General features: G+C 69.3%; 58 protein-coding genes and 9 pseudogenes (2 of these 67 only partly in view). 36 read left to right on the forward strand and 31 right to left on the reverse strand.

Annotation, left to right across the window (positions count from 1 at the left end; genetic code table 11):
- The 4 genes and pseudogenes from ACLJTM_RS21250 to ACLJTM_RS21265 all read right to left on the reverse strand — a co-directional run.
- Positions 1-455 (reverse strand): annotated as a pseudogene (locus ACLJTM_RS21250) (GNAT family N-acetyltransferase) (it extends 39 nt beyond the left edge of the window).
- Entirely contained in the window at positions 452-820 is a 369-nt protein-coding gene (locus ACLJTM_RS21255; protein WP_411105227.1) for an ArsR/SmtB family transcription factor, read from the reverse strand. The pseudogene ACLJTM_RS21250 and the gene ACLJTM_RS21255 overlap by 4 nt, the downstream one beginning before the upstream one ends.
- Positions 821-859: 39 nt before the next feature.
- Positions 860-1,159 carry a hypothetical protein gene (locus ACLJTM_RS21260; RefSeq protein WP_411105228.1) on the reverse strand — a complete coding sequence of 100 codons (300 nt, stop codon included), beginning with the start codon at positions 1,157-1,159 and terminating at the stop codon, positions 860-862.
- A gap of 195 nt (positions 1,160-1,354) precedes the next feature.
- Positions 1,355-1,732 (reverse strand): NAD(P)-binding domain-containing protein, encoded by a 378-nt coding sequence (locus ACLJTM_RS21265; RefSeq protein WP_411105229.1) that lies wholly within the window; start codon positions 1,730-1,732, stop codon positions 1,355-1,357.
- A gap of 288 nt (positions 1,733-2,020) precedes the next feature.
- Here ACLJTM_RS21265 and ACLJTM_RS21270 point away from each other — a divergent pair, with 288 nt between their 5' ends.
- The 6 genes and pseudogenes from ACLJTM_RS21270 to ACLJTM_RS21295 all read left to right on the forward strand — a co-directional run bounded on the left by ACLJTM_RS21270 (position 2,021) and on the right by ACLJTM_RS21295 (position 4,971).
- Positions 2,021-2,230 carry a hypothetical protein gene (locus ACLJTM_RS21270; protein WP_411105230.1) on the forward strand — a complete coding sequence of 70 codons (210 nt, stop codon included), beginning with the start codon at positions 2,021-2,023 and terminating at the stop codon, positions 2,228-2,230.
- Between the two features lie 55 nt (positions 2,231-2,285).
- A complete protein-coding gene (locus ACLJTM_RS21275) occupies positions 2,286-3,650 on the forward strand; it encodes an NAD(P)-binding domain-containing protein (RefSeq protein WP_411105231.1) in 1,365 nt (454 codons plus the stop codon).
- Position 3,651: 1 nt separating this feature from the next.
- A pseudogene (locus ACLJTM_RS21280) lies at positions 3,652-3,917 on the forward strand (MFS transporter); the annotation flags it as partial.
- Between the two features lie 243 nt (positions 3,918-4,160).
- Positions 4,161-4,226, forward strand: a pseudogene (locus tag ACLJTM_RS21285) (hypothetical protein); the annotation flags it as partial.
- 136 nt (positions 4,227-4,362) lie between these two features.
- Positions 4,363-4,545 (forward strand): hypothetical protein, encoded by a 183-nt coding sequence (locus ACLJTM_RS21290; RefSeq protein ID WP_411105232.1) that lies wholly within the window; start codon positions 4,363-4,365, stop codon positions 4,543-4,545.
- Between the two features lie 21 nt (positions 4,546-4,566).
- Complete coding sequence (locus tag ACLJTM_RS21295; protein WP_411105323.1) at positions 4,567-4,971, forward strand: STAS domain-containing protein; 405 nt, start codon at positions 4,567-4,569, stop codon at positions 4,969-4,971.
- A 13-nt stretch (positions 4,972-4,984) separates the two neighbouring features.
- Here ACLJTM_RS21295 and ACLJTM_RS21300 read toward each other — a convergent pair whose 3' ends face one another.
- Positions 4,985-5,206 carry a hypothetical protein gene (locus ACLJTM_RS21300; RefSeq protein ID WP_411105233.1) on the reverse strand — a complete coding sequence of 74 codons (222 nt, stop codon included), beginning with the start codon at positions 5,204-5,206 and terminating at the stop codon, positions 4,985-4,987.
- Between the two features lie 336 nt (positions 5,207-5,542).
- Positions 5,543-5,914, reverse strand: coding sequence for a DedA family protein (locus ACLJTM_RS21305; RefSeq protein WP_411105234.1), 372 nt, complete (start codon positions 5,912-5,914; stop codon positions 5,543-5,545).
- A gap of 55 nt (positions 5,915-5,969) precedes the next feature.
- Between ACLJTM_RS21305 and ACLJTM_RS21310 the strand changes: the two are divergent.
- Positions 5,970-6,208: pseudogene (locus tag ACLJTM_RS21310) on the forward strand (hypothetical protein); the annotation flags it as partial.
- Positions 6,209-6,263: 55 nt separating this feature from the next.
- Here the strand turns inward: ACLJTM_RS21310 and ACLJTM_RS21315 are convergent.
- Positions 6,264-6,659, reverse strand: coding sequence for a cupin domain-containing protein (locus ACLJTM_RS21315; protein ID WP_411105235.1), 396 nt, complete (start codon positions 6,657-6,659; stop codon positions 6,264-6,266).
- 52 nt (positions 6,660-6,711) lie between these two features.
- On the opposite strand from ACLJTM_RS21315, the gene ACLJTM_RS21320 reads away from it, so the two are divergent.
- From ACLJTM_RS21320 to ACLJTM_RS21330, 3 genes are read left to right on the forward strand one after another with little or no spacing between them, the layout of a single operon-like run.
- A complete protein-coding gene (locus ACLJTM_RS21320) occupies positions 6,712-7,704 on the forward strand; it encodes a GlxA family transcriptional regulator (protein WP_411105236.1) in 993 nt (330 codons plus the stop codon).
- 34 nt (positions 7,705-7,738) lie between these two features.
- Positions 7,739-7,975: a hypothetical protein gene (locus ACLJTM_RS21325; RefSeq protein WP_411105237.1), complete on the forward strand. Its 237-nt coding sequence runs from the start codon at positions 7,739-7,741 to the stop codon at positions 7,973-7,975.
- A gap of 12 nt (positions 7,976-7,987) precedes the next feature.
- Positions 7,988-8,281, forward strand: coding sequence for a hypothetical protein (locus ACLJTM_RS21330; RefSeq protein ID WP_411105238.1), 294 nt, complete (start codon positions 7,988-7,990; stop codon positions 8,279-8,281).
- Positions 8,282-8,723: 442 nt separating this feature from the next.
- On the opposite strand, the gene ACLJTM_RS21335 is transcribed toward ACLJTM_RS21330, so the two are convergent.
- Positions 8,724-9,032: a hypothetical protein gene (locus ACLJTM_RS21335; RefSeq protein ID WP_411105239.1), complete on the reverse strand. Its 309-nt coding sequence runs from the start codon at positions 9,030-9,032 to the stop codon at positions 8,724-8,726.
- Positions 9,033-9,858: 826 nt separating this feature from the next.
- Between ACLJTM_RS21335 and ACLJTM_RS21340 the strand changes: the two genes are divergently transcribed.
- Together ACLJTM_RS21340 and ACLJTM_RS21345 are read left to right on the forward strand one after the other, a co-directional pair.
- A complete protein-coding gene (locus ACLJTM_RS21340) occupies positions 9,859-10,053 on the forward strand; it encodes a hypothetical protein (protein ID WP_411105240.1) in 195 nt (64 codons plus the stop codon).
- Positions 10,054-10,247: 194 nt separating this feature from the next.
- Positions 10,248-10,460 (forward strand): annotated as a pseudogene (locus ACLJTM_RS21345) (DUF6328 family protein); the annotation flags it as partial.
- 34 nt (positions 10,461-10,494) lie between these two features.
- Here ACLJTM_RS21345 and ACLJTM_RS21350 read toward each other — a convergent pair.
- Positions 10,495-11,042 (reverse strand): annotated as a pseudogene (locus tag ACLJTM_RS21350) (isochorismatase family cysteine hydrolase).
- 78 nt (positions 11,043-11,120) lie between these two features.
- The gene (locus ACLJTM_RS21355; protein ID WP_411105241.1) at positions 11,121-11,534 is read right to left on the reverse strand and encodes a CBS domain-containing protein; all 414 of its coding nucleotides are present in this window, start codon (positions 11,532-11,534) and stop codon (positions 11,121-11,123) included.
- Between the two features lie 354 nt (positions 11,535-11,888).
- Between ACLJTM_RS21355 and ACLJTM_RS21360 the strand changes: the two genes are divergently transcribed.
- Both ACLJTM_RS21360 and ACLJTM_RS21365 read left to right on the forward strand, forming a co-directional pair.
- Positions 11,889-12,398: a DUF4142 domain-containing protein gene (locus ACLJTM_RS21360; RefSeq protein ID WP_411105242.1), complete on the forward strand. Its 510-nt coding sequence runs from the start codon at positions 11,889-11,891 to the stop codon at positions 12,396-12,398.
- Between the two features lie 138 nt (positions 12,399-12,536).
- Positions 12,537-12,854 (forward strand): ester cyclase, encoded by a 318-nt coding sequence (locus ACLJTM_RS21365; protein ID WP_411105243.1) that lies wholly within the window; start codon positions 12,537-12,539, stop codon positions 12,852-12,854.
- Positions 12,855-12,938: 84 nt separating this feature from the next.
- Here the strand turns inward: ACLJTM_RS21365 and ACLJTM_RS21370 are convergent.
- From ACLJTM_RS21370 to ACLJTM_RS21380, 3 genes and pseudogenes are all read right to left on the reverse strand, one after another.
- Positions 12,939-13,177: pseudogene (locus ACLJTM_RS21370) on the reverse strand (nuclear transport factor 2 family protein); the annotation flags it as partial.
- Between the two features lie 657 nt (positions 13,178-13,834).
- A complete protein-coding gene (locus ACLJTM_RS21375) occupies positions 13,835-14,302 on the reverse strand; it encodes an ATP-binding protein (RefSeq protein WP_411105244.1) in 468 nt (155 codons plus the stop codon).
- Positions 14,303-14,439: 137 nt separating this feature from the next.
- Positions 14,440-14,781: an STAS domain-containing protein gene (locus ACLJTM_RS21380; protein ID WP_411105245.1), complete on the reverse strand. Its 342-nt coding sequence runs from the start codon at positions 14,779-14,781 to the stop codon at positions 14,440-14,442.
- Between the two features lie 576 nt (positions 14,782-15,357).
- Between ACLJTM_RS21380 and ACLJTM_RS21385 the strand changes: the two genes are divergently transcribed.
- From ACLJTM_RS21385 to ACLJTM_RS21400, 4 genes are all read left to right on the forward strand, one after another.
- The gene (locus ACLJTM_RS21385) at positions 15,358-16,104 is read left to right on the forward strand and encodes an ABC transporter ATP-binding protein (RefSeq protein WP_411105246.1); all 747 of its coding nucleotides are present in this window, start codon (positions 15,358-15,360) and stop codon (positions 16,102-16,104) included.
- Positions 16,101-18,626: an ABC transporter permease gene (locus ACLJTM_RS21390; RefSeq protein ID WP_411105247.1), complete on the forward strand. Its 2,526-nt coding sequence runs from the start codon at positions 16,101-16,103 to the stop codon at positions 18,624-18,626. The genes ACLJTM_RS21385 and ACLJTM_RS21390 overlap by 4 nt, the downstream gene beginning before the upstream one ends.
- Positions 18,627-18,697: 71 nt before the next feature.
- Positions 18,698-19,936 (forward strand): sensor histidine kinase, encoded by a 1,239-nt coding sequence (locus tag ACLJTM_RS21395; protein ID WP_411105248.1) that lies wholly within the window; start codon positions 18,698-18,700, stop codon positions 19,934-19,936.
- On the forward strand, positions 19,924-20,571 hold the full coding sequence (locus tag ACLJTM_RS21400; RefSeq protein ID WP_411105249.1) for a LuxR C-terminal-related transcriptional regulator: 648 nt from the start codon (positions 19,924-19,926) through the stop codon (positions 20,569-20,571). The genes ACLJTM_RS21395 and ACLJTM_RS21400 overlap by 13 nt, the downstream gene beginning before the upstream one ends.
- A 1,184-nt stretch (positions 20,572-21,755) precedes the next feature.
- Here ACLJTM_RS21400 and ACLJTM_RS21405 read toward each other — a convergent pair.
- The 7 genes from ACLJTM_RS21405 to ACLJTM_RS21435 form a co-directional block, all read right to left on the reverse strand.
- Positions 21,756-22,526, reverse strand: coding sequence for an ATP/GTP-binding protein (locus ACLJTM_RS21405; RefSeq protein WP_411105250.1), 771 nt, complete (start codon positions 22,524-22,526; stop codon positions 21,756-21,758).
- Between the two features lie 137 nt (positions 22,527-22,663).
- Positions 22,664-23,077, reverse strand: coding sequence for an STAS domain-containing protein (locus ACLJTM_RS21410; RefSeq protein WP_411105324.1), 414 nt, complete (start codon positions 23,075-23,077; stop codon positions 22,664-22,666).
- A gap of 202 nt (positions 23,078-23,279) precedes the next feature.
- Entirely contained in the window at positions 23,280-24,488 is a 1,209-nt protein-coding gene (locus tag ACLJTM_RS21415; RefSeq protein ID WP_411105251.1) for a PP2C family protein-serine/threonine phosphatase, read from the reverse strand.
- Positions 24,489-24,632: 144 nt separating this feature from the next.
- Positions 24,633-24,908, reverse strand: a complete 276-nt coding sequence (locus tag ACLJTM_RS21420) for an isoamylase early set domain-containing protein (protein ID WP_411105252.1) — start codon at positions 24,906-24,908, stop codon at positions 24,633-24,635.
- A gap of 262 nt (positions 24,909-25,170) precedes the next feature.
- Positions 25,171-25,572 (reverse strand): hypothetical protein, encoded by a 402-nt coding sequence (locus ACLJTM_RS21425; protein ID WP_411105253.1) that lies wholly within the window; start codon positions 25,570-25,572, stop codon positions 25,171-25,173.
- Positions 25,569-25,895 carry an STAS domain-containing protein gene (locus ACLJTM_RS21430; RefSeq protein ID WP_411105254.1) on the reverse strand — a complete coding sequence of 109 codons (327 nt, stop codon included), beginning with the start codon at positions 25,893-25,895 and terminating at the stop codon, positions 25,569-25,571. Before ACLJTM_RS21430 ends, ACLJTM_RS21425 begins: the two co-directional genes overlap by 4 nt.
- Positions 25,896-26,193: 298 nt before the next feature.
- Positions 26,194-27,069, reverse strand: a complete 876-nt coding sequence (locus ACLJTM_RS21435) for an MBL fold metallo-hydrolase (protein ID WP_411105256.1) — start codon at positions 27,067-27,069, stop codon at positions 26,194-26,196.
- Positions 27,070-27,650: 581 nt separating this feature from the next.
- On the opposite strand from ACLJTM_RS21435, the gene ACLJTM_RS21440 reads away from it, so the two are divergent.
- A complete protein-coding gene (locus ACLJTM_RS21440; RefSeq protein ID WP_411105257.1) occupies positions 27,651-28,085 on the forward strand; it encodes an SRPBCC family protein in 435 nt (144 codons plus the stop codon).
- Between the two features lie 373 nt (positions 28,086-28,458).
- Here ACLJTM_RS21440 and ACLJTM_RS21445 read toward each other — a convergent pair whose 3' ends face one another.
- Positions 28,459-29,088, reverse strand: coding sequence for a class I SAM-dependent methyltransferase (locus tag ACLJTM_RS21445; RefSeq protein ID WP_097872253.1), 630 nt, complete (start codon positions 29,086-29,088; stop codon positions 28,459-28,461).
- A 35-nt stretch (positions 29,089-29,123) separates the two neighbouring features.
- Here ACLJTM_RS21445 and ACLJTM_RS21450 point away from each other — a divergent pair.
- Positions 29,124-30,034: pseudogene (locus ACLJTM_RS21450) on the forward strand (IS5 family transposase).
- 173 nt (positions 30,035-30,207) lie between these two features.
- Here ACLJTM_RS21450 and ACLJTM_RS21455 read toward each other — a convergent pair.
- Positions 30,208-30,519, reverse strand: coding sequence for an ATP-binding protein (locus ACLJTM_RS21455; protein WP_411105258.1), 312 nt, complete (start codon positions 30,517-30,519; stop codon positions 30,208-30,210).
- 224 nt (positions 30,520-30,743) lie between these two features.
- Here ACLJTM_RS21455 and ACLJTM_RS21460 point away from each other — a divergent pair, with 224 nt between their 5' ends.
- Positions 30,744-31,181, forward strand: a complete 438-nt coding sequence (locus ACLJTM_RS21460; protein ID WP_411105260.1) for a hypothetical protein — start codon at positions 30,744-30,746, stop codon at positions 31,179-31,181.
- A 219-nt stretch (positions 31,182-31,400) separates the two neighbouring features.
- Positions 31,401-31,994, forward strand: coding sequence for a hypothetical protein (locus ACLJTM_RS21465; protein ID WP_411105261.1), 594 nt, complete (start codon positions 31,401-31,403; stop codon positions 31,992-31,994).
- 612 nt (positions 31,995-32,606) lie between these two features.
- Here ACLJTM_RS21465 and ACLJTM_RS21470 read toward each other — a convergent pair.
- From ACLJTM_RS21470 to ACLJTM_RS21480, 3 genes are all read right to left on the reverse strand, one after another.
- On the reverse strand, positions 32,607-33,020 hold the full coding sequence (locus ACLJTM_RS21470) for an STAS domain-containing protein (protein WP_411105262.1): 414 nt from the start codon (positions 33,018-33,020) through the stop codon (positions 32,607-32,609).
- 303 nt (positions 33,021-33,323) lie between these two features.
- A complete protein-coding gene (locus ACLJTM_RS21475) occupies positions 33,324-33,767 on the reverse strand; it encodes an ATP-binding protein (RefSeq protein WP_411105263.1) in 444 nt (147 codons plus the stop codon).
- Between the two features lie 791 nt (positions 33,768-34,558).
- Positions 34,559-34,873 (reverse strand): hypothetical protein, encoded by a 315-nt coding sequence (locus ACLJTM_RS21480; RefSeq protein ID WP_411105264.1) that lies wholly within the window; start codon positions 34,871-34,873, stop codon positions 34,559-34,561.
- A gap of 306 nt (positions 34,874-35,179) precedes the next feature.
- Between ACLJTM_RS21480 and ACLJTM_RS21485 the strand changes: the two genes are divergently transcribed.
- The gene (locus tag ACLJTM_RS21485) at positions 35,180-35,629 is read left to right on the forward strand and encodes an SRPBCC family protein (RefSeq protein ID WP_411105265.1); all 450 of its coding nucleotides are present in this window, start codon (positions 35,180-35,182) and stop codon (positions 35,627-35,629) included.
- 688 nt (positions 35,630-36,317) lie between these two features.
- On the opposite strand, the gene ACLJTM_RS21490 is transcribed toward ACLJTM_RS21485, so the two are convergent.
- Together ACLJTM_RS21490 and ACLJTM_RS21495 are read right to left on the reverse strand one after the other, a co-directional pair.
- Positions 36,318-36,740 carry an ATP-binding protein gene (locus tag ACLJTM_RS21490; protein WP_411105266.1) on the reverse strand — a complete coding sequence of 141 codons (423 nt, stop codon included), beginning with the start codon at positions 36,738-36,740 and terminating at the stop codon, positions 36,318-36,320.
- 58 nt (positions 36,741-36,798) lie between these two features.
- Positions 36,799-37,131: an STAS domain-containing protein gene (locus tag ACLJTM_RS21495; protein ID WP_411105267.1), complete on the reverse strand. Its 333-nt coding sequence runs from the start codon at positions 37,129-37,131 to the stop codon at positions 36,799-36,801.
- Positions 37,132-37,577: 446 nt separating this feature from the next.
- Here ACLJTM_RS21495 and ACLJTM_RS21500 point away from each other — a divergent pair, with 446 nt between their 5' ends.
- The 5 genes from ACLJTM_RS21500 (at position 37,578) to ACLJTM_RS21520 (ending at position 41,978) form a co-directional block, all read left to right on the forward strand.
- A complete protein-coding gene (locus ACLJTM_RS21500; RefSeq protein WP_411105325.1) occupies positions 37,578-39,143 on the forward strand; it encodes a PP2C family protein-serine/threonine phosphatase in 1,566 nt (521 codons plus the stop codon).
- Positions 39,144-39,178: 35 nt separating this feature from the next.
- A complete protein-coding gene (locus ACLJTM_RS21505; protein WP_411105326.1) occupies positions 39,179-40,219 on the forward strand; it encodes a B12-binding domain-containing protein in 1,041 nt (346 codons plus the stop codon).
- Positions 40,216-40,644, forward strand: a complete 429-nt coding sequence (locus tag ACLJTM_RS21510) for an STAS domain-containing protein (RefSeq protein ID WP_411105268.1) — start codon at positions 40,216-40,218, stop codon at positions 40,642-40,644. The genes ACLJTM_RS21505 and ACLJTM_RS21510 overlap by 4 nt, the downstream gene beginning before the upstream one ends.
- A 41-nt stretch (positions 40,645-40,685) precedes the next feature.
- The gene (locus ACLJTM_RS21515) at positions 40,686-41,192 is read left to right on the forward strand and encodes a MarR family winged helix-turn-helix transcriptional regulator (protein WP_411105269.1); all 507 of its coding nucleotides are present in this window, start codon (positions 40,686-40,688) and stop codon (positions 41,190-41,192) included.
- 222 nt (positions 41,193-41,414) lie between these two features.
- Positions 41,415-41,978, forward strand: coding sequence for a hypothetical protein (locus ACLJTM_RS21520; protein ID WP_411105270.1), 564 nt, complete (start codon positions 41,415-41,417; stop codon positions 41,976-41,978).
- Between the two features lie 44 nt (positions 41,979-42,022).
- On the opposite strand, the gene ACLJTM_RS21525 is transcribed toward ACLJTM_RS21520, so the two are convergent.
- Positions 42,023-43,096 (reverse strand): alpha/beta hydrolase family protein, encoded by a 1,074-nt coding sequence (locus ACLJTM_RS21525; protein WP_411105271.1) that lies wholly within the window; start codon positions 43,094-43,096, stop codon positions 42,023-42,025.
- Positions 43,097-43,180: 84 nt separating this feature from the next.
- Here ACLJTM_RS21525 and ACLJTM_RS21530 point away from each other — a divergent pair, with 84 nt between their 5' ends.
- The 3 genes and pseudogenes from ACLJTM_RS21530 to ACLJTM_RS21540 all read left to right on the forward strand — a co-directional run.
- Positions 43,181-44,137 (forward strand): ArsR/SmtB family transcription factor, encoded by a 957-nt coding sequence (locus ACLJTM_RS21530; protein ID WP_411105272.1) that lies wholly within the window; start codon positions 43,181-43,183, stop codon positions 44,135-44,137.
- Positions 44,138-44,182: 45 nt separating this feature from the next.
- The gene (locus tag ACLJTM_RS21535) at positions 44,183-44,473 is read left to right on the forward strand and encodes an ATP-binding protein (protein ID WP_411105273.1); all 291 of its coding nucleotides are present in this window, start codon (positions 44,183-44,185) and stop codon (positions 44,471-44,473) included.
- An 820-nt stretch (positions 44,474-45,293) separates the two neighbouring features.
- A pseudogene (locus tag ACLJTM_RS21540) lies at positions 45,294-45,575 on the forward strand (site-specific integrase); the annotation flags it as partial.
- Positions 45,576-45,683: 108 nt separating this feature from the next.
- Here the strand turns inward: ACLJTM_RS21540 and ACLJTM_RS21545 are convergent.
- Positions 45,684-46,934, reverse strand: a complete 1,251-nt coding sequence (locus ACLJTM_RS21545) for an MFS transporter (RefSeq protein WP_411105274.1) — start codon at positions 46,932-46,934, stop codon at positions 45,684-45,686.
- Positions 46,935-47,627: 693 nt separating this feature from the next.
- Between ACLJTM_RS21545 and ACLJTM_RS21550 the strand changes: the two genes are divergently transcribed.
- Positions 47,628-47,801: a hypothetical protein gene (locus ACLJTM_RS21550; protein ID WP_411105275.1), complete on the forward strand. Its 174-nt coding sequence runs from the start codon at positions 47,628-47,630 to the stop codon at positions 47,799-47,801.
- A gap of 578 nt (positions 47,802-48,379) precedes the next feature.
- Positions 48,380-48,889, forward strand: coding sequence for a hypothetical protein (locus ACLJTM_RS21555; RefSeq protein WP_411105276.1), 510 nt, complete (start codon positions 48,380-48,382; stop codon positions 48,887-48,889).
- 827 nt (positions 48,890-49,716) lie between these two features.
- Here the strand turns inward: ACLJTM_RS21555 and ACLJTM_RS21560 are convergent.
- Together ACLJTM_RS21560 and ACLJTM_RS21565 are read right to left on the reverse strand one after the other, a co-directional pair.
- Positions 49,717-49,944 (reverse strand): hypothetical protein, encoded by a 228-nt coding sequence (locus tag ACLJTM_RS21560; RefSeq protein ID WP_411105277.1) that lies wholly within the window; start codon positions 49,942-49,944, stop codon positions 49,717-49,719.
- A 195-nt stretch (positions 49,945-50,139) separates the two neighbouring features.
- Positions 50,140-50,595, reverse strand: a complete 456-nt coding sequence (locus ACLJTM_RS21565) for a GtrA family protein (protein WP_411105278.1) — start codon at positions 50,593-50,595, stop codon at positions 50,140-50,142.
- 723 nt (positions 50,596-51,318) lie between these two features.
- On the opposite strand from ACLJTM_RS21565, the gene ACLJTM_RS21570 reads away from it, so the two are divergent.
- From ACLJTM_RS21570 to ACLJTM_RS21580, 3 genes are all read left to right on the forward strand, one after another.
- A complete protein-coding gene (locus ACLJTM_RS21570; RefSeq protein ID WP_411105279.1) occupies positions 51,319-52,437 on the forward strand; it encodes a glycosyltransferase family 87 protein in 1,119 nt (372 codons plus the stop codon).
- Between the two features lie 469 nt (positions 52,438-52,906).
- The gene (locus tag ACLJTM_RS21575; protein ID WP_411105280.1) at positions 52,907-53,863 is read left to right on the forward strand and encodes a glycosyltransferase family 2 protein; all 957 of its coding nucleotides are present in this window, start codon (positions 52,907-52,909) and stop codon (positions 53,861-53,863) included.
- 173 nt (positions 53,864-54,036) lie between these two features.
- Positions 54,037-54,812, forward strand: the 5' end (the start) of a protein-coding gene (locus ACLJTM_RS21580) for a hypothetical protein (RefSeq protein ID WP_411105281.1). 1,516 nt of this gene lie beyond the right edge of the window; the window shows 776 of its 2,292 coding nt (coding positions 1-776); the start codon lies at positions 54,037-54,039; its stop codon lies beyond the right edge, outside the window.

The following is a 54,812-nucleotide window of genomic DNA, read 5'->3' on the forward strand; positions in this document are numbered from 1 at the left end:
GTTCCGCCAGGCCCCGTGGTGCCGGCCGTTCCGCTCTCGGGGGCCGATGATCCGGAACCCGGCTCGCGCGTGGACGGCGAGGCCGGCGGCGTTCTCGGGGAAGATCCCGGACTGGATGGTCCAAATCCGGCGGCCTCGGTGGGGGCGACCAGGGCGTCCAGCAGGGCGCGGGCAACGCCGCGGCCGCGGGCCTCGGGGCGGACGTAGACGGAGTGCTCGACCACGCCCGCGTACGCGCACCGGTCCGAGACAGCGCTCGCCGCGACCCTCCCCAGCACGGCGCCGTCGTCGAGGACGACGAAGCGGTGGCCGGGCAGCTTCGCCTTGTCGAACGCCGCCCGGTCCGGGGCCTGCGTCTCGAAGGTCGCGTTGCCCTCGTCGATCCCGGCCTGGTAGATGCCCAGCACCTGCTCGGCGTGCTCGGGCAGCAGTGCTTCGATGTGCACCGCGGTCACGCCGTCTTCGCGGCGCCGGCCAGCAGCGCGCCCATGGCGGCGAGCACGGACGGCTCGACCCGGTAGTACACCCATGTCCCCCTGCGTTCGGAGGACAGCAGCCCGGCCTCCTTCAGCTTCTTGAGGTGGTGGGAGACGGTGGGCTGGGAGACGCCGACGTCGGAGATGTCGCACACGCACGCCTCTCCGCCCTCGTGGGAGGCGACGGCGGAGAACAGGCGCAGGCGCACGGGGTCACCGAGGGCCTTGAACATCTTCGCGGCGACCTCGGCCTCCTCGGCCGACATCGGGTGCTCGTTCAGCGGCGGGCAGCAGGCCGCGACGACGTCGGGCTCCGGCAGCGGCAGAACCTTCACATTCGACATACGTCTATGTTGACACACATCGAACCAAGGGTCATTGGGTCAGGTGCGGGCCAGGTGGAAGGCCAGGCGGCGGGCCGCCCGGGCGGCATCCCGGCCGACCCCGCGCAGCGTGTTCGAGGACAAGCTGCGCTGCCACTCCAGCCCGACGAACTCCAGGCCCGGACGAGAGGGCGAGGTGCCGCTGCGGTGGCGCGGGTGCCCGGCCGGGTCGAGGGCGCCGTCGAGTCCGGCAAGGTAGGGCAGGTGGGGGCGGTAGCTGGTGGCGAGGATCAGCTTGTCCAGCCGCTCCGTGGTGCCCTCGGCCCATGCGACCTGGTCGTCGTCGGGGCGCGTGAACATCGGGCGGCGGTCGGGGGCGCCGGTGGTGAGGGCGGCGCGGTAGCGGCCGTAGTCCAGGACCGGCGGGGCGGGCGGGGTCTTCAGCAGTCGGCCGAGCGGGGCGGCGTCCAGGCCGGTTCGGGTGAGCCAGAAAGTGCAGGTCTCTGCCCAGCAGGTGCTGCCGGGTGAACTTCACCGGCGCCCGCGTGGCCAGGCTCACGCGGCTGTCGCGGGCGAGCTCGGCGGCGATCTGCACCGCGGAGTCCCCGCCCCGACCACCACCACACGCTGCCCGGCGAACGATGCCGGGCCGCGGTAGTCGGCCGCGTGCAGGACCTGCCCGGCGAAGGCCTCCAGGCCCGGCAGGTCAGGGCGGTGCGGCCGGCCGAAGCTGCCCGAGGCGGCGATCACCGCCCGTGCCGACAGCCGCCCGCCGCCCTCCAGCTCGACCGTGAAGCCGGCGCCGTCGGCCTGGACCGCCGTCACGCGCTGGCTGGTGCGGATGTCGGCCTGCAGGCGGTCGGCGTAGGCGGTCAGGTAGGCGACGGCCTCGTCCTGGTGCGGGCAGCGGTCCGGATTCCCGCCGAACGGCATGCCGGGCGGTGCGCTGCCGGGCCGGGGAGAACAGGGTCAGGCTGTCGTGGTAGCGCGGCCACGACCCCGCCGCACGCTCCGACGCCTCCGATGCCACTGGCTTCAGCCCTGCCCTGATCAGCGCGTGCGCGGCGGCCAGTCCCGACTGCCCGCCCCCGATGACGACGGCTTCCACGGGTTCTACGACAACCTCAAGAGTTAGATAAGCATCTATGTTGACGCCTATCGATACAGGTGTCATGCTGATCACGGGAGCCATAGACAAGCTTCGAAACACGGGAGGTCGTGATGAACGAACCGATGACCCCCACCAGCCCGAACCGTGCGACGACGACGGCCTCCTGCTGCAGCGCGGCCCCGGCGCAGCCCGCCGCCGAGCTGGCACTCGCCCCGTCCGCACCCTGCTGCGGCATCAGCCAGAGCGCGGAGGCAGCCGGAGCCTGCTGCGACCCGCAGGCCAAGCGCGAAGCCGTCACCACCGGCGCCGGCTGCTGCTGACCACCCCAAGCCCCATCGCCCCCCGCCCGCGTGTACGAAAACCCGGAGACCTGTCATGAGCGAGACCATCACCGAGCTGCCTGTCGTCGTCATCGGGGCCGGCCCCGCCGGACTCGCCGCCGCGGCCCACCTCCTCGACCGCGACATCACGCCCCTCGTCCTGGAAGCCGGCCCGCACGCCGGGGCCGCCGTGCGCGAGTGGGCCCACGTGCGGCTGTTCTCCCGTTGGGGCGAGCTCGTCGACCCTGCCGCCGAGAAGCTCCTGGCCCCGACCGGCTGGTTCAAGCCCGCCGAGGACACCTACCCCTCCGGCGGGGACTGGGCCGAGCACTATCTCCAGCCGCTGGCCGACGTGCTCGGCGGGCAGGTCCGCTACGACGCCCGTGTCACCGGCGTCTCCCGCACCGGCCGCGACCGCATCGTCGACGCCGACCGCGACACCCAGCCCTTCGTCGTGCACTACGTGAACGCCGACGGCAACGAGCACCGCCTCTTTGCCCGTGCCGTCATCGACGCCTCCGGCACCTGGTCCACCCCCGGCCCCGCCGGCGGCAGCGGACTCGCCGCCCTCGGCGAGAAGGCCGCCGCCGACCACATCACCTACCGCGTCCCGGACCTGAAGGACCCCGCCGTCCGCGCCCGCTACGCCGGGAAGCGCACCGCGGTCATCGGCTCCGGCGCCTCCGCCTTCACCGCCCTCGCCCATCTCGCCGACCTTGCCAAGTCCGAAGACGGCCAGGGCACGCACGCCACGTGGATCCTGCGCCGCGGGATCTCCGGCTCGACCTTCGGCGGCGGCGAGGCCGACGAGCTCCCCGCCCGCGGCGCCCTCGGCCTGGCGGCCAAGGCAGCCGTCGACGGCGGCTTCGCCGACGCGGTCACCGGCTTCCGCACCGACACCATCGAGCGCACCTACGACGGCCGCGTCACCCTGGTGGGCGAGGACGGCCGCCGCCTGGACCCGGTCGACGAGGTCGTCGTCCTGACAGGTTTCCGCCCCGACCTGTCCTTCCTGGACGAGCTGCGCCTCGGGCTCGACGAGCGCCTCCAGGCCCCGACCGGACTCGCCCCGCTCATCGACCCGAACCAGCACTCTTGCGGCACCGTCTACCCGCACGGCGTGGGCGAGCTGTCCCACCTGGAGAAGGACGTCTACCTCGTGGGCATGAAGTCCTACGGCCGCGCTCCCACCTTCCTCGCCTTGACCGGCTACGAGCAGGTCCGCTCCATCGCCGCCCACCTCGCAGGCGACCACGAGGCCGCCGCGCGCGTCGAACTCACCCTGCCCGAGACCGGGGTGTGCGGCGGCGCGGGCCTCTTCGACGAGCCCGCCGCCGCGGAGGAGACCGGCGGCGGGTGCTGCGCGGCCCCGGCCACCCTCACCATCGGCGCCACTCCCGCTTCCGCCGGCGGCTGCTGAGGTGAGCAACCTTCAAAGCGGCGTGGCCGCGACCGGGACGGGGGTCCGGTCGCGGCCACGCGCCGTCCTGCCCGCCCTGTGCCTCACTCAGATCACCAGCTGGGGCATCTCTACTACGCCTTCCTCGTCCTCAACCCGGCCATCACCGCCGACACCGGCTGGAGCGCGGGCGCGACCACCACGGCCCTCGTCGTCTCCGCCGGAGCCGGGATCTACGTCGGCCGCGTACTGGACCACCGAGGCCCCCGCACGGGCCCCACCAGCGGGTGAGGGCGGCGAAGGCGGGCTGGTAGAGGATGACGGCCATCGCCGCTCCGGCGAGCAGCCAACCGGCGGCGAAGACGGCCAGGTTGGGGGCAGCGGTTATCACCAGCAGGCTCAGCGACCCAGGACGGAGCCGGCGGTCATGACGGCCTGGCGCGCCACCTACGTCGCTGAGCCGGCGGGAAGGAACCCGTCCGTACTCCCATAGAGAGCATCGACCCGATCCAGATCGGCGCCTCCTACAACCTGGCGGCCGAGGGCGTCGCCGCGAAGCCGTACGAACTCCTGCGCCGCGCCCTGCAGCGCAGCAGCAAGGTAGCCGTCGCCAAGTTCGCGATGCGGGACCGTGAGCGCCTGGGCCTGCTACGCGCCTGGACAAGGTCATCGTGCTGCACGCGATGCGCTGGCCCGATGAGATCCGCTCCTCATCCCAGGTACGGTGCCGGACGTGGCTGTCTCCGACGCCGAGGTCCAGGCAGCGGTCACGTTGGCCGAGACCCTGCCCGGGATCGACATGAGCGAGATCCGCGACGCGAAGAAGGAGGCCACGAAGAAGGAGGCCGCCAAGAAAGCGGCGAAGAATATGCCCGCTGCGAAGAAGACCATCGCGCGCAAGCCTCGCAGCGCCTGAACACGCCGCTCCGCGTGCCAGCTGCAGCACCAGCACGTGGCCCCTCCCGGTGGTTCGGCGGGTGGGCGGATCGAGATGGACGTGAGCGGGGTGACGTTCGCCGACTCGATGTTCCTGAGCGTCCTGGTCCGCCTGAACCAGGAACGCCGGCTACGGCTTGCAGGACCGTTGTCAGCACAGCTGCTGCGGTTGTTGGAGATGACAGGCGTGCCGGCCGTGTTCGAGGTCGGTGGCGCAACCGAGGCGGGTTGTCCCGCCCAGGCGGGGAAGGGGGCGGCGGGGTGTCCGGGCAAGGGTTCCCCGCCGCCGAGGCCGCGGGCGGTGAGCGGAGACAAACCGCCGCGGCCCCATGGGCAACGGGTGATGCAGCCTGATGGTCACGGTCTGCCAGAACGTACGTTGACGAGCGTCTGGCTGTACTCCTGAGAGCCGGGCACCCTCACGCGCTGGGGTGGCTGTGACGCCCGAGCAGGCCGAGTGCCGTCAGCACAGTGACGCAGAGCGTCATCCAGCCGATGAACGCGCCGCCGCCATACAGCACTGCACCAGCTACCGGCGACCCAGCCTTGTGCGAAAGTACCGCCGCCACCACCGCTACCAGCAGCGACGATACGAAGGACAGAAGTGTAAGAAGTACCTGAACGAGAAAACTCAGCCTCACCAGTCGATCCCTTTCACCAAGGTGATCGACCAGTCGGCGGGCAGCCTCAGCTCGACCACCGTTTGCGGATGGCCTGCTGAGGCTCTGCGACGATTAGAGGCTCATCGTGCTCATTGCCTGTTGAGATTGAAGCACTGTCCCCCATCGGACACGTCGCCAGTGCTCACGGCCCTCGAATGAGCAACGCAGAGCCTAGCCGCAGGCAATGAAGATCGCCAGTACTCAAGCCTGGGAGGTGGGCGGTCGGTCCCACACCAGCCTGACACGCCCTCAGTGCGGGTGCGTAGGCGGTGGTCGGGCGGAAGCGGCTGTAGGCCCACAGGGCCAGCACGCAGGTCATGGCGCAGGCGGCCAGGGCGATGCCTCCGATGTGGGACAAGTGCTGGACGGAAGTCGCGGCCGCGTAACCGCACCCACCTCGGCCCCCACCCACAGCACGGCGGCGATGGCGCTGTAAGGGGCTATCTTGCGGTACAGCAACCCCGTGGCACCGGTTATGTGCGGCGCCAGGGTGCGCAGGACCGGCAGGAACCGGCACAGCAGGACGGACTGCCCTCCGCGACGTTCCATCAACGCTTCATTCCTTGCCCAACCTCGGGCCGGCAGGCGGCGTCCGAGCCGGCCCGCCCGCAGTCGGCTGCCGAGCAGCAGGCCGGTGCGGTGCCCGGCAGCGTCTCCCAGCACGACGGCGCAGGCCGTCACGGTCACGACCTGCTGGAGGTCCTGATCGCGACGAAGCTGCTGGCCGAGGCGGAGCGCGAGAGCGCTCGCGCTGTTCGATACCCGCTATATGGACGCCCCCCTCACCCTGCTCCGCGCCGATGGCTTCGAGGTGCCCGAAGAGGACATCGCCCGGCTCTCGCGCGTCACCACATCAACGTCCTCGGCCGGTACTCCTTCCGGCTTCCCGGCCTGCCTGGCGGAATGCGCCCCCCTGCGCGATCCGGACAACGCCGAGGATTGAGTCCCGCGCCGCTCTCGCCGGGCAGTCGGCGAACGTAACCGAGCCGGCGGCAGGCCGACGTCATGGGCAGTGGCGTGTCCGAAGCCCGTCGGGTCAGGTGCTGAGTGTGTGTCCCGTTGTCGAGTCGACGTGCTCTGGGATCTCGTCGTGGCGATCGCCCACCGTCGGTGTCCCGGTGGGCTCGAACATGAGGATGGCGGCGCCAGAGGGAGCGTACGGCTTGTGCTCTGTGCCTCGGGGGACGGTGAAGACCGCCCCCTGTGGGAGCAGGACCGTGCGCTCCCCGTCGGGCTCACGCAGGGAGATGCGCAGCTCACCGTCGAGTACCAGGAAGAACTCGTCGGTGTCGTCGTGTACGTGCCAGATGTGTTCGCCCTCGACCTTGGCTATGCGGACGTCATGGTCGTTGACGCGAGTGACGATGCGGGGGCTCCAAAAGGCATCGAAGGAGGCCAGAGCCTGGTTGAGGGAGATGGGTTCGCTGCTCATGGGCTCATCCTGAGCCGTTTCGCGTGGCCGCCGTGAGTGCTAGTAATCGCATATGGCGAAAGAATCCTCGCAGGCAGCTCGCACGGCGGGCGTACACAGGGTCGTCGTGATCGTGGACGAGAACTCGAACCCCTTCGAGCTGGGCTGCGCGACCGAGATCTTCGGCCTGCGCAGACCGGAGGTCCGCCGTGATCTCTATGACTTCAGGCTCTGTTCGCCCGAGCCCCGCACCCTGATGCGAGACGGATTCTTCACGCTCACGGGAGTCGCCGACCTGGAGGCGGCCGACGCGGCGGATACCTTGATCGTCCCCAACCGGCCGGACACAGAAGTGCCCCGCCGTCCCGCCGTGCTCGATGCCGTCCGCCGGGCACACGCCCGCGGTGCGCGCCTGGTCGGCTTCTGCAGCGGCGCTTTCACACTGGCCGAGGCTGGCGTCCTCGACGGGCGCCGAGCCACCGCGCACTGGCAGTGGGCGGATTCCTTCCGGGCCCGCTTCCCCTCTGTCCAGCTCGAAGCAGACGTGCTGTTCGTGGATGACGGTGACATCCTCACTGCGGCAGGAAGTGCAGCTGCTCTCGATCTCGGGCTGCATCTGGTCCGCCGCGACTACGGCGCGGAGGTCGCCAACTCTGTGAGCCGACGGCTGGTCTTCGCGGCAAACCGGGACGGTGGGCAGCGGCAGTTCGTGGAGCGTCCCATGCCCGACCTGCAGGACGAGTCCTTGGCGCCTGTCCTGGCCTGGGCTCACGAACGGCTGGACTCACCGCTCACTGTGTCCGGCCTGGCGGCGCGTGCGGCGGTGAGCCCGGCGACGCTGCATCGCCGCTTCCGGGCGCAACTGGGCACGACGCCACTGGCGTGGCTGACGGGGGAACGGCTCGCTCTGGCGTGCCGGTTGATCGAGCGAGGCGAGTCCCGGTTCGAGGTAGTCGCGCGACGCAGCGGGCTTGGCACCGCTGCCAATCTGCGCAAGCTGATGCGCCGCGAGACCGGCATCACACCGTCGGCGTACAAGCGTCGGTTCGGGCCGGAGACGAACTGATGGCGGGCATCCCCCTGCTGACGAACCACGTGTCTTGAATCCCACCCAGGAAGCCGCCACCGCGGTGCGCGCGCCGTGGAGTGAGGCCCCCTGTCCCGTGCTCACGGTCGACGCCGACAACACGTTGGTGTTCGTCAACGAGGTCGCCGGTCTGTTGTTCCCCGACGCCCGCCCTGGTGCCTCGATGTCGGATGCCGTGCCCGCGCGGCTGTCCGACGCCCACGCCCGCTGCCTGACCCCGGCACCCGCCGGCCCGGTGGTGCGAGACTGAAGCCGGGAACTGGTGGAGGGCTTCGTCGGCCATCAAACCTACGAGGCCCACCCGACGGCCCGTGACGACGGGACGCTGCTGTGGTGGCTGGTTGACGACACCGACCACCGCTCACCGCGCGAGGTGCTGCGGATCGAGCGGGAACGCACTGCGTTCCTGACGCAGGCGTCGAACCTGCTGTTGTCCTCGCTGAACCTGGAGCGGTGCATGGACGTGACCGCGCAGATGGCTGCCGAGCACCTTGCCGACGCGGCTCTGCCATCTCTCCCGCCCGCGGCAGGGAGCTGCCGGTGGTGTCCTGCCTGAGCGGCAGGACGCCGCAGTCGTCGCGGGTTACCGCGTCCGCGGAGGACGTGCCTGGGCTGGCCGAAGCCCTGCAGGGGTTGAGGATCACCGGCACCCTGGACCACTTCACCCGTCACAGCCAGGACAGCGACTCGGCGTCTTCCACCAGGCAGTCGCGGCCCGGCCGATGAGATGACGGGTGTGCTGGCCGTGTTCGATTGTCGATGACGCAACCGAGGCCAGCTGACCTGCCAGGCGGGGAAGGGGGCGGCGAGGTGTCCGGGAGAGGGTTCCCCGCCGCCGAGACTGCGGGCGGTGAGCGGGACAAACCACCACGGCTCATGGGCAACGGGTGATGCTGAAGGTCACGGTCTGCGGAACACACGTTGACGAGCATGCGGGCAGACGTCAGGCCGGGCGGTGTGCGCCGGCGAGTCTGCCTTTTTCGGGCGGGGTCGGCTGGTCAGGGGCCGTCGTAGTGGTCCCGGCTGCCGGATTTGGCCAGGCCGCGGCTGATCATGTAGCCGAAGGTGAGGATCACGATGTACAGCCAGGCCATGTCGGCGCGGAAGTAGTCGCGGTGTCCGTCGTCGGTGCCCACCACCATGGAGGCGATCAGGACGGCGATCACGCAGGCGATGTAGACGAAAAACTCCGTCGTCTTCAGGGCCGACTTCGTCTCGGTCGACAGACGGCGCGTGCCGTGCCCTGAGACATCGGTGTGGCTCGTGGAGCGGCCTGCAGGAGCGCCGCCAGAAATCGGGGAGGTCATGGGAAATCCAATCCTTTTGCGGAACGCACCTGGTGCGCTCCATGGGCCGGGTCACGTCATATCGACGCTGTCCCCTCCGGCGACTACCCGGAATGTCCGATAGGAACGTCACATAAGCGGTAAATCGAGTTGGTGTCTGTTGGCATGGGACGTCACAGGGAGGGCAGATACCTGGTGGGCCGGACTCGTTTGGTGCACTTCCTCCTCGGAATGCGAGACACGACGAGCCTGGCCCACCACCGGCAGTACAGGGGGCATGCCAAGTCGTGCGACTGGCGCCCACCGTTCCTTCCCCGGCTCCCGGTACGGCCGACGGTGATGGGGCTGTTCCTCTGGTGCGGCAGCCCCATCGCCATTGCCTCGTCAGCCCCGCCCCGCCCCATCTCCTCCTACTGACGGCTCGGACCGAGGGGCGCACCCGTGCGGTGCCGTTTGGTCAACGAACCGGGGTGGCCGCTGCGCGGAGGGACTGGGTCGTTCTGGCTGCGAACCTCAGATCGCATACCGGACGCGGCCGGGACTTTCGCTCGTGCAGCGCTGACCGAAGACTTACCATCCGGTCCTCAGGACCGGGCGGCGGCTGCGGGGCGGGACGTGCCGACAGAGGGGCCGCGGCGGCGATGGATTACGACGCTGCCTGCCCACCGGCTTCGCCCATGTCCGGACCCTGCGAGCCCACGCCGGCCGGGGCGGCCGGGGCCAGGTCGCGGCGGCTGAACCCGTGGGACCTGGACGATGTGAGTTCGCGCCGCCCCGTCGATGCGCACCGTTGCTGGCCGGGCCAGCGTAGATCGCACAGACCTCACGATCGCGAGGAGTCGCCGTCATGGGCGCTACACAGGACAAGCGGTGGCAGCCGGATCAGCCGGGCAACGGACCCTACAAGGCGGCGGAACACAAGGGACCAGGTCAGGACCTGGCGGGGCGGCAAAGGTCCTCACACCATCTGGACGAGGAGACCAAGCGCCGCCGTGAGGAAGACATGGTGAAGGAGGGAGACGTCGAGGGCGACGAGCTGTAGCAGTCCCGCGCCCCATGGCCTTCGTATAGCTGCCCGCTCGCCCCAAGCAGAGCAGCGGCCGCAAGAAGGAGCGCCCGATGAGCAAGCCGCTGAGTCAACGCCCCATCAGCAGTACCCCTGGACACTCCGGCCTATCGCCGTGCAAACCCGCCCGCCGCGACCACCGCAGCCGCGGTTCCTGAAGGCGGGAACGGGTGAACCGGCGTTGGGCCGAAATCCTCCAGGAGATCCGGGTCGCGCAGACAGGCGGCCAGATCCTGTTCGGGCTGCTGCTGAGTATCGCCTTCACCACGAGGTTCGAGAGCCTGTCCGCCTTCCGCCGAGGCCTGTACGTCGTCACGGTTGTGCTGGGAGCCTCCCCAGCGGCCGCCTTGATCGCACCCGTCTCCATCCACCGGTGCCTGAGCAGCCCAGTCGGCCGCGCGGATGACGCCGAGACCGTCAGGGACGGCCACCGCCGAAAACGCCGTCGTTCAGCTCGACGAGTGTGGTGGACATGTTGGTTTGCATCATGCGCACCGCGGCGTCGGCGAGTTCCGCGTTGATGTGGGCTGTGCCCTCGGGGACGACGGTGACATCGTAGTGGCGGATGTGCGCGTCGAGCGCGGAGTAGAGGATGCACTGTTCGGTGACATGGCCGCACAGGACCAGTCGCCCCACGTTCAGCTGCCCCAGGAGGTAGCGAGCGGAGTTTCGTAGAAGTTCGAGTGCCGGGCCTTGACGACGAAGAGAGAGTCCTCGTCCGGGGTGATGCTCTCCACAAGCTCAGGGTGACGCCCGGCCAGAGCGGTACGGACCAGTTCCCCGTGGTGGGAGCGCCACTGGCCGAAATTGTCGTTCACGTAGATGATCGGCGCTGAAACGGCCCGGCCGCGTTCCAGGAGCTGCTGCACGGTCGGCAGCGCCTCCCGTACCGAGGGGACGAGCGCGTCGGCATCCTGATGTTCGTAGGTGTTCAGCATGTCGACGACGATGAGTGCTGCTGTCATGGGCCAACCCCTTGGCGCACGTGCGGACCGCACCGGCCCAGGAACGCTGCGGTCGGGGACGGCTCCTCTGAGGCGCGGTCAGACGGACAGGGCTTGGAGAAGGTCGCCGACCTGGGGGTCCGGCAGGGCGCGGGCCACGTCGGCCTGCGCGACGATTCCGACGAGGGTGTGGCCGTCTATGACGGGTAGGCGACGGACCTTGTGCTCGGTCATGGTCCGCAGTATCTCGCCGGCGTCGTCGTCCGCGCCGATGGTGACGGCTTCGCCCTGGGCAAGATCGCCTGCCAGGCAGGACGCGGGGTCCTTGCCGGCGGCCAGAACCTTCACGACGATGTCGCGGTCGGTCAGCATTCCCTTGAGCTTGTTGTCCGTGCCACAGATGGGCAGGGACCCGACCCTCATGGCGGCCATCTTCTCCGCCGCTGCCAAAACCGTGTCCTGGGCTCCGATGCAGGTTGCGTCGGGAGTCATGATCTCGCGTGCAGTGGGCATGACGATCAGTCCTCCTCCAGAGCGTGATGACGGAAAGGTCCTGTCGTTGGGCACCTGCCCTCAACGCTGCTCCCGCATGCGGTCGAGCGCCACCCGCGGGCGGCGGCCGGGCTTCTCGTTGTTGTTGCCTGCTGGGGGGACTGCGTCCTGTCTGCCGCAGCGAGGGGACATCTGCCGTAACGCAGAGAGGTGCCCGGCGCCGGTCCGGGCGAGGCTGCACTGCCGGGTAGGCCTGTCCGTCGGGAGGCCCGAGCGGTTGGTTTGTTTTCAGGCGGTATGGAAAGGCGCCCGGGTGCCGCGGTCTCGCGACCCGCCCGGGCCGGCTGCGGTCTGGGAGGAATCATGCGTGCAAGAGTGTTGACGATCGCAGTGTTCACGGCTTCCCTGGCATGTTCCAGCGTGGCGGCGGTGACCGCAGCACCTGCTCCGAACACCGCCGATGCCCGTTTCGTGCAGATGGCCCACCAGAGCAACCTGGCGGAGATCGCCGCAGGTCAGGACGCCCAGAAGAACGCGACCACCGCGTGCGTCAAGCAGGCCGGTGCCACCCTCGTCAGCGATCACACCAAGCTCGATGCCGAGCTTTCCGCGCTGGCAAAGAAGGGCGATGTCTCACTGCCGGGGAGCCCGACCCGTGAGCAGCAGATGACGCTGGCTGATGTCCGGTCCAAAGCCGGCAGCGCCGACTATGACAAGGCTTGGCTGATGGCCCAGGATGCCGGCCACACCAAGACGCTCGCGCTGATCGACCAGCAGATCAACCACGGCAAGGACACCGAGACCACCACCGCGGCCAAGAAGGCCCGCCCCGTGGTTGCCATGCACCTGGAGATGGTCCGCGGCGGGACCTGCCACAGCATGTGATCGCTTCGCCTCGCGTTACACACCCTCGGTGAGGGGCATCAGCGGATTCGAGGTGACCGCCGGTGCAGCGGATACTGGCCGACAAACCCCGGGCCCCCAGGGCCCGGCGTGGACTTGCAGGGGCCAAGATGGCGACCAGTGAGGGGCTCGCCCCACGGCTACCTTGATGCCGTCCGCGCCGACGAACAGGAAGTCACCCGCCTCGGAGCCACCGGCCTTCGTCATCGACCGCCGCTGCCTCTCCACCCGAACCTGCGCCTGGACATCAAGAGGGTCATCGCCGAAGGCGACATGGTCGGCACCCGCTCCCACCTCGACCTTGAGCCTGGCAACCCCGACAACCACGGTCGTGCGCCGGCGGACTTCTTCCGCTTGGAGAACGGCAAGGTCGTGGAGCACTGGGACGTCATCCAGGACGTCCCCACCCGGGCGGCCAACGACAACGGCATGTTCTGAGGCCGGTACTGTCACCTGCGGCCACGGCGGCGGACGCGCCCGCCGCCGTGGTGCCGTCAGTACCTGGCGTCGGCCACGGGGGACCTTGACGATCTTCCCGCCGCGCACGGAGAAGGAGTGCGCGACGCGGACGTCCATCGCCTTGCGGGTGGCCATGTTGACCGCGCTGTAACGGCCGAGCACGACGACCCGCTCACCGTCGACGACGTAGGTGTCGTCATGGGGGATCCAGTCATCCCAGGCGCAGCGAGCTGCTCGAACACGCCGCTGATCACCCAGTCCGGGGTGCGGTAGGTGCCGGCCAGGGGGAATCCGGCGGCCTCGATCCGAGTTTCGAGCAGATCGTGGATTCGGCCGGCGTCCGCGCAGCCATGACCACCTGACTTCGCGATCCACCCACCCACCATGGTCGCTGCGGCCCAGTGGGGAGTGCGAGGATCAGGCCTGGTCCTCCTCGTCCGAGCGACGTCGTCCGTATCCCGAGGGGCGGCACGCCACCGGAGGAGCCGGACACGGCGATCACGGCGGAGACCGGTCGGGCCGGTGACCTCATGGCGGCACGACTGAACCGCACTGGGGAGGGGGTGGCCCGATCCCTCCCGATCCGCGGTCTGGTGGGGTCGGCGTGATCGTCGACCTCGACACGGGGTGCGAACTTGGCCGTCTTCCACACGCTGTAGAGGAACGGCAGGGTCGACGCCCCGAGGAGTGACCCGCTGCCGTCCATCCGGCTGTGGCCAGGTGCTTTCGGAGCGGAGCTGGGGCCACATCTCCCTTGATCGTCTACCCGCCGGATGCCTTGGAGCCCAAACGACGGTGTCGCCAGTGGGGCCGCTAATTGCCCGGCCGGCATCCGCGTCGTCTTCACTGCCGCCGGACGCGAGGACGCGGACCTCACCGTCGGTGGATGGAGAGGCGCCCTCCTCGAAGCGCGGGACCCGTCCCGCTGATGCCGATGGCGCAGGGAGGCCGCGATGCGGCTACCAGGGAAGTTCCGCGCAGATGGTCTTGCCGCCTTCCGGCACCGCGGTGATGCGGATGCGGGTGGCGAGGTGCTTGACCAGGAACCATCCCCACCCGCCGGTGCCGTCCATAGCGGGGGCTCGGGGCAGGGGAGGCTGTGGGCTGAGGTCGGCGACGCAGACGTTGATGGAGTGGTCCAGCAGCTCGAGGTGCAAAGTACAGGGGCCGTCGGTGTGCCGGACTGCGTTGGCGACGAGCTCGGCCACCACCAAGAGCACGGCGTCCATGCTGCCGGCCTCGGCAGGGGCTTGTAGACGGGCGGCGCGGGCCAGGAATGCACGGGTGGCGTCACGTGCTGCTGCGGCAGGCCGACTGCTATGCGACAGAGACTGATCAAGGACCGCTGTACTCACCTGTTGCTCCTTCCTCGCAAGCACCTGCCCGGTATACGGGAGCGGAAATCTGGCACGGCACTCGCCGCCCACCGAGGGCGCTCTCGATACGCCGGCCCCCTGGGGTGCAGGGCTGACTCCTCGTCCTCTCCGTTCACACGCGCGTAGGTGCTTGGGCCACGTCCGGACACCCCATCGGGCACTCGACTTTGGGGTGCCGGCGGCTCCTGTCAGCCTAGGGACGCGGTGCGGGCGGTGCTGAGGCCGTCTGTGACGGCCAAAACGGTGCTTGCGCCGGTCATCTCCAACAGCCGGGCGAGCTGACGTTGCAGGGGACCCGCCAGGACCAAGCGCCCGGTGCGGTGTGCGCGCAGCAGCGCGTTGAGCATGGAGGAGTCGGCGAACCGCACCTGGGCCACGTCGATGATGATTCGGCTGCTCGGATGCGCCACGGCTGCTGCAAGGGCTGCGGTGGGGGGCGGAAGGGTGTCCCTGTCGAACTCGCCCCGGCACACGATGACCCGTGCGCCGTCTCCTTCGTCGGGCAGCACGAGCACGCCGTCGCTGTCCATTCTCATCTATCCCTTCACGCGCCCACTGCAGTAGCCAGAGTCGAAATCATGCTCCCCCGCGCCGATCCTCACATACCTCGTGGACCGGCGGACGCTACGGCAACGGCGCATGACCGCTCCCAGGAATGCCCGATAGCCGTGCTCCCGGCACCCGCCTACTGCGCCTGCCTGGGCAACCGTGCCCCCTGGGGACGAAACGCTGAGATTTCACTGCCCACTTCGGACTGACAACCGGGTTGAAATCCCAGTGCGTCACCCCGCGTTGAGATGTCGGTCCGGATTGCGTGGGACCTAGGCGGGAGATCAATGTCTGGTGTCGTGCGACCTTTCGGGCGTGCACAGCGACTACCTGCGGGACGAAACTGGGGAGTGCAGGCGGTAAGGACGGCGTGTGAAATTCGATCTTGCGGTTTCCGTGTCGGTGCCTGACAACACGGGCGCGCGGGCCGTCAGCGGTCATCTGGTGTTTTGTTCGCTGTACGTAGCCGCCCTGCTTGCAAGGTAGGGCTATCCCTACCTTGAGGTTACGAGTGGGCCATGTGGGCGTGCGGCTGCGTTTTCGCGAGGCTTGAGAGCATGTACCTCGCGAGTGATCCGGTAGCCGCTGCGGTTGAGCTGGAAGACGTGTCGAAGACCTACCCCGGCGGTGGCGGGACGCCCGCGCTGCGGGGGGTGAGCGCACGGTTGGCGGCGGGCACGTTCTCGGCGGTGATGGGTCCTTCCGGGTCCGGGAAGTCCACGCTGCTGAACTGCGCGGCTGGCCTGGAGCGTCCCAGTGCCGGGCGTGTCCGGCTGGCCGGGGAGGACATCGGTGCGCTGCGGGAGCCGGCCCTGACGCGGGCGCGCCGTCGTCGGGCGGGTTTCGTGTTCCAGTCGTTCAACCTGGTTCCGGCGTTGTCGGTGTGGCAGAACGTGCTGCTGCCGCAGCGGCTGGCCGGGGTGCGGCCGGACCGGCGCTGGGCGGATGAAGTGCTGGCACGCGTGGGGTTGTCCGGGCGCAAGAGTGCTCGCCCGGATCAGCTCTCGGGCGGCCAGCAGCAGCGGGTTGCGGTCGCGCGGGCGCTGGCCGGACGCCCGCAGGTGCTGTTCGCCGATGAGCCGACCGGAGCGCTGGATCTGGCTGCCGGGCATGAGGTGTTGGCGTTGCTACGGGAGGCGGTGGACGAGCTGGGGCAGACGGTGGTGATGGTCACGCATGACCCGGCTGCCGCTGCCTGGGCGGACCAGGTCCTGTTCCTTGCCGACGGTCAGGTCCACTCCTCCACGAGCGACGTTTCGGCCGCGCGGGTGGCCGCGGTGATGACGGAGCTGAGTGCCCGATGATCCGTCTCGCTCTTGCCACCGTGCGCCACCGCTGGTGGTCATTCGCCGGGACCTTTCTCGGCACAGCCCTGGCGGTGGCGCTGGTCGCCGCCTGCGGCACGCTGCTGTTCTCCGCTCTGTCCTCCCCGGCCGGAGCCAACAGGTACACCGCCGCTGACGCCGTGGTCAGCGCCGCGCGTCAGGTGTCCGTGCAAGACGGGGACGACACCGAGACCCGCCCGCTGTCCGGTGCGCCCGCGCTCCCCGATGGCCTGACCGGCCGCCTGGCCACCGTGCCCGGAGTCACGCAGGTCACCGAGGACACGTCGTTCTACGCCCAGCCGCTCACACCGCGCGGAAAACCGGTCGGTGGCGGCTCGGACGCGACCGCGCCGGTGATGGGCCATGCCTGGTCCTCCGCCTCCCTGACCCCCTTCCGGCTTCTTGCCGGACACGCACCCCAGGACGGCGAGGTGGTGCTCGACGCGGGCCTGGCCCGGCATGCCGATGTGCATGTGGGGGACCGCGTGCACATGGCCCTGCCGCACAAGGTCGCCTCGTTCCGACTCGCCGGCACCGTCGCCGCCCCCGGCGGGCCGCAGCTTTCCTCGCAAGGCGCGGTGTTCTTCTCCGCCTCGGACGCGGAACGGCTGTCCCAGCCGGGCGATGTGACCGCGCTCGCCCTGCGCTTCGCTCCGGACGCCGACAGCCGCACAGTGCTGGACAAGGTGCGGTCGGCGGCCGGGCCGGACGTGCGAGTGCTCACCGGAGATGAACGGGTACAGGCCGACGCACCGGCTGTGCTGGTCAGCTACACCGGGGCGGTCGGAGTGTTCGGCTCGATGGCCGGCATCACCGTGTTCGCGGCCCTGTTCGTCATCGCCGGGACCATAGCTTTCGCCGCCCGGCAGCGACTGCGCGAGCTGGCGCTGCTGCGCACGCTCGGTGCCACGCCGCGCCAGGTGCGCCGGCTGATGGGCCTGGAGGCATGGGCGGTGGGCGTGGCCGCCGCCGTGGTGGGGACTCCGCTCGGGTCGTGTCTGGCAGGCTGGATGGGTGAGCGTTTCGTGGCCACCGGCGCGGTTCCCGCATCTCTTGACGTGCATGGCAGCGCACTGCCGCTGCTGATCGCGGCCGGTTGCGGGGTGGGGGCGGCGCGGCTGGCGGCGTACTTCGCCGGTCGGCGGGTGGCGCGGATCGCTCCGACTGAGGCGATGCGGGAGGCGGCTGCGGCTCCGGCCAGCGGCGGCATCTGGCGCGTGGTGACCGGTGCGGTACTGGTCGCCGGTGCGGTGGCGGTGCTGGTGTTCACGCCGATGCGCGGCGGGATCGGGGTGGGCATGGGATTCATCGGCTGCGCGCTGCTGATCTGTGCCGCTGCCGCCCTGGGACCCTGGCTGGTCCGGCTGGTGGGTGCGGTGCTGGGCGGTGTCCTGCCAGGGGCGACCGGCCGTCTGGCCGCGGCCAACACCCGGCGCTTCCCGCTGCGGACGGCGGGGGCGGCGATGCCGCTGGCGCTCCTGTTCGCTCTCAACGCCACCATGTTGCTTAACTCCACCCTGCTCAGCGACCTCACCGATCAGGCTGCCCACGCCCGGGTCGCCTCCGCCCGCCAGAGCTTGACCGCGGCCGGCGGCCCCGGCCTGCCGCTGGGCGCCTACGAAGAGGCGGCCAGGATGTCGGGGGTACGGGATGTGGATGCGACCGTGTCGAGCGAGGTCATGGTCCGCAAGGGCGGCAAGCCGCAGCACTATCCCGCCCAGGGCTTGTACCGCACCGGAGGCGGTGTGCTGGATCTGAACGTCACCAGCGGTTCCCTGGACGGGCTCGCCGAGGGGGTGGCGGTCGGTACGGACCTGGCCGGTAGCCAGCACTGGCGGGTGGGTGAAACGGTCGGGCTGTGGTTGCCGGACGGTACGTATGTCTCGCGGCCGGTGGTGGCCCTGTACGGCCGGTCCGCCGGGTTCGGCGACATGCTGCTGCCCGGCTCACTGGCCGCCGCGCACACCACTCGGCCTCTTGTGTCAGCCGTGCACCTCGGCCAGAACCCTAGTCCGGCGGCCGTGAAGGAGTTGCGGGCGCAGTTTCCGCAGCTGTCCGCGTACGGTGACGAGGCAGCAACCAGTCGGCAGGACGCAGAAACCGCCTCCCAGCAGGCAGCGCTGCGCCTGCTGACCGGTATCTCCCTCGTCTTCACCGGCGTCGCCGTCCTCAACACCTTCGCCATGGCCGCCCTCGGCCGCCGCGGCGAGTACGCCGCTCTGCGACTGCTGGGCGCCACCGCCCGCCAGGTTTGGGCGATGGCCGTACGCGAAGCGGTACTGACGGTCACTGCCGGCCTCGTGGTCGGTGCGGGGATCGCCGCGGTGGTCGTGGGAACGTTCAGCAGCGCCCAGGACGGCCAGTGGCGCATCATCGTCGACCCTCTCTGGTACACCGGGCTCCTCACCGGTACCGGCCTGCTCGGTCTGGCCGCCGCAGCCCTGCCCACCCGCCTGGTCCTGCGCACCGCGACGGCCCACGGCGGACGGAGCGCGCAGTGAAGCCAACACACCAGACGGCGGCCGACCCCCATGCCGCTCGGACGAAGCCAGGGGTTCGTAAAGTGCGGGACATGCTCCAGCGCACCGTCCGGTCTCTGCAATATCTGCTGCTGGGCCTGGCCGCAGGCAGCGGGGCCCTGGTGACCGTCGTGGCCGGGGCCACCGGCTGCGCGGTCCTGGTCGTCACCCACCTGGGCGCCCCCGCCTTCCTAGTCGCGACCACCGCGGTGCGCCGGCTTGCCGGACTCGAACGACGCCGCGCCGCCCTCATCCTGCCCGCCCCAATCCCCACTCCCTACCCGGCCGCCGAGCCCGCCACCGTCGCCGGACGTGCCCGGCAACGGGCCGCCCACCCCGCCACCTGGCGCGACACGGTCTGGATGACGATCCTCTTCCCGCTGACCCTGGTCTGTGCCGTCCTCGCCGTGGTCGTCCTCGCCGTGGACCTCGCGGCCCTCACCTCGCCGGCTTGGGCCTGGGCCCTCCCGCCGGAACGCCGCGGCGACCCAGGATTCATGACGCTCACGACACCAGGAAGGCAGGCCACGACGGCGCTGGCCGCGCTGATCCTGCTGCCCGCCGCTGCGTGGCTCGTACGCGCCCTGGCCGCCGGCCAGGCCCGCCTGGCGGCCGGACTGCTCAAGCCCGGCCGCACCCAGCGACTGAGCGAACGCACCGACCACCTGGCTCGCACCCGCAGCCGCGCCATCGACGCCCAGGCCGCCGAACTGCGCCGCATCGAACGCGACCTCCACGACGGCGCCCAGGCCCGCATCGTCGCCCTCGGCATGACCCTGGCCCTGGCCGAACGGCGCCTGAAAGCCCTCGGACCCGCCGCCGACCAGGCCCGCACCGACCTCGCCGCAGCACGCGCCGACGTCAACACCGCCCTGGACGAACTACGCCACCTCGTACGAGGCATCCACCCCCCGATCCTCACCGACCGCGGCCTGGACGGTGCCCTGACCGCCCTCTTCGCCGGCCACCCGCTGCCCGTCACCGCCGACATCCGCCTGCCCCACCGCCTGGCACCCGCGCTGGAGGCCGCCGCCTACTTCCTGATCGCCGAAGCTCTCACCAACATCACCAAACACGCCCACGCCACCACCGTCACCGTCACCGTCGACACCCGCCCCGACGGCACGCTGGCCGTCACGGTCACCGACGACGGACAGGGCGGAGCCGACCCGGAGGGCTCCGGCCTAACAGGACTGCGCCGCCGCGTCGAAGCACTCGACGGCACCTGCACCCTCACCAGCCCCAGCGGAGGTCCCACCACCATGCACGCGGAGATCCCATGCGCCTTGTAATCGCCGAAGACCTGCTCCTGCTGCGCGAAGGGCTCATCCGCCTGCTCACCGCCACCGGCCACGAGGTCCTGGCCGGCGTCGACTCCGGGCCCGACCTGATCACCGCCGTGGACATGCACCGGCCAGACCTCGCCCTGATCGACGTCCGCCTTCCGCCCGGCTTCCGTGACGAAGGACTGCGCGCCGCCATCGAGGTCCGCGCCCGCCACACCCCCACCCTGCCCGTGATCATTCTGTCGCAGTACGTCGAGCGCACCTACGCCGCCGAACTGCTGGCCGACGGCCACGGCGCCGTCGGCTACCTCCTCAAGGACCGCGTCACCGACATCGACGCCTTCCTCGACGCCCTCGACCGCGTCGCCGCCGGTGGCACCGCCCTCGATCCCGAAGTCGTCGCCCAGATCTTCGCCCGCAACAGCCAGGACACCGGCCTCGCCCGCCTGACTCCCCGCGAACACGAAGTCCTCGCCCTCATGGCCCAGGGCCTGTCCAACTCCGCCATCGCCGAACGCCTCGTCCTCGCCCCCGTCTCCGTCGAAAAACACATCTCCAACATCCTCGCCAAACTCGACCTCCCCCTCACCCACGACACCCACCGACGCGTACAGGCCGTCCTCACCTACCTCAACGCTTGATCCACCTGACCCCTCACCGCCGCCCCCGCGAGGGAAGCCACGGCTTCGACCTGCCTGACTTCCTTCCCATCTCACCCAGCTACGCGGCGCATCTTCGCGACCTGTTCCTTCATCTGGTCGTCAGTACGTGTGCTGTGCCAGACGGTGCCTTTCCACTTCACGTACTGGGGTGCGCCGTCACGCAGGAGAACCGGTTTGAGGTGGCTATGGAAGAGGAGCGTGCGGCCCTGGTTCCGACGGAGCCGGCTGAACCACAACGCGCTCTTTTCGTGCCGTGCCGGACGAGGCGGTTCGCGGCGACGCCGGGCAGGGTGCCGCGGACGCGGCCGGGTGTGTAGGTGGTCAGGGGCCGGCTGGGCGGTCGCCAGTCGGCGAGGGCCCAGTGCGCGACGGCGTCAGCGCTCCGGTCCGGCGGGCTGTAGGGGTAGGTGACGCGGCCCGCGACCTCCGCGAAGAACCGGGCCTGCTCGGCTTCAGTGCGGCCGGCCAGCCGTCGCCAGTAGGGGGAGGCGATCAGCGGTGCGAGGGCGATGGCTTCGGGATAGACCGCGGCGTACAGCTTCGAGGTGCTGAAGCCGACATAGTCCTGTGCTTCTCCCGGTCGAAGGGGATGAGGATGTCGAGGTCCCAGCGGCCGAAGGGCGACGGGCGCCCCTCCGGGGACCACATGTGCGCGCAGAGCATGAGGCCGGTCAGCACCGCGTCGTCGGTGGCGGCCCAGCCGTAGCGCCGCAGAGCAGGTGGCGCCGCTGCGCGTCGATGATGTCCGGGAGCCGGGTGAGATCGACGGCGGGGTGGTCGATGTCGGGCGGGCCGATCCAGGTGCCGTGCCGCAGGCAGACGTAGGTGTGGCGGGCAGGAGCCGGACCACACGGCCGCCGGGATGGCGGGCGTCGCAGAGGTGGCAGCCGGTCTGCGGCTGGTGGCGGAACATCTACCAGTTCGGCGGCTGGTCGCGCAGTTTCGGCATCGCGCCCCGGCCAGGGCGTGGACGCTGCGGCCGGTCAGCGCGGCGAGCCGTTCGCGGACGACGACGCGGCGGCCGCCTCTCGGGTAGGCGGGCTGGGCGACCTGTAACCACAGGCCGTTGATGCCCAGGCCGTGCAGGGTGGCCAGGCGGCTGATGTAGGACGGGGGGATCTCGTGCCGGGCGGGCGGGACGGGGTCGGGGAGCGTGCGGAGCATCAGGCCGCGCGCCTCCGCCGCCCGGTCGCCTTGGCCGGAGAGGTGAGCTGTTCGGACTGCTCGGCGGCGAAGTCGATCGGGACGATCTCCAGCAGATCCTGGGTGATGGCCTCGCTGCCGTCCTCGATGGCCAGCACGGCGGCGCCGCGGATGAGGTGCGACAGGCTGCCGATCATGCCGCCGGTGCGGTGGAAGGGGTAGTCGCTCATCGCACTGAGCGTACCCGGCGCGTGCTCGTGGAGGCGGAGCATGGATTGCAGCGTGCCGATCAGGCCCCGCCAGGCGTCCTTGTCGCCGGTGGTGGCGTAGGAGAACGGGGCGGCGGGGATGACGACGAACCGTCCGGCGATCTGCCGGCCGCGCGTGCCGGCGAACGGGCCCTGGCTCTCGATGTCGATGCCCGCGTAGGCGAACGTGGCCGGCAGCCGCTCGGCGAAGTACTTCAGCTGGTCGGATGCTTCCGCCCCGGAGCGGGAGCCGAGGTTGAGGTTTGCATCCCGTCCACCAGGACCAGGTCGACGTGCGCGGCGGTGGCAGACGGCGTCGACGACGTCGGTGTGGGTGGCCCGGGCCGGGAAGGTCAGCCCGAAGAACCGGGCGAACTCCATCGCGAGCATCTTGGGGGTGGTCGCAAGCGGAACAGCGACATAGACGACCGGCAGGCGGGAGCGGTCGTGCTGGTGGCGCTTGCGGGTGGCCAGCTCGTGCGCGCGGCCGAGCTGGGTGAGCGCGGTCGTCTTGCCCGTGCCGGAGGCGCCGGAGAGGATCACGCCGCGGCAGGCCGAGACCTGGTGGCGGTTGAGCGCTCCCGCCGCGCCGGGACGCGCCCGCGCCGGTCGTCCGGGGTGAACCTGTCGGACTGCAGCGGCCGCACGCCGGGCGCGCCCAGCTACGGGCTGCCGGGTTTCTATCCGTGAGGCAGCCGTCCGGGAGGCAGCCATGAGGCACTGAAATCCGCCAGGTCGCGTGAGGACTGTGCGCGTTGTTCGATCAGCCGGCGGAAGCCCGCCAGGGCGTACCGTTCGCCGATTGCCGACCCTGGTCCGGGGATCCCGGCGACCTCGGCCATCACCTGCTGGGGTTGGGGTTGCCAGCCGGTGACAAGGACCCGCAGGCCCAGACTCTCTGCGCGCCGGTGCAGCTCAAGCAGGTGCAGGAGGCCGTCGCGGTCCATGGAGAGCACGCCGTGCAGGTCGACCAGGAGGTCCCGCTTCCCGGCGGTGAGACCGTCCAGAGAGCGTTGAAGCGTGGCGCCCGCGTCCTCGTCGAGCTCGCCCGTGACGCTGAGCAGAACCGAATTGCCGCGATGCTGGACGTCCACATTGATCAAAGGGTCTCCTCCCGCCCACAGGCGCGTGGCGCCTACGGGCCCCATCCTGGCGCGGTGTTCCACCAAGCGGGTGCACGGCTCGCCCAGCGCCGTCATCAACGTGGCCACGGGCATCTCGGTACGGCGTCCTGATGCCGCTGTCCCGACACCTGCGCGGTGCAGATCCAAGGCTTGGTGCGCCCGTTGCCACGGATCATGCGGGGTGTTCGGGGCCTGTGGGGCGGAGTTCTCTGTTGCGGCTGGGGCCGTTCCATTCCAGGCACAGGACGGTGGCATCGTCGGCCAGGCGTCCGTTGTGGTGGTCCAGGACGGCCCGCATGAGTCGGCGCAGGGTCTCTGCGACGGGCAGGCCGTTGGCGTGGTGACGGATGACGAAGTCGGTGAACTGGTCCATGCCGAAGGGGCGACCGTTCTGGTCGCGGGCTTCGGTGATGCCGTCGGTGTAGAGCAGGATGCGGTCGCCGGGCTCCAGCTGTTCGCGGCACAGGGTGACGGGCAGGCCCAAAGCGGTGCCCAGGGGGTGGGCGGGCGGGCAGGACAGGGCCGTGGTCCAGCGGCCGGAGCGGATGAGGATGGGCGGGTGGTGGCCCCGGTTGATCCAGCTGAAGAGTCCGGTGTCGGCGTTGACGTCACCGAGGACGGCGGTGACGTAGGTGCTGTGCCCGAAGTGTTCGATCAGGCGTTCCTCAACGCGTTCACTGGTGGTGACCAGGCCGGTGTCCTTGCGACGCTCGTTGCGGCAGGCCGCCACCGCCAGGTTCGCCGCCAGCCCGGCGTGGCTGTCGTGACCCATGGCGTCGAAAATGCCCAAATGCACTTGATCACCGGCGGTCGCGTAGTCGAACGCGTCGCCGCCGACCTCGTAGGCAGGCTCCATCGCTGCGGCGACCACAACCTTTTCGTTGGCGAACGAGCGCGGCGGCATCAAATTCCACTGCAACTCGGCCGCGAGGTTCATCGCCTCGGTGCGTACCAGGCGGGGGTAGGCGTCGCTATGGGGTCGTTTGGCGACCACGAGCAGGCCTACGAGGGAGGCCAGGGTGTTCAGCTGGTCCGGCTCGATGCCGTCGGCGAGGTCGGCGCCAAGGACACCGATGCGTTCGGTGCCGTCGAGGATGGGCACCCACCACCGGCGGGGGGTGCCGTCCGGGCCTGGCAGGGGACGGATGGTGGTGAATACGCGGCCGGGCAGGGTGCCCTCGATGGGGAGCGTCTCGCCGCCTTCGGCGGCGTCGTTGCCTAGGCCGGTGGCCTCTCGCAGGACTTGCTCACGCAGGTCGGCCAGGAAGATCCGCACGTCGTCCATGCCTGCCTGACCGGCATGGGCGGCCACCAGGGCCGGCAGCTGATCGAACGAGCGCAGGTGCCCGTCGTCCAGGACCCGGGTAAGCATCTTCAACATGTCCGGCGACCGGTCCACGTCCTTATCCTCCAAGGATGTCCCCCTCCCAGCATGCGCCGCCGCCGCAAGGGCAGGACCCCTGATGCGGCGCGGGCTTCACACAGGCCGTGTCCGGGCCCCGCGCTCACGGCGTGTTCGCCTGGTTCAGGTGCGCAGGAGGCTGTTGGCGCCCTCGTGGCTGTCCGCATGCTCCTCGTTGAACCAGTAGTCACCGGCTGCCAGGTACCGGAAGGAGTGCTCGCTTTTGCCGGGCAGGACGACAGTCACCGCCCGGGTGCCATCACTGCGCAGGGCCAGGGTGTGGACACCAGGCTGCCAGTTGTTGAAATCACCCACCACACTGACCGGCCCGGACGGGATGTCGGCGGGCAGGACGAATGTGACCTCGGTACGGTCCTTTACCGGCTTGCGTTGCAACACGACACACCTCCGCACAGTGGGGAATCGGATCGCACTCATCGTCCGGGCCCACCCCACGCAATACCGTGCGACGCGCCACACGACGGCACCCGCCCGCCCCAATGCGTTACGGCCTCATCCCGCGGCAAACGTGCTGTAGGGCTTGATGGGCGGCGTGGCGGGCGTGCTGCCGGCGATCGGCGTTCCCGCCATGGCGGCCGGGGAGCCGCGGTGGGCGCGCGGCGCCGGGCGGGAGACGCCCTCGCGTCCTGAGGCGCGGACATCAGAGGTGGTACACGGTGGCCAGGAGTGTTCTGAGTTCCTGTACCGCGGCTTCCGCGTCGTCTATCTCACTGGTGTCGGGGGAGTGGGAGGCAGGGCCGTCGGCATGCCAGAGCATGATGGGTGCGAGGATAACGACGAATGCACCGACGAGCTGCCCGAGGCGGGTGTGTGCTGCGGCTCCGATCTCGGCGCAGTTCACCACCGCCTCCCGCAGCCGGTTCACGCGCGCGTCCATCGTTGTGGCCGGTTGCGCAGCAGCGAGGCCGGCGAGCAGCCCGCGGGCCTGATCCCGTTCACCGGCCACTGGCTGCCATCCCCGAGCCGCCGCCCCACTCTCTGCTTCCTTCACGACGCGGCGGCCTTCCCCGCGCATCGTTGCCGCGGCAGGAATGGTCGTCATCGCGCCAGGCCGGTACGCAGCACGAACGCAGAGCGAGTGGCGGTAAGGTCCAGCAGACGCAGAGCCTGATCATGCAGACCCCACAGCTCCAGCGCGCCGTCCTCGGCGCAAGTGCGCTGTCGCAGGGCGAGGAGCATGTTGAGGGCGCTGGAGTCCATGAACGATACGCCGGACAGATCGAGGATCAGGGTCCTGCCGTGCAGGACGATCGCATCCGTCGCTGCCGTGACGTGGGGGCAGGTGGTCGTGTCGAGTTCGCCCGCCACGGTCACGACAGCCCGGTCTGGCTGTACGGTGACGTCGATGTCGAGGGTGTGATGCATGGTTCGATCCGCCGTCTCGGATCAGGCCCATCACGGTCGGCCCCCGGGAAAAGGGACGGGTAGGCCGTCAGGCGGGCGGCCATCGAAGCCGCCCACAGCCGAGCGAGACCACCCGTACCGTCCACCAGCCACCCAAATGTGGCCGTACGGCAGCGCGGGGTCTCCCACCAGACCAGGCTGGTTGTGCCATGAGCGTGTCACGTCACGGCCCAGAACACCACACCGTCTCGTTCCGTGTGCAGTCGCCGCTCCCCCACAGACGGGGCCCGGTAGACCGGCAACTTCGGACTACGGTCGTTTACTCGGCGGTCCCGTCCGGACCGGGCAGATGCGGGCGCTGCCCGCGCTGGCTGTCGGCGCCGTTGAAGACCGTGGTGGCTCCGGGCGCGCAGTGCACGATGTGGTCGGACAGACCGGCGCGCTGCGCAGCGTCGAGGAAGGCGGACAGGGGCGACTTCATCACGGTGTACTGCTCGTAGTGCACGGGCATGATTCGGACCGGGTCCAGCCTGCGCGCGAGTTCGACTCCCTGCTCGGCGTCCATCGTGACGAGCAGGCCGCCCGGCAGAGTGGTCCCTCCCAGGTGCAGCACGGCGAGGTCGATACCCGGGAACCGCCGGGGAATCTCGCTCAGCCCCTCGAAGAGCAGGGTGTCGCCGGTGAGGTACAGGCTGACGCCTGCCGGACCGTCCAACGGCCCGAACTGCAAGAGTGTGCCCATGACGGGCGGCAGCAGCCGACGCAGTATTGGGTGGCCCGCGTGCCGGGCCGGCAGAGCGGTGATCCGCACCTGCGTATCGGCCTTGCGGACCCACGCGTCCTGCCAGATCGGCAGGCTCTGCGCCGCACGGAACCCGTACAGGGTATGCAGGCGGCGTGCCGCGTGGGGCGTGGTGAATACCGGCAGGTGGTGATCCAGGCTGCGCCGGGCCACGCGGTCGAAGTGGTCACCGTGCAGATGCGAGAGCACGATGGCATCGAGCTCGGGTAGTTCCTCCACCGCACGTGCGGGCTCGCGCAGACGTCGGCTGACCAGCCCGTTGCCCAGGTAGGCGTACTGGCCTCGGTGGAGGAAGTTGGGGTCGGTCAGCAAAGTGACGTTGCCGTACCTCAGCAGCAGAGTGGCGTTTCCGACGACTTCGATCTCCAGCCGGCCGGTGCCGCGGGCATACATGGCCGGACCTCATCCCGCCGACGTGCGCCGACCACGCGCCCCGTTGGCGCGCCCGCGACATGCCTTGGTGTCGGCCGCTGAGCACCAGGCTGCTCCCTCGGCCGCGTCCATCAGGTAGGTGGCTGGGATACGCCGTCGCAGAACATAGACCAGGTCAATGGCGAAGAACGTCACCAGCATGCCGGCTCCCGCCAACGCCAGGAATCGGCTGCTCCTCTTCTGAAGCCAACCGTCTGTCGCGGCACCGTGGAACCGCCCGCACGTCCGCAACGAGACCACCGGCCACAGACCACCCGCCACGTTCATCAGTCCCGGGGCCCGGGCCACGGTCAAAGGACGAAGCATGACTACCTCCTCCACGCGCTTCCCCCAGGACTGCGCCTGCCCCGTCCGGGCTCCACCACGCCGACACCGGAGGTCTGCGGACCCAGGTCCTACGGCACTGGGCCGCCGTCTTGTCGAAAGCGAGCGTCCGTCCGAGCGGTTCACCGGCCCGGCCGGCAGGCGGACGCGGTCAGCGGGCAGGTATCCACCCGTCCCAGATCGCCGCCCCACAGCCCTACCGGAAGGAACCCTCCACCGTGTCCCAGGTGATGGAATCCATTGAGGTCGACGTCCCTGTCCGCGCCGCCTACAACCAGTGGACCCAGTTCGAGACGTTCCCGCTGTTCATGGACGGCGTGCAGCGTGTCGAGCAGGTCGATGACACCCTCACTCACTGGGTGACCAAGATCGGCGGGGTGGACCGGGAGTTCGATGCCGAGATCACCGAGCAGGTCCCGGACGAGCGAATTGCCTGGGTCACCATCGGCGGAGAGACCGAGCAGTCCGGCGTCGTCACCTTCCACCCCATCCATCCCACCCGCACCGCAGTCACCCTGCGCATGGACTTCGACCCCGACGGACTGGCGGAAACGATGGCCGACAAGTTCGGCTTCATCGACCGCAAGGTCACCGGAAACCTCCAGCGGTTCAAAAAGTTCATCGAGGAGAGCGGCACCGAAACCGGTGCCTGACGCGGCGAAGCCTGACCCACCCCGGAACAGCGCGCGGCGCAGCGCGCAGACACAACGGCCGGCGGAGCCACGGGCCGCCGACTCCCGACAGTCAGGCGCCGACCGCAACGGGCGGCGCACGGTCACCCGCCGATACCGCCGCCGCGGCCAACCTCGAACAGAAGGCGATCTCGCTTATCGGCCGGCCCTTGTACGAAGCATTCGTGCGCGGCTACACCCACAAGCAACGGCAGACCGATCCCACCGAACTGGCGGCCGAGATCATCGCCTCCAGCAGGGCTAGGGCCTGTCTGACAATTCCAGTCTGATCAGCGAGATTCGGCTGAGCTGGCAATCTGGAGGTGCGCCGATCGGCTGGGGGACTGGGCAGTGGCTACGAACGGCGGGCCAGTAGATGGGCGTCGAGGAAGCCCCGATCAGAGGCTGGATCGTGGAGCAGCCGGGCGAAGGGATCGAGCCCAGCATCGCCCAGCAGTTCGGCGAGGCGATCCACCGGCCAGCTGTAGGCGGGCGCCACCTTGTGGTCGAACCGGACCGGTTCTTGTCCGTCGGTCCCGAAGAAGGAGACCAGGAGCAGACCGTCCGGCGCCAGGACGCGCACCTGTTCGGTGAGCAGTTCCGGAAGTTCTCCAGGAGGGGTGTGGATCATTGAGTAGTGGGCCAGTACGCCGCCGAGCGCGGCGTCCTCGATCGGCAGGGATTCCATCCGCGCCTCTTGGAAGCGCAGCGCCGGATGGGCCTGCCGGGCGTGGTCGACCATGCCGGAGGCAAGGTCGAGTCCGAAGGCGTCCAGGCCGAGTTCGTGCAGCATGGCTGTCAGATGTCCGGGCCCGCACCCGACGTCCGCTGCCCGCAGGTTGCCCGTCGCGCGCACCAGTTCGGCGAAGGTGCCGATCATGGCCCGGGAGAAAGGCTGTGTCTCCAGCCGGTTTGCGAACAGCGATGCGTATAGCTCGACGACACCGTCGTAGGCCGTCCTGGTCTCGTCCTGGTGATTCGCCACGGGCAGGACTCTATAGCGGTCTGATAATTGATCTTGTGGTAGGTCGAGGTGAGTTGACGGATGCGGCATGGAGGTGGATAGAGCCCCTTTTGCCTCGGGTGGACGGACGGGGCCGTCCGTGGCGTGATCACCGGCAGGTGGTCAACGGGGTGCTGTGGCGGCTGCGGACCGGGGCTCCGCGGCGGGATCTTCCCGACCGGTTCGGGCCGTGGCAGACAGTCTACGAGCGGTTCGCCCGCGGGGAGGCGGACGGCACCTGGGCACGGTTGCTGGAGCATGTTCAGGTCCGCGATGACGCGGTGGGCCGGGTGGAATGGACCGTCTCCGTCGACTCCACCATCAACCGAGCCCACCAGCACGCAGTCGGCGCCCGCAAAAAGGGGATGCGAACGGGGACGAACTGGAAGTTCCGGGCCGCTCGCAGGCGCGCCAGGCCCTCGGCCGCTCCCGAGGCGGACTGACCACCAAAGTCCATCTCGCCGTCGATGGCCGGGGCCTGCCCCTGTCGATTGTGCTCACGCCCGGCAACGCCAACGACGCTACGGCGTTCGGCCAGGTCCTCGACGGCATCCGCACCCCGCGCCTCGGCACGGGCCGCCCGCGCACGACACCGGACCGTGGGCTGGGTGACAAGGCGTATTCCAGCAGGTCCATCCGTCATCTGCTGAGGCGCCGGGGCATCGCTGCCACGATCCCCCAGCGCCGCGACTAGGCGGCGAACCGCCGCCGACGCGGAGCCCTCGGCGGCCGGCCGCCGGCCTTCGACAAGGTCACCTACCGCGACCGCAACGTCGTCGAACGATGCTTCGCCCGCCTCAAGCAGTTCCGCGCGATCGCGACCCGGTTCGACAAGCTCGGCGACCGCTACCGTGCCGGAGTTGTCCTGGCTTCCTTGATCCTCTGGCTCCGCGAGTCCACGGGTGATCATGTGTCAGACAGGCCCTAGCACGGGTCGGTACGGCAATGGCGTGCGGTTTGACCGCCGACGCCGTCGGGGTTCGGCTCGGTGGGTGGACCATGCCAGGTATGCGGCGATCGCCTGGGCTGCGGCTGCGTCGCTCATGTGCCTTGTGTGTTGCTGCCCGAAAAAACGGGGCTAGGCGATGGGTGGATCCCGGGTCAGGACAGACGTTGGTGGGTCGTGATGGTCTTGCCGCCGTCTGCTTGGGGGGTGATGTCGATGTAGTCGGTGAGGCGTTGGATGAGGGGCCAGCCGTATCCGCCGGAAATCTCATGGTCGATGGGGCGGGGGACAGGGTGCTGGGGGCTGGCGTCGCTGACGATCAGACGCAGGCCATCGTCGGTGACGGCGGCGTGGAAGGCAGTGATGCCGCCGCCGTGACGGATCGCGTTGGTGACGAGTTCCGAGGTCACCAGGAGCGCGTCGACTGCCTCGATGCTCTCGAGGTCGCTGCCCGCGGTGCGCAGCAACGCGGTGACCTGGCTGCGGGCCGTCGCCGGGGTGGCGGCTACCGCGCCGGCATGGGCGTGGGGTGCTGGCGGGCGGGAGGGTGGTCCGCTGCAGCGGGCGGGATCATGTGGTTTCGCCTGCCCTGAGGTGAGGAGCCGCACACCGGACCTCTCGCGGTGCGATGGTCAGCATGTCATCCCCTGCTGCACGCTGTCAGCCCAGCGTAAAACAGTCCCTGGTACCGGTGACCTTGAACATCGTTCACGGCGGCCTGCAGGGCCTCGGCGAGGACATGGACGGTGCCCCTGGACCTGGTGTGCTTGCTGGGCGGTCAGGAAGGGCGGCGGAGGAACCCGCGAACTTCACGTCGGCAGGGCGACTACGGTGGGTGAATATCTGCTGCCCGCGGCGGCTGCGCGAGCACACCGCCCTGAGGACCTGGCACATCGTGCAATTCCTGAGCGTCGCCCTCTACACCGCCGAAGCACTTCCCTCCGGCTTCCTGCTGTGGACCGCACACATCCTCAAGGCCGCGGCGTTCAAGCCAGAGCCTGCCACCCGTCGTAGTGGTCAGGCGCACGGCCGGGTAGGGCAGGATGCCGGTTGCCCGCGGAAGTCCTTCAGCTCTCGTTCCAGGATGTTCAGGGCGCCTGTAACTGTGGAGGGCGCCGATGCCGAATAGCCCGCACGCCCGGGCTACTGCGCCTGACCTGCACCGGTGAGGCGGATGGCGAGCGCGCTGCCCGGTGAGTGGACTACGAACCGCCACCCGTCGTAGCGCTCGGTGGAAGCGGCCGTTCGGCCCAGCCGCCCTGGCAGAACGTGAAGGCGCGGGCGACGGTGACCGTGGTGCCGACGCACGCCGGCATACCGCACCGCGTCCTGTTGAGGAGCCCCTGACATGTCCGAACGCAATACCGTCTTGCGCAGCCTGCACGATGTGGGCCTGGCCGCCTGGTTCGGAGGATCGCTGATGGGGGCGGTCGGCCTCAACGGGGCCGCCAAGGGTTACAGCGGCAGCTGGCGGGACAATGCCCGGATCGCCAGCGACGGCTGGGCGAAGTGGACGCCGGTGAACGCGGCGGCGATCGGCGCACATCTGGTCGGCGCCAGTGGGCTGCTCGCCGTGAACGCACCCCGGGTCGCCACGCAGCAGGGAGTGGCAGCGTCCACGCTGGCCAAGACCGTTCTGACTGGCGCTGCACTGGCTGCCACGGGCTACGCCCGGATGCTCGGCAAGAAGATCGAACTCGCTTCCTCCACGGACCCCCAGGACGCGGAGGAAGCCGCTGCTTCCTTCGATACGGGCAAGGCGGAGCGGCACCTCTCGTACGCGCAGTGGCTGGTCCCCGCGCTGACTGGCGGCGTACTCATCCTGAACGCCCTGCACGGCGAGCAGCAACGCCCGGAGGAGCAGGCGAGGGGCATGTGGGAGCTTGCCCGCACCTTGTCGCCGCACATGCCGTCCAGCGACCACTGGTCTCACCGGTGCTAGCCCGAATCGTGGGCAGGCAAGCCCAGCCCTAGGGGCGGCGGCGGAGGGCCTGTTGGACGTCTTCGTGCGCCGTGGGGGCGGGCATGGCGGGATGGCTGCTCTGGTCGAGGAAGCCGTCCTGACTGTCCGACGCGTTGCCAGCATGCGCGCGTGGCGACCGGCCTCGCTGGCCCGCTTCGGACGGTGGCGCCCTTACCTCTGACCCGGGACTGCCGCTCCGGGGTGGTGGCGGCCCGCCCGGGCCGACGTGCAAATGAGGACCGGGGCGGGTTCCACGGACCAGCCTGTCACGCCGACGCGGTTGGACAAGGCGCCCACGCTGGCCATGAGGCTGGACGTAATGCGCCGGGTCGGGCAGGCCCAGACACCCCATAGTCCTCATGGGCCAGGTCCCTCATCAGGGCTGGCCAATCTCCGGCCGCTTGTGCTCTGTGGCCCCGGGCCAGATCAACGCACCCGGACCTAGCTCGGGCAGTTCGGCGCCGGCGGCCGCGCCCTGTACGACCCGCGCCCCGGAGAGCGGAACCACTGGGACCGGTCCGCACGGCACTTCCTGACACCCCCGGGTCGACTCGCCCAGCGAACCGGCCCGGAGCCCACTCGAACGCGTGGTCAGGGAAGGGCCCGGGCGCCGGGCAGACCTTCGGCGATGGTCAGCACCGCGTCCATGCCGGTGAGCTGCAGAAGCTGGGTGACCCGGTCAGGGAGGGGGCCGGCCAGGATCAGGCGTCCGGTGCGGTGAAGGACTACGAGGAGATTGAGCAGGGATGAGTCGGCGAAACTCACGTGCGACATGTCAAGGATGATCCGCCGGACGGAGGGATCCACCGCGGCGGCCTGCGCGGCCGCAGCAAATGGGGCAAGAGTGTCCAGGTCGAAAGATCCCCGGCACATGATCACCCGAGCCCCGTTCTCGTCAGGCAGTACCTCTACCTGGTCGCCTTGGATAACCGTCTCCTTCACGTATGCGGGCCATCGGATCCGCCCCACGGGCGTGGATGGCTGGCTGCCGTCCGTGCTTTGCATCCTCACACACCTTTGGCTCGGCGCCTGATGCATGACCGGTCTCGACGTATATGCATCGTTTCAGCATCCGGGGCGCTGCCTGCGCCCTCCTGCGCTGGTCATACGGCCGGGCGGTCTGCGATGTCGCCTGTCCGGTGTCTGCCGGGCCAGAGGGGCTGGCTCGGTTCTCAGCTGGTCTCACCAGCCGGCCGGGTGCTCCCAGCCGGCCGGGCGCTTCAGACGAGCGGAATGATCTGGGCGGCGAGGAATCAGAGCCGAGCGGGCAGATGTCTGAAGCCGGCGCCTGCGCCAGAGGTACCGGCCTCAGTTCGGACCGGGGTCGTCGGCCAACGTGATGGACGCTGTGATCCGTTTGCCGAACGGCTCCCGGTGGACGCGGAAGGTGCGTGCGGCAGCGACGATGATCTCCAGGCCGTGCTGGCCCACCCGGAACGGGTCGGGCGGCAGTACGGCGGGTGGGTTCGGGTTGCTGTCCCAGACGGACACCTCGACGCAGCCGTCGTGGACCTCGAGCGTCATCTCGCTGGGACCGGGGGCGTACTTGCGGGTATTGGTGACGAGCTCGCTGACGACCAGCTCGACCAGGGCCACGGCGCGGTCGCAAACCTTGAGCCCGTGGACGCTCTCCACCTCGTCCAGGAACGCGCAGGCAAGGCGCCGGGCTTCTGCGATCTCTTCGGTGCCCTCGAAGACAGCGGAGAACGCTATGAGCGGGCGTCGATCGACACCCTCCCCTGCCATATCCATGGGGTTGCCCGTCCTGATTCTCTTACGGCCGGCCTCCGGCAGACGCTGTCACCCCGGACCTTACTGACATTCCCGTGGCCTATGAGCACACGATCATGCTTCGATCCCAGGGTGACTGCTCGTATGGGGAAGGTGAGGGCGGACGGGCTGCACCGGAGCTTCCCGCGGAGCACCCTGGAGGTATGGACAGCGCGCCCGTTGTCGTCCACCGGTGCCATCCCAGCGGCGGCCGCCAGGTCACCCTGCACCGTGAAGGAAGAGAGGCCGTCCTGGGGGTGGCCCACTCGGACCAACGACCTGATCGTTCTCCTCGAATCCGCCGGAGTGGTCGAGGCAGCCAACGTGATCGACGATCCACACATCGTCGAATGGCGGGGAGACCTCGCCCACTACTGGCGCCGCATGAGCGACTTGGCACACCTTGGCACCTGCTGCGGCTGTCGGCGGGGCCCTCACCACCGCACACGTTCCGGCGCTGGCGGTGCGAACACACCGCGGCCCCGCCGCCGGTCGCGGCCGACTCCGAGGCGTGGGCCGGGACGCACGGTGCCGTACACGGCGGGGAGGCGACGGTGCGGATCACAGTCCAGGGCCGGTCGCCGTCCGACGCCGTCGTCCTCCATGCCCTGCACGTGCGCGTGGTCGACCGCGCCGCGCCCCTGCCGTGGAACGCGTACCGGATAGACAACGGCTGTGACGGCGCCGTCACCCCGCTGCTCAAGCCGCCACCGGCATGTGCCGGTGCCGGTCGACGGGTAGGGCGTTACCGAAACAACCGCCCGGGACGGCTGTCAGCCCGCTCGAGTCACCAAGAGGCCATCAGCCGGGCTGGGGTCGACGAGGAGTCCGGCGCGTTCGAGAATCGCTGTCAGGGCATGGCCGACGACTTGCCGTATGTCGTGCAGGGACACCAGGCGCTCCAGCTGGTCGCCGCGCCCGTCCATGCTGAGGACGGCGTGCACGCTTGCCTGCCAGGTGATGAGCACGCCGTGCGCCTCTTCTTGAACGATCGGCCCTCGGTCAGTGCCTTCAAGGTCCGCGAAACCGCCAGCAGCAAGTACGTGGCGGATCTCGTCCACCAGCGGCTTCAGCTCCTTCTCGTTCACAGTGCAACTGTAAAGAGGGGTACTGACAAGCCGGACTGGCCAGGTCGCGTCGGCGCACAGCCGACGCCGGTGGAAAGGCGCAAGGTGGCGAACCGCCCGTCCCGGCCGGGTGGCGGAGTGACGAGCGAGGGTACACACGGCAGGCGGCGTGCGGCATGCGGCATGCGAAAGAGGAGGCAGGCCCGGCCATCGTGCGTCTGTCCGGGGTCATGGACACAGGAAACGGGGACACCGCAGCGGGGTAGGGGAAGGGCTCCGAGAGTACGGCCGGACGCCGTCCGGCCGGCGAAGAGGAAGGATGCTCCCGTGTCGCAGGTCGAAGAGTCCATCGAGGTCGAGGTCCCCGTGCGTACCGCCTACAACCAGTGGACGCAGTTCGAGTCGTTCCCGCACTTCATGGACGGTGTGGAGCGCATCGAACAGCGGACCGACACCATGACGCACTGGGTGACGAAGATCGGCGGAGTGACCAAGGAGTTCGAGGCGGAGATCACCGAGCAGATCCCGGACGAGCGGGTGGCTTGGACGACGCTGGGCGGCGAGGTCAAGCAGGCGGGCGTGGTCACTTTCCACCGTCTGGACGACAGCCGGACCAAGGTGATGCTGCAGCTCGACTATGAACCGCACGGTCTCGCCGAGAACGTCGGCGACAAGCTCGGTGTCGTCAAGCGACAGATCACCGGTGACCTGAAGCGGTTCAAGGACTACATCGAGGGCCGCGGCCACGAGACCGGCTCCTGGCGCGGCGAGGTCTGACCCCCTGGCCAGCCTCACCGAGTGAACACCAGCCTCCCCGGCACCACCGGCATTCCGTTCCGGGCCTGGAACGGGTGTGAACGTGGTGTGAGCCCTTGAGTCACCTTGAGGCCGGGCCGTGAATGGGGCCAGGGTGCGATGCCGCGCCCGGCTCCATCGACGCACGACAACCCGGAAACAGGGGCGCTTCATGCTCGGCGCAGAGTGCAGTACGCCCCGACAGACCCGGGCACGATGAGAAGACCTTTCCGCTGGTCGGGGGCGTGGACGTTCCCCGCAGCGCACCCTGGAGGCATGTGGAATGTGCCCATCGTTGTGCAGCACCGGTGCCATGCCAGCGCCGGCCGGCAGGTCACCAGGCACCGTGACGTGCGCGAGGAGGTCTTGGGCCTGGCCTACTCGGACCACGACTTGATTGTCTTGATGGAAGCCTTCGGGGGTATCGAGCCGGCCAACGCGCTCGACGACCCAGCTGGTGGAGTGGCGGGGGCGGCTCCTCCCACGTCGTGCGCGCCGCCTGAGACATTGGCTCATCACGCTCGCCCCGTGGCGAGTGGCAGGCGCCCAGCACGCACGTTGTGACCCGACGACGCGCGGGAGGCTTCGTTCGCGAAGGGTCCCCGATGTATTGCCATGGTCCAGACCCTGATGCCGCTGCTGCGCTGGTCTGCCCCGAAAATGCGGGCGGTTACGGTGCCAGGCGTTGGCGGGTGGTGATGGTCTTGCCGCCGTGGGGGTGGGGGGTGATGTCGATGTGGTCGGTGAGGCGTTGGATGAGGGGCCATCCGTATCCGCCGGACGTCCCGTGGTCGGTGGGGCTGGGGATGGGGTGGTGGGGGCTGGCGTCGCTGACGGTCAGACGGAGGATGCCGTCGGTGAGGGCTGCGTGGAAGGCGATGATGCCTCCGCCGTGGCGGATCGCGTTGGTGACGAGTTCTGAGGTCACCAGGAGCGCGTCGATGGCCGCGACGCTCTCAAGGTCCTTGCCCGCGGTGCGGAGCAGGGCAGTGACCTGGCGGCGGGCCGTCGCCGGGGTGGCGGCTGCCGGCTGGGCACTGTCGTGATGGTGCCCAGGGTCTGGGGTGTGGTCGGCTGCCGCGGGCGGGATCATGTGGTTTCGCCTGCCCTGTGGTGAGGAGTCGCACACCGGACCGGTCGCGGTGCGATGGTCAGCATGTCATTCCCTGCTGCACGGTGTCGGCCCACCGGAAGACAGGCCCGGTACTGGTGACCTCGAACAGGCGGTTCACGGCGGCTTGCAAGGGCCCGGCGAGGATCATGACGGTGCCGGTCGTCTCGTGTGTCTCCTGGCCGGCCAGGAGTGTGTGGAGGGCGGAGGAGTCCGCGAACTTCACCATCGACAGGTCGAGCACGGTGCGTGAACAGCCGTTGTCTGAGGCGGCTGCGGTCAGGGCTTCACTGAGGGCGGGGCTGGTGTCGTCGTCCAGATAGCCGTGGACGCTGATCACGGTGACACCCTCGGGGGTAATCTCGCTGGCCACCGTAGCGTCTGTCTCGTCTCTGTCTCCGATCATGTCCGCCATCCTCGTACACGCGTCCGCTGCTCCGAGTCGCGGGTGACCCGGCGGCAGGCGCCCAGATATGGAGTTACCCGGTCTGGCAGACCGGTCCTGAGCGTACGTCGGGGTTGGTTGCCGTACTGCTGCGGTGACGGTTCTCACTTCGTTCGTGAAAGCGTTGTGTGGGAGGGGTGTGCGGGCGGTGTGGGACGGTGCTGGAAGGGGTGGCCGGTTGCCGGAATGGCGACGGATGCGGGATGGTTGCCGGAAGGCAACCAAATTTCTCCGAGAGCCTATGAGGTGAGGGGTTCGCACAGCGGGCCTCAACAAATTTGCTGAATCCCACCCAGGAAGCCGCCACCGCGGTGCGCGCGCCGTGGAGTGAGGCCCCCTACCCCGTGCTCGTGGTCGACGCCGAGAACACTGTGATGTTCGTCAACGAGGTCGCCGGTCTGCTGTTCCCCGACGCCCGCCCCGGCGCCCCGATCGCGGATGCCGTGCCTGCGTGGCTGTCGGATGCCCACGCCCGCTGTCTGATTCCGGCGCCCGCCGGACCGCCGGCGGGCGATACCGGCACCGACCGGCTGGTCGAAGGCCTGGTCGGCCACCGCTCCTATGAAGCCCATCCGACCGTGTGCGACGACGGGACGGTGGTGTGGTGGCTGGTCGATGACACCGACCACCGCCTGGCCCGTGAGGCGCTGCGGATCGAGCGGGAGCGCACCGCTTTCTTGACGCAGGCGTCGAACCTGCTGTTGTCCTCGCTGAACCTGGAGCGGTGCATGGACGTGACCGCGCAGATGGCCGCCGAGCACCTCGCTGACGCGGCCCTGGTCATCTCTCCCGCCCGCGGCCGAAAGCTGCCGGTCGTGTCCTGCCTGAGCGGCGGGACGCCGCAGTCGTCGAAGGTCACTGCGTCCGCGGAGGACGTGCCCGGGCTGGCCGAGGCCCTGCAGGGGTTCCCGCCGGTGCCCTCGCGCTGGATCGACCCCGCGACCGCCCCGCACTGGCTCATCCCCGAGGCGTTCGGCACGGTGGGGTCGATAGTGATCACGCCGCTCCCCGGGCACGGTGTCCCCGCCGGCGCCCTGGTCCTGCTGCGCCGCGCGGGCAATGACCACTTCAGCGAGCAGGAAGAGGTCTTCGCCCGCTTGTTCGCAGCCCGGGCCGGGGCAGCGATGTCGGCGGCACGTCTGTATGCGGAGCAGGCGTCGATCAGCGAGACCCTGATGCACGACCTGTTGCCGCCGACGCTGCACCAGATTTCGGGGGTGGAGTACGCGGGCGGCTACCGGCCTTCGCAGGACCACGAGCGGATCGGCGGGGACTTCTACGACGTCCACCCCGCCGCCGTGGAGGGTGAGGCCTCCCTCATCGTCCTGGGGGATGTGTGCGGGAAGGGCTTGGAAGCGGCGGTGATGACGGGCAAGATCCGTAACACCCTCCACGCCCTGCTGCCGATGGCGGATGACCACCAGCGGATGCTGAACCTCCTGAACACTGCGCTCCTCAGCTCCCACCACACGCGCTTCGCGACCATGGTCTTGGCCTCCGCCGTCCGTGAGGGCAACGCGGTGAAGCTGCGGCTGACCAGTGCCGGGCATCCCGCGCCCTTGATCGTGCGCGCGGACGGAAGAGTTGAGGAAGCGGCAACGCACGGCACGCTGGTGGGGGCCCTGCCGGCCGTGACCGCCGGAACAGCCGAGGTGACCCTCGCGCCGGGCGAGACGTGCGTCCTCTACACGGACGGGATCACCGAGGCCCGCGGGGGACCGCTGGGCGGCGCCATGTTCGGTGATACCCGCCTGCAGCGGGCACTGGCCGAGTGCGTAGGGATGCCGGCGGAAGCAGTGGTGGAACGGGTGCAGATGCTCGCCTCCGAGTGGGTCGGCACCGGCGCCCACGACGACATGGCCGTCGTGGTGATCACCGCACCTAAGAGCAACCACCTCAGCGCGGTGGACGGACACACGAGGGGCAGGTTCACAGCGTGAGTACCCAGCAGGTCACCGCAGAGCCGCTCATATCCATGGTGGACAGGATGTGGGCTGCGGTCCTGGCCGGTGACGAGCGGACCGCGACTGCCGTGGTCCGCCAGGCACTCGATGACGGTGCGGACCCCGAGCAGGTCCTGCTGGATGTGATCGCCCGGGTGCAGGGCCGGGTCGGCGAGGAATGGGCCGCCAACAACATCACCGTCGCGCAGGAACACGCCGCAACCGCGATCAATGAGCGCGCCGTCACGGTGGTCACCGAACACCCCGCGGCGCGCACCGAGCCGTCGCGCGGGCGGGTTTTGGTGGCGTGCGTGGACGGTGAATGGCACGGCCTGCCGGCCCGCCTGGTCGCCGAAGTCCTCAAGCTGCGCGGCTGGCACGTCGACTACCTCGGCGCCCACGTCCCCACCCCGCACCTCGTCGCGCACATCCACCGCACCGGCCCCGACGTCATCGCGCTGTCGAGTTCGATCCCGACCCGGTTGCCGACCGCGCACGCCACGATCACCGCCTGCCAGGCCGCCGGCACCCCCGTCCTCGCCGGCGGAGCCGCCTTCGGCCCCGACGGCGAGTACGCCCGCCTGCTCGGCGCCGACGCATGGGCACCGGATGCCCGTGCGGCCGCGGACCGACTGGAACACCACCCGCTGCCGCGCCCGCAGCCCGACCACCAGCCCATCGACGACCTCCCGCACCTGGCCGACCAGGAGTACACGATGGTCGCCCGCACCCGCCCCCAACTCGTACGGACCGTCTTCACCGCGCTGCAGGAGCAGTACCCGGCCATGCGCGGCTACGACGAGGCACAGCGCGAACGCACCGCCGAGGACCTGGCGCACATCGTGGAATTCCTCGGCGTCGCCCTCTACACCGGCGACGAAGCACTCTTCTCCCGCTTCCTGCTGTGGACCGCAAGCATCCTCCAAGCCCGCGGCGTACCAGCCCAGAGCCTCCCGCCCGCCCTGAACATCCTGGAACGCGAGCTCAAGGACTTCCCGCGGGCAACCGACATCCTGCGCCACGCGACCGCACGCCTCACCACTACGCCGGTCACCGTCGGCGGCGCCCAATGACTTCCACACCCGGGCCGCTGCGCCTGATCCGCACCGACACGGCGGACGCCGTGCGGATCACCCTGCAGGGCGACTTCGACTACCCCGACGCCCATGCGCTCCTCGACATGGTCACCGCCGCGCTCGCCGAGCCCGGCCGGCCCCTCGATGTCCGTGTGGACTTCGCGGGCGCGGCCACCGTCGACTCCAGCGGCCTGTCCGTCCTGCTGATGACCCGGCGACACACCGATACGGCCGGGGTGCAGCTGCATCTCGACAACCGGCCCCAGGAGCTGGAGCGCATGCTGAAGGTCACCGGCACCCTGGACCACTTCACCTGCAACAGCCAGGACAACCGCCTGGCATTCTCCACCAAACAGATGCGGGGCGGCGGAGTCGAAGACCCTCGGCTGGCCGACACCGCGATGCCGAGGAACACCACCTGACCGACACCCGCGGGCCACACCCCGCCCACGAGGGAATGCAGATGCCCACACCGGCCCCCGGGCCCCACCACACCACCCTCACCACCGACCTGACGCGATCGGTCGGCGACATTGCAGAACTCCTCGACGTCCTCTACGAGACCACCCGCCACAGCGCCACGACGTCACCGGTCACTGCGACGCAACTACGCCTGATGTGCCTCATCGACCGCCGACCCGGCCTGCACATGCGCGCCCTGGCCCAGCTCCTGGGCACCGCCGGCCCCTCGATGACCCGGCTCTGCGACCGCCTCGAAGCCGCCGGATACCTCCGCCGCCAACCCTGCTCCGGCGACGGCCGCGAAGTCACCCTCCGCCTCACCCCCACCGGCCACCAGCACCTCGCCGAGATCCGCGCCACCCGCGAACGCCGTCTCGCCCTCGTCCTGGACGCGATGACCCCCGATGGCCGGCACGCGCTCGCACAAGGCCTCGAAGGCCTCCGCCACGGCATCACCGCCACCGCCGACGCCGACCCCCGCGCGCAGGAGAACCAGCCTGCCGCCTGACCAACAAACTGACGACCGTGCTGTTCGTAGAACTGCGGGCGCGGCCGGACTGGAATAGCACGCCCGGCCCGCCAGGCCTGGAGGCCGAACAGCTTCCCGCTGGCAGATGGCTCTCCCGGGGTGCTTGTACTGCCAAGTCACGGTATGCAGGATGCAGGGTTCAGTCCGGGATGGTCTGCGCCGGTGTAAGTCTTCATTTTTCCTGCAAAAATGGTGGCAAACTTGAGCGCGACTGATGCAAATCCGCGGTGGATTGCCCTGGCAGGAATTGTGGGAGCTCTCATCGGCGCTGTAGGCGGGTTCGCCGGTACAGTCGGCGGTTTCTTTCAGGCAGCGGATAGCCGGAAGATTGCTCAAGAGCAAAGGCAAGCGGACATTCGGCGAAAGAGTTATGTGGAGTTGGCCACGCAATTCCAGTCTCTCAAAATCAAGGGAAATACCCTCCGAAATTATATTTTCGCTGCCGTGAAGCCGATCTCACAAGAGGTGACCCAGAAATACAAGGATGACTCGTGGGCGAAGGCTGGCGAGCTGTTCAACAGCGATTTTATTCCTGCCGTTGACAGGTCTTTTCAGATGGTGGTAACGGTTGATTTGGTCGCCACGGACGCCGCGCGCCGTAAGGTGAAAAACTTCGAAAAGGGTCGAGACCTCATGGTGGCTCTCCTTCGGGACACGATGCTGAATGCGAAACCATTGGATTTTGTGGCGTTCGATAAAACTGTTAGAGCCTGTGAAGTTGCTCTCGATGGGTTTCTCGTCGCGGTTCGAGACGAGGTTCTTTAGGTGCAGAGATTGGTTTAGCTCCTCGTCGGCGCCTCCAGGACCCGCTACAACAGATGGCGGGCGAAGAAGGTCCCCACCCGGCGTCGTACCTCGGCGAGGGTCACAAGTGGGTCGCCGGTGCCGACGAGCGCGGCCCGCGTTGTCGCTGTCACAAGACGGGCGGTCTGGAGCCGCGCGACGAGCGAGCCGTAATCGGTGAACGCCCAGTGGTTCGCGTCGGCGAGCAGCACACGGCGGCCGGGAAGGCTCGCCCAGGAAGACTCGATACGGCCGGCGCCCTCGAATCCGTCGGTGCGGAACAGCAGCAGTGGACGGTCGACTTCGACCGGCGTCGGGTACAGGTCGAGATAGCCCTCCAGGTTCGCCACCGCGCCGACCCTGCGGTCGTGGCGGGCTGCGTACACCGCCGCCGTGCCGCCTGCGGAGTGCCCGTACAACCCGACCCGGCAGGAGTCCATGACCGGTGCGAGCGGCAGGTCGCTGAGCCGCTCCAGGACCAGGCGGAGGTCCGCGATCCGGGTGTCCACCATCGTGCGAAAGGTCGCCGGGTCCGGCGGCCCGATCAGGACGGTCGTCCGCAACCCGGTCGGCAGCTCCACCTGAGAAGCGTCACCGGGGTGGTCGACGAGCACGACCACTCGACCGTGGCTCGCCAGGTCCTCGGCGAGGGTTGTGCCGAGCGTGCGGGAGTCACCGCCGCCGGGTGAGTACACCAGCACCGGCCGCCGCCCAGGCAGCGGCGGCGCGCCCACGTACCCGTGGGTGAGGACCGCGCCCCAGTCCACCACTCCCGACTCCGGCAGCCCCGGGTGGCGACCCGGGGCGTACTCGGCGAATACCGCAGCCTCGGCCGGGGTGAGCTGCGACGCACGGGAGAAGCCGCGTACCGATCGGGCCGGGTACAGGACGGTCAGCATCAACTCCCGCACGCCGCCCACCCACGGGTCCGTACGGGCCGGGTCCGTCAGATACACCGTCTGCATGCCTACGGGGTACGGGCCGGCGGGCGCGGGCAGCCGGAGGATCGAGCCGCCGCCGGAGGCGGACGCAGCCGTGGGCAGCAGGGCGGCGGCACTCCCGAATAGGGTGCCTTTCAGAACAGTGCGTCGAGAAGTCATACGAACATCCTTGGGCGGGGGTCGTCACGATGCGAAGGTTCAGGCCCTGGCCGAAAGGCTGTCCCAGGACGAGGAGTTGTGAGGGTGCTGCGAATCCACTTCACCGCGCAGGACTTCGCCCGGATCCGCTTCGCACCCCGCCCGGCGCCGCTCCAGGAGCTGCACGCCGCTCTGACGACAGCCGTGACCCCGCATGGCGGGCCTCTGTTCGCGCCATGGCGCGGCCGCGTCCTGCGCTCCCTCCCCGCCGCAACCAACCCACTCGCCGACCTGGTTCCGGCAGGCCGCCCGCCCTCCTTCCTCGACGTCCTCGGCGACACCATGGCTGACGGCTTCGAACAGATCCGCGCCACCAGCCCCGGTCTCGTGCGCTCCGAGCTGGAGCAGGTCTACGGGACGATGCCCGCCCCTCACTGGATCCGCAGCCTGCACGCGGGCGACGAGACGGCCTGGCGCACCCTGCACCGCGCCCAGCAGGCCGCGTATGAGAAGGTCCTCGCCCCCGTCTGGTCCGTCGTACAAGATCTGCACCGCGAGGAGTTCACCCGCTACGCCCTGACGGTCGCCGAGCACGGCGTAGCCGCCACGCTGACCGGCCTGGCCCCGGGCAACCGACTCCACGAGGGTGTGTGGGAATGGCCCGGCGCAGCGCCGGACCGCGACGTCTGCCTCGACGGGCGCGGCCTGGTTCTCCTGCCCACCTTCCACCACCCGGCGGGCCCACTTCTCCAGGACACCCCAGGCCATCCCGCAGTCCTGACGTACCCAGCCGGTCCCGGGCTCCCGCCCACCGCGGGACGCCCGGCCGTCCCCGCCGAGACGCTGGCCGCCGTCATGGGCCGCACCCGGCTGGACGCCCTGCGCCTCCTCGCCCAGCCTCACACCACGACATCCCTGGCCCGCGCCCTCCACGTCAGCAACGCGACGGCCTCGTCCCACGCGGCGGCGCTCAGATCGGCAGGCATGGCGACGACGACCCGCACAGGCCGCTCGGTCACCCACCGGCGCACGGCCTTTGGCACGCTGCTGGCAGGCGCCTGACCGCCGTGGTTTGGCCGAGGCGGAAGCAGGCCGCCGCCTGTCGTCGTGATCGCCCGCTACAGCAAGGTCGACCTGCTCTGCCTGGACGAGTTCGGGTATCTCAACCTGGACAAGAAGGGCGCCAAACTCCTGTTCCAGATTTTCACCGAGCGCGAGGAATGCAAGGCGACCGCCGTGGCCGCGAACTCACCGTTCGCCGAGTGGGACGAGACCTTCGGCGACCCTCGTCTCTGCGCGGCCATCGCCGACCGGATCACCTTCCGCTGCACCCTCCTCCAGACCGGCACCGAGTCCTACCGGTTCCGCGTCACCGAGGCCGAGCGACGTACACTCTGACCGGCCCAGCAGGCCCTAACTCGTGAGGTCGTCGTCGGGGAGATCCCCGGTTCCCCACCGATTCCAGAGTGTTTGCTGCCAGACTCCGGAGCTGGGTCCGGGCCGGGTCACGGGCGGAACCGGGCCTGGACCGGTCTCAATGAGGTGCACCAGCGACCAAGCGACGCCATAGCAGTCGTCTGGGCCGAAGCAGGTGGCCAGAGCATGCGCCTCCTCTGCCGTGACAGGCCGAGAGATGGCTTCGAGCTGATTGGAGCGGCGGTCGATTTCTTCCTCGTCGTCGATGTCCCAATCGGGGAGCGGGCCATCAGCGACGAACGCACGGACTTCGGGTCTCATCTGCGAATGATCGACCGCTGCGTCCCGGTTGAGCAAGGCCCACCATCACGGGCCACGGAAATACGGAGGGAGGGACACGGACCGGCCGGGCCCCAGGCCACCGATCTACTGGCGTGTCCCGCTGCTGCCGCAGACACTCCCACCCAGACGTTCACTCGATCAGGGTGGCGAGGAGCAGGGGTAGGGGCCAGCGGCGCATGCCGTCACCATGCCGCATCGGCAGTGCTCTGCGGGTCTGGCGGCTCCGGCCACCCTTCGGACGGATGACCTTGCTGGTGTCCGCGTGCGGGTACCCGTTCGGCGGCTTGTCCGGGGCAGCCGGTCCGGGCCGGTGCGAGGCTGGAGGTATCGGCGGGTTTCACGGAAGGGGATCACGGATGCGTCCCATCTGGTCCGGTGCGATCTCCTTCGGTCTGTCCCGTTGACTGAACTAAAAGCTGCATATTCGCAGTTCAGATGGGGTTTCTGCTAGCTTCCCGGCATGATTGAAGCGGGCGCTGCCGCACGAGATCTGGTGGGCTTCGTGCTGCCGGAATCGGGCCGGCTGGTCAAGACGGCGGATCCGGGACGGCCGTACCTGCTGCTGGACGCGGGCGGGGCCGTGGTGGGTCCGGTGGAGGCATTCTTCGCGGAGCTCCAGGCGTGTGGGCAACCGCAGTCGACGGTCCGCTCGTACGGAATGGACCTGTTGCGCTGGTGGCGGTTGTTAGCCGGCTGGGGGCTGGGGTGGGACCGGGCGACGCGGGTCGATGCGCGGGACTTCGCCCGCTGGATGCAGATCGCGCCGAAGCCGGTCCGTGTCCACTGGCGCCATCGGCCGGCTTCCGGCGCAATTCCGCCCGGCGTACGTTCTGCGGCACCTACTCCCTGGTCATCTCGTCGCTTCCGCAGCAACGTCCGGCTGCGGCCGGGTCCGCATGCCCCAGCGGGCAAGAGATGGGCCAGCAGCACCCAGCATTGCGAAGAACAACGCCAGCAGCAGCCAGCCCGCCGTGCCGAGGCCTAGCACAACCGTGGTGAGGACCGCAGGGGCAAGAGCTTGGCCCGCGTTGAAGCCAAGGCCGAGGACACCTTGGTACTGGCCCTGGGCATGGTTGGGGGCAAGACCGAAACCCAGGGCGAAGCCCGCCGAGGACTCCCAGACCTCTCCCAGGCTATGGACGAAGATCGCCGCCAGGATCAGTCCTACCGCGGCCCAGACAGGGGCGTACGCCGCCAGCGCCATCATCGGACAGCTGGCGAGGAAGAGGAGCCCCGCAGTGCGAAACGCCCTGCCGCCGTCGTACGGGGTCTCGATACGGGAGCCGATCTTGGTCTGCATCAGTACGCAGAAGGCGGAATTGACTGCGAAGAGCGCGGCCACCGTCCAGCGCGGCGCTTCGGTGTGCTCGGAGATCCAGATCGGCAGGAGCAGGGAGACTACCGGGTACTGCAGTCCCATGGCCCCGTAGAGGGCGGTGAACGTCAGGAACGGACGGTCCGCGAAGACGAGCCAGCGACGCTGGCGTGGCGGCGCTTCCGGCACCGGATAGCGGGGCAGCAGGAGCAACAGCACCGCGCACAGGGCGAAGCTCGCCGCGTTGCCGAGGATCAGCGTGACGTAGGCGCCGCGGGTGTCCGCGGCCAGCGCCAGCCCGGCACCCACCGTTCCCAGGACGACGCCCAGGTTGACGAAGGTGCGCAGCTTCGCCCGGAACATGGCCGGTCGCTCACCCCCGACCCGGGCTACCAGAGCCCCCCACGCCGCCCCTCCGACCGCCGCGGCGATCTGGTCGACCGTTGCGACGAGCGTGAGTACGGCCCAGCTTTCGACGAGGACGAGGGCCGCCATCGACACCGCCTGGACCGCGAGGGCCAGCATCATGATTACGCGTGCGCCGCGCCGGTCAGCGAGATGACCCCCAGGTATGCCCGCGCACAAGCCGAGCACTCCGGCGATGGTGAGGGCGGCGCCGACCTGCACCGCGGGCAGGCCCACGACCAAGGTGAAATAGAGGGCCGACGCCGCGTTGAACAGACCATTGCCGACGCGGTTGACGAAACTGGCGGCGACCAGCACTCGCTCCGGCCCACTGTCCCCGGCCATCCGGCCTATTCGGCCTGCCAAACCCCCCTTGATCATGGACCGCAGGCTAACAGCGCCGCAGAACCCGCCGCAGTCGTACGAAGGTCGCGTGCCCCCCGAGAAACGAAGAAGCACCCCGCCGGAAGCGAAGTGCGAACGTTGATCCCTCACTCGGAGGCGATGCAGTTAGTTCAGAGAAGTGACCAGGCCGAAGGAGATCGCACCGGACCAGATGGGACGCACCAGAGCCTCCAGGTCGCTGCCGCCTCAGTCCAGCCTCGCACTGTGCTGGGCCTGATGCGCCTGGTGAGCGGCTGAGCGTGTGACCCGGCCTGGCACGCATGGCCTCCTCGCCCGGGGTGCGCGGCACGCCTGCCATGGGACCGGGGCAGCTGGTCAGGCCGCGATGCCTTTCTCAGCATCCGCGAGCGCCGCCGGATGCCGAGGCCGCCCGGATCGTTTTGCTGGTCCGCACCGCTTCCGAGAAGCGAGCCTGACGCCCATGGCGTATCGCCTCTGCGCTGCCCCAGACGCAGAGGACGCGGGAGACTCAGGTCCATGGTCACACTGTCCGCCACTGGCCCTGAGCCTTCCGCGGCGGAGGTACTGCACGCCAGGTACGCCAACCGGCTGCCCGTTTCACTCGAGACGCTTGCGGGCCCTGCCCGCGGCGTGGTTCACCTTCCACTGCACGTGGCCTGGTCCGGTCTGCGCTCCTATGACCTGGACCGCCCGCGCCTGCGGATGGGCATGTATCGCACTGTCCTGGCGGAGGGCCAGCACGAGGACCTCGTGCGCCTGCTCAACCGCGATCTGCTCATCGACCAGTGGCCCGTCCTGCGCACGCTGGTCCCCCGGCACCTACGAGAGGTCTGGGAGAGGTCCTTCCCCGAGCTGGCCGCCGCGGGATCAGCCGCCGTGTGAACCGGGGACGTGCACCGTCAATTTTCTGAGCGCCGTGACCGACATCGGCACCCCGTATCCCTGGTCGCTACCGGCGGGTACGCCGGCACCTCGGGAGGCCGCCGGCTTGGAGCGAGTCCGGTCCGCACGGTCGGTGACCGCTTCGATTGCCAGGGCGCGGCCGTCGCCGGGGCCAAGGGCGAGCTGCTGGGTGGCGGTGCTTGCTGGGCAGAGGTCCTGTGCGCGCAGGCTGATGCTGCGGACGCGGGCGCGCTGGAGGGCGAGCAGGTCGTACAGGTCGTACCTGGAAGTGGCGATCGCTTGGGTGTGGGCGCAAGGACCGCGGCGCTGCGATCGTGGGAAGCCACAACCGGGGGAAGTTGGGCCGCCGTGGTTCGGTCCCGCACCGGGGCGGGATTGCGGCATGCTCGGAGGCGAGGCGAGGCGAGGCGAGGCGGGTCCGGCCGGGCCCTGCCCGGCGGCCGGGTGACGGGCAGGGTCTCGTGGTCGATCTAGACAGGTGGACGACGGAGGAGTTCGGCATCTCGCACGAGGCCTGGGTCGGAGTGCTTCTGGCCGACGGAAGCCTTCCTGGCCCGGTGTATGTCGATACCGGCTCGGGTTCGGCCGGCCGGTCGGTGACGCGGTGGAGCGTCTATGACGGGAGCTCCCCGCGCATTCCCCGGGCGGCCGTACTGCGCGCGGTGTGTTCCTGTGGCTGGACAGGTCCGGAGCATCGTCTCGACGGGGTATCGATCGCGGGCGAAGGGCTGGAGGAGGCTGGCGATGAGCAGGCGGATGCCTGTGAGCGGGACTGGGACGGCCACACCGCCCGGGTCGAGGCCGGCGCCGTTCCGCTGCCGGAGTCGGTGACCGTGCTGCTGGAGCAGCTGGAAGAGGAGATCGACCGGCTGACCAGGACGTCCCCGGCGGCCGCGGTGCGGGCAGCCCGCCAGTTGGAGGTCACGGCCGAGCGAGTCGGGTACTGGGCTGCTCGTGGCACCCGCGCCGACCTCACGACCGCTCAAGCCGCAGCCGCGCTCGGAGTGGACGAGCAGGCCGCGATCCACTTGATGGCCCGCTTCGGCCGGTGGAGCCCGTACGCCTGAGCCCCGGTCGAAGGTGACTGGAACAAGCGAGCGCTCCCATTTGGCTCCGGGCACGTGGTAAGAGCGGTGCAGGGCCCTTCCCGGCTACGCCGGTCTTCTCTTCGGCCACTTCACTCCCTACCTGGCACAGGCCGCGGAGGAGACCCCGCCCGCGGACCCGCGCTCCACGATCGCCTTCGAGCTGAGGTACGGCGGGCACCGGGACGGCGACGAAGCTGCGCCGGGGCCTGGCGGTGGATGAGCTGGAGCGGGGCCCGGCTGCTGGACCTCGCAGCCGACTGCGGCGGCACGCTGGTGGAGTTCACCCCGGCGCCGTGGCCGGGGGCGGCCTCCCTGTCGACAGGGGGTGACCGGGGCAGGGCAGGTCATGGCGCTGCTCTCGGGGTGGGGGGACCTTCTATTCCAGCGCGGGCCGCCACCAGCTGGTGGCGGCCCGCGCTGTCGCGTGTCCGGGGCCGCCTCCTGCACACCCAGCAGGGGTACGGGAGCGCGGGCGGTCGGCGGCGGTCCTTGGGTGCTGGTTGGTGGGGCGGCCTTGCCCCGAGCGGGGTGCTTGAAGCAAGGCCAATTGCGGGTGGTCAGGCGCCGCTGTTGGCGAGGTGGCGGGTGCGCAGGGGCCGAGAGTTCGTTCAGCTGGGCGGTCAGCCTGTTCTGGTTTCCGCGGGAAGGGGTGCGGTGGTTGGGGTCCGGGCAAAGGGTGCCCACCGCCGGAATGCCGCGGTCACGTGAGTGGAAGGCAAATTCGTCGCGGCCTGCTGGCAACGGGTGGCGCTGCCGGGAGGTCACGCTCTGCCCGTGCGTACGTTGACGGACGTACGAGCGGGGCTTCAGCGCCGCGCGGGCCGGGTGGCCTCGGCGGGCAGGGCGAAGCGGGATCCGAGGCGGAACCGCATCTCGCCTGCGGCGGCGCGTACCTCTTCGGAGCGCGCCTCTTCTTCAAGGACGCCCAGCAGCATCATGACCGCGCGGGCTTCGTCGCCGGTCAGCAGCCTGAGGCGGGTGTCGGTGACGGCGTCCAGGAGTACGCCGAGGAAGTCTTCGTCGTCCATGTCCATGCCGGGACAACGCCGCGCCGCGGTCCGGGTACACCCACGGAGGCTGTTTCGTTAGGGGTGGGCCGGCTTCGGCCTTCGACCGGTACCGACGCGGGTAGGAGACAGCTGGCTGCGGCCGCACTGTCAGTTGACCCCGACCGGCCCGCCTGCGCGGATCCGCCGTTGTGTAGGAGTTGGCCGATCCTGGCAGCGTGGCTATGAATGGCTTGCAACGTCATGTTGGGGGTCAGCAGTGGACGAGCCACGAGCCGTATCGGGTGAGTCGATCCGTGCGGCACCTGGGAGAAGGATCTTGCGGGAGAGGAGGAAGGTGAAGGGGATGGCCGCGACCGCGGCGACGAGTGGGGCGATCCGGGTATCCAGGTCGGCCCACGCCACCAGGGCGTAGAGGCCGGCCGACTGGACGACGTAGTTCGTCACGTTCGTCAGCGGGAAGAGGAGGAACTTCTTCCAGGTCGGCCGGGTCCGGTAGGTGAAGTAGGTGTTCATGAAGAAGGAGCCGACCATCGCCAGCACGAAGGCGAGCGAGTAGGCGGCGAAGTACGGCATCCACGGGTGCAGGAGCAGGTAGATGCCGAAGAAGGCGGCGGTGTTCACCCCGCCCACGAGGGCGAAGCGGAAGATCTGGCCGAGCTGTTCCCGGCGGCTCATCGGACTCTGCACTCCGAACCCGTGGTCACGAGGCCTGCATGGAAGACTCCGGGGCCCAGGAGCGCGAGGCGAGCAGTCCCCGGCGAAAGGTTTGGTCGGGATTCGGCCGGGTCCATGACTGTGCCTACCTGCCTGTCGAGGCTGTCGAGAAAAGCTCTTCTGCCGTGGCGAGGGGCAACTGGGGACAGCTTTCTCATGACTACTTCCTGCTGGTTGTGCACGGGCGACGGCCGGCGAGCGGACCGGCTACTCACCCTTCGGAGAAGTATGCATGCCGGGATGCGGGCAGCCCACGCCAGCTCTTTCTCGGTGGGGGACCGAGGTCAGCGCAGTTGGGCAGCACGGTGTCGGTGGGCCCGGAGGCCGAGACGAGGCCCTGTGAAGGTGGTCCTCGGCGGTGGGTTGTCCGAGTCGGCTGTCGGCATGCCGGACGACGGGCTGCGAACCGACGCTCGCGCTTCAGCGAGGTCGCCCCGGGGAGGCCGCACTCTCCGTGCCGGAGGCAGACGGTGGTGCAGGCTGGCGGTGAGTACGGAGCCCCCGGGGGGCGACGGCCAGCACCGGGCTTGGCAATCCCGTCACGATCTCTTCACTTACCATGACATCCCACTCATCAAAAATTTTTTAAGGGTAAGCATGGGAAAGCGGATGACAGTCGGGTCGGAGCAAGGGGCGTGGCTGCACCGACGGGCATCGCTTCCCGCGCTGGGTGCGGCGATTGCCATGTTCTGCATCACCGTCTACAACGCCCGACACGGTGAGGGCAACATGCTGGACAACAACTTCGTCCTGCGTGCTGCGCAGACCTTCGCTGACGGCGGATCGCCGTACGCGGACAAACGGTTCCTCTACTTCCCCAGTTCTGTCCTGATCGCCCTACCGCAGATCTACATACCCGTGCGCCTGCTGCCCTGGCTTGTACCGGCCATGACAGCGGCAATGGTCGTGGGTGGCTGGTTCTTCGCGCTGAGGCTGTTCCGTGTATCGGCTCTGAGCCGGCTGGCGGTCCTCGGTGTCCTGCTGATGTGCTTCCTCGGCCCGTTCCGGAATCTGGTGCTGCTGGGGAACTGGACCTCCTACTCAGCGTTGGCGCTGCCGCTGGCGCTGCTGCTGGCCCACCGCTCACGGTGGATCTGGGCCGGCGTGGTGGTCGGCCTTGCCATCGCCACCAAGCCCATGCTGGTCCCGTTCGCGCTGCTGTTCCTGATCGCCCGCCGGCCGAAGGCCTTCCTGGCCGCTGCGGCTGTCCCGCTCGTCTTCGCCCTGGGAGCGGCTGCTCTCATGGCGCAGCCCACTCTCTTCTTCACCAAGACGCTCCCCTTCATCCTGCAGGGCCAGGACGATTTCGCCCGTCCCTTCGATGCTTCTCTGGGTACTTTGCTGCCCCGGCTCGGCGTACCCGACGGTGTGGCGTCAGCACTTGGGGCGGCACTCGCCTTGGTGCTGCTGGTGGGAGCGTGGCGCCGCTGGAACCAGGGAGGCGACCAAGCGCTGCGTCTCGTGGAGAGCGGCACCATGCTCATGCTCGCCCCGCTGATCGCCAGCAAGCCCTCCTTTGATCACTATCTCTTCATCGTGCTGCCGGTCCTGCTGGCCTCGGTGACTCGGGCTGGCGCTGCGGCGTGTTCGGTGTGGATGGGCCTTGTGCTTGTCCCACGCCTCGCCGGCTTCTCGTTCTGGAAGCTCGACGCGATGTTCAACTGGGCTTACTCCGTGGCAGCGGTCAACGTGGTCTTCTCCCTCGTGCTTCTGCACCGGGCGTTTCTCCGCCGGGAGGACGACACGCAGCCGACGCAGGCGGGGTCTGGTGCTCCGGCCGGGGAGGAACTGGCGCGGGCCTGACGGAACTCGAGCCCGTCGTGCAAGGCGGGATAGGAAGCGCTTGGGTCATACCGACGGTGGGAGCCGGGGCCTGGGGCCGAGCCAGCGGTCGCGTCACCGCATCCCGGAAGGGTCTCCAGGGGTATCCCGGGCCAAGGTGCTGCGCATGGCGTGTCCCACACCTGTGTGGCGAGCACCGATCCGGGCCGCCAACGGTCCGGAATCGGGCCGAATGGCGATTGTCGTCAAATGATATTGTTGCCGATCGACCGGGTTGCTCGTCTCTGGCCTACGTGCCGAGGGGCGCTTGGAGCCGGTGGGTCTCCTTCGGCCCGGCGATACGTTTGTGATCGGCCGCGCCCGGCCGGTCAAGGCCGTCGGCGCGCCGCCGGCGGCCTCTCGCCCTCGCAGATTGAGACAAGCGGACAGCATGCACAACGCAGTAGCCCCGGCACGCAACGAAGCCTCCTCGCCGGTTCCCGTGTTGTCGGTGGTAATCCCGATCTACAACGAGCAGGAAGCGCTGCCGCTGACGGTTGCCCGCCTGCGTCCGATCCTGGACGGGCTGGAGGTCAGCTACGAGGTCGTCGGCATCGACGACGGCAGCACCGACGCGACCCCGATGATCATGCAGAGGCTCCGACAGGAGTGGCCTGAATTTCGAATAGTCCGTTTTGCCCGTAATTCCGGACATCAGGCCGCCTTGACCGCCGGCATCCATCGGGCTCACGGTGCCTACGTCGTCAGCATCGACGCCGACCTCCAGGACCCGCCAGAGAAGATCGCTGAGATGTTCGCGCTCGCCCGCGACAAGGACCTGGACATCGTCTACGGCGTACGGGGCGACCGCGGCACCGACACCTTCTTCAAGCGCCGCACAGCCGGGGCCTACTACTGGCTGATGCGCAAGCTCGTCGGCAAGAACATGCCGAACCAAGCAGGCGACTTCCGCCTCCTGAGCCGGGCTGCAGTCGACGCCCTGAAGTCCCTGCCCGAGCATCAGCCGGTCTACCGGCTGCTCGTACCCTGGCTCGGCTTCAGCAGCGGCGAGGTCGTCTACGTCCGTGAGGAACGCATCGCTGGCAGTACCCACTACCCGCTGTCCAAAATGGTCCGCCTGGCCCTGGACAGCATCACCAACTTCTCCGCCAGCCCGTTGCGGCTCGCCACATGGCTCGGCCTGCTGAGCTTCCTGGTCTGCTTCGCCCTGACGATCTACACCACACTCCAGTACGCATTCGGGTCACCCGTGCCCGGCTGGTCCTCGCTCTTCATGGCCATGCTCTTCATCGGCGGAGTCCAGCTCATCTGCGTAGGCCTGCTCGGCGAGTACATAGGACGGATCTACTCGGCCGTCCAAGCCCGACCGGCCTACTTCGTCGGCTATGACTCGGCCGAGGCCAGCGCCCCCGCGCGCAGCGACCAGACCGCCGAATACGCGGCCTGACCTGCCCTCTCCGCCGCGGGGAGGACGACGCACAGCCGGTAGGAAGACACAGACGCATGGCTACAACTGACAGCGCCAAGACCGACCAAGCGGTCTCCCCGGGGCGCCGACCTGGGCACCCCGTCCCGTCCGGCCGTGCCAGTCGTTCCCCGGCACACGCCGTCTGGCGGTTCTTGCCGGCGGTTGCGGCCTACCTCCTTCTGGTCTCCCTGCTCCTGGCCACCGACACCACCGTCAGCGACGTCGCCCGGTACACCTTCTACGTGCTCTGGGGCATCCTGCTCCCCGGCACCCTGGTGTTCCGGGCACTTCGCCGCACGCCGTACACCCTGGTCGAGGACCTTGCGTTCGGCGCTGTCACCGGCCTCGTCCTGGAACTGGCCGCCTGGGCCCTCTTCGTCGGCATCGGAGCCCAGACGGTCGCCATCGCCTGGCCCCTCGCCGTGGTGATCCCCTTCGCTGTGGTGCCGCGTCTGCGCCGGCACTGGCGGCCGCGCGGCTACCGCAGCCCCTCTCTGGGCTGGTCCTGGTCGGTCGCCGGGACCGTCATGCTCAGCAGTGCCTACTTCCACCAGGTCTTCCTGTCCCAGTACCCGGTCCTGGCGAACGAGGAGACCAGCCGGATCTTCGGCGACATGCCCTACATGCTGTCGCTCGCCGCCAACGCCAAGCACAACGTCCCGCTGACCCTTCCCCAGGCCGCCGGCGAGCCGCTGCACTACCACTGGTTCACCTTCGCCCACATGGCGATGACCGACATGGTCGGACACCTTGACCTGGCCGTGATCCAGTCCCGGCTCATGGTCCCGGCCCTGGCCGCGCTCGCCATGGTGATCACGGCCGTCGTGGCTCGGCGTCTCATCGGACGGGCCTGGGCAGGCCCGCTTGCCGCACTGCTGGTCTTCGCCGCAGGCGAGTTCACCGCGAGCTACCCCAACGGTGTGGACAG

The sequence above is a fragment of the Streptomyces sp. cmx-4-9 genome (assembly GCF_046548835.1).
In the GTDB taxonomy this organism is placed as follows: domain Bacteria; phylum Actinomycetota; class Actinomycetes; order Streptomycetales; family Streptomycetaceae; genus Streptomyces.

Coding starts and splice junctions, on each gene's coding strand:
- ACLJTM_RS21255 (WP_411105227.1), bottom strand. CDS start 820: ATGTCGAATGTGAAGGTTCTGCCGCTGCCGGAGCCCGACGTCGTCGCG.
- ACLJTM_RS21260 (WP_411105228.1), bottom strand. CDS start 1,159: ATGTTCACGCGCCCCGACGACGACCAGGTCGCATGGGCCGAGGGCACC.
- ACLJTM_RS21265 (WP_411105229.1), bottom strand. CDS start 1,732: ATGCCGTTCGGCGGGAATCCGGACCGCTGCCCGCACCAGGACGAGGCC.
- ACLJTM_RS21270 (WP_411105230.1), top strand. CDS start 2,021: ATGAACGAACCGATGACCCCCACCAGCCCGAACCGTGCGACGACGACG.
- ACLJTM_RS21275 (WP_411105231.1), top strand. CDS start 2,286: ATGAGCGAGACCATCACCGAGCTGCCTGTCGTCGTCATCGGGGCCGGC.
- ACLJTM_RS21315 (WP_411105235.1), bottom strand. CDS start 6,659: ATGAGCAGCGAACCCATCTCCCTCAACCAGGCTCTGGCCTCCTTCGAT.
- ACLJTM_RS21320 (WP_411105236.1), top strand. CDS start 6,712: ATGGCGAAAGAATCCTCGCAGGCAGCTCGCACGGCGGGCGTACACAGG.
- ACLJTM_RS21335 (WP_411105239.1), bottom strand. CDS start 9,032: ATGACCTCCCCGATTTCTGGCGGCGCTCCTGCAGGCCGCTCCACGAGC.
- ACLJTM_RS21340 (WP_411105240.1), top strand. CDS start 9,859: ATGGGCGCTACACAGGACAAGCGGTGGCAGCCGGATCAGCCGGGCAAC.
- ACLJTM_RS21355 (WP_411105241.1), bottom strand. CDS start 11,534: ATGCCCACTGCACGCGAGATCATGACTCCCGACGCAACCTGCATCGGA.
- ACLJTM_RS21380 (WP_411105245.1), bottom strand. CDS start 14,781: ATGGACAGCGACGGCGTGCTCGTGCTGCCCGACGAAGGAGACGGCGCA.
- ACLJTM_RS21385 (WP_411105246.1), top strand. CDS start 15,358: ATGTACCTCGCGAGTGATCCGGTAGCCGCTGCGGTTGAGCTGGAAGAC.
- ACLJTM_RS21390 (WP_411105247.1), top strand. CDS start 16,101: ATGATCCGTCTCGCTCTTGCCACCGTGCGCCACCGCTGGTGGTCATTC.
- ACLJTM_RS21395 (WP_411105248.1), top strand. CDS start 18,698: ATGCTCCAGCGCACCGTCCGGTCTCTGCAATATCTGCTGCTGGGCCTG.
- ACLJTM_RS21400 (WP_411105249.1), top strand. CDS start 19,924: ATGCGCCTTGTAATCGCCGAAGACCTGCTCCTGCTGCGCGAAGGGCTC.
- ACLJTM_RS21415 (WP_411105251.1), bottom strand. CDS start 24,488: ATGTTGAAGATGCTTACCCGGGTCCTGGACGACGGGCACCTGCGCTCG.
- ACLJTM_RS21425 (WP_411105253.1), bottom strand. CDS start 25,572: ATGACGACCATTCCTGCCGCGGCAACGATGCGCGGGGAAGGCCGCCGC.
- ACLJTM_RS21430 (WP_411105254.1), bottom strand. CDS start 25,895: ATGCATCACACCCTCGACATCGACGTCACCGTACAGCCAGACCGGGCT.
- ACLJTM_RS21435 (WP_411105256.1), bottom strand. CDS start 27,069: ATGTATGCCCGCGGCACCGGCCGGCTGGAGATCGAAGTCGTCGGAAAC.
- ACLJTM_RS21465 (WP_411105261.1), top strand. CDS start 31,401: ATGTCCGAACGCAATACCGTCTTGCGCAGCCTGCACGATGTGGGCCTG.
- ACLJTM_RS21470 (WP_411105262.1), bottom strand. CDS start 33,020: ATGCAAAGCACGGACGGCAGCCAGCCATCCACGCCCGTGGGGCGGATC.
- ACLJTM_RS21475 (WP_411105263.1), bottom strand. CDS start 33,767: ATGGATATGGCAGGGGAGGGTGTCGATCGACGCCCGCTCATAGCGTTC.
- ACLJTM_RS21490 (WP_411105266.1), bottom strand. CDS start 36,740: ATGATCCCGCCCGCGGCAGCCGACCACACCCCAGACCCTGGGCACCAT.
- ACLJTM_RS21500 (WP_411105325.1), top strand. CDS start 37,578: ATGTTCGTCAACGAGGTCGCCGGTCTGCTGTTCCCCGACGCCCGCCCC.
- ACLJTM_RS21505 (WP_411105326.1), top strand. CDS start 39,179: ATGGTGGACAGGATGTGGGCTGCGGTCCTGGCCGGTGACGAGCGGACC.
- ACLJTM_RS21510 (WP_411105268.1), top strand. CDS start 40,216: ATGACTTCCACACCCGGGCCGCTGCGCCTGATCCGCACCGACACGGCG.
- ACLJTM_RS21515 (WP_411105269.1), top strand. CDS start 40,686: ATGCCCACACCGGCCCCCGGGCCCCACCACACCACCCTCACCACCGAC.
- ACLJTM_RS21525 (WP_411105271.1), bottom strand. CDS start 43,096: ATGACTTCTCGACGCACTGTTCTGAAAGGCACCCTATTCGGGAGTGCC.
- ACLJTM_RS21545 (WP_411105274.1), bottom strand. CDS start 46,934: ATGATCAAGGGGGGTTTGGCAGGCCGAATAGGCCGGATGGCCGGGGAC.
- ACLJTM_RS21550 (WP_411105275.1), top strand. CDS start 47,628: ATGTATCGCACTGTCCTGGCGGAGGGCCAGCACGAGGACCTCGTGCGC.
- ACLJTM_RS21560 (WP_411105277.1), bottom strand. CDS start 49,944: ATGGACATGGACGACGAAGACTTCCTCGGCGTACTCCTGGACGCCGTC.
- ACLJTM_RS21565 (WP_411105278.1), bottom strand. CDS start 50,595: ATGAGCCGCCGGGAACAGCTCGGCCAGATCTTCCGCTTCGCCCTCGTG.
- ACLJTM_RS21570 (WP_411105279.1), top strand. CDS start 51,319: ATGTTCTGCATCACCGTCTACAACGCCCGACACGGTGAGGGCAACATG.